This window comes from Saliniferula longa (assembly GCF_050789285.1).
Lineage (GTDB): Bacteria > Pseudomonadota > Alphaproteobacteria > Rhodobacterales > Rhodobacteraceae > CAVPWP01.
On record NZ_JBOUVX010000004.1, the window covers coordinates 1 to 57,671 of the forward strand.

Genomic DNA, 57,671 nt, shown 5'->3' on the forward strand with positions numbered 1-57,671 from the left:
ATGATCCGACGACTCCCCTCCCCCCCCCCCCCACCCCACCCCCCCCCCCCCCCCCCCCCCCCCCTCCCCCCCCCCCCCCCCCCCCCCCCCCCCCGCGCCCGCCCGTCCCTATTCCAGCGTCAGGTACTGGCTGTTGTGATAGCCCACGGGCGACGGCTCCCAACCGCCGACCCGACGGCTGACCAGCTGCCGCGACGGGATGATCGAGATCGGCGCCACGATGTAGTCGTCAAGCAGGATCTTCTCGGCCACGGCAAGGGCGTCGAGCCGGGCCTGAGGCTCGGTCTGGGCGGCGGCCACGTCCATCGCGGACTCGAACTCGGGCGACACCCAGTTGTAGCCCGCCTCGGCGCTGGGGCGCATGTAGGGCAGGAAGGTCTCGGGACCGGGGAAGTCGCCCACAAGGTTGTCGGCGAACACGTCCCAGTCACCGGCGTAGAACGAGTCGAGCCAGGCCTTGCGCTCTTGCGGCTCGACCACGGCGTTCACGCCCAGCGTCTGCTTCCACATGAGCGCGATGCCCTGCGCGCGCCGCGTCGATTCCTCGGCCACGGTCGAGACGATGTTGACGGTCAGCGGATTGTCGGGGCCATAGCCCGCGGCCGCGTAGAGTTCTTGCGCAAGGGCGTTGCGCTCGTCCTGCGTGAGTGCGGCTTCGTCGAAGGTGGGCAGATCGTAGTTCGGGTCGAACCCGCCCGAAAAGGAATAGTTGGGGATAGCGCCGGCCCGGACGATCCGCCCTTCCAGCGTCTCGCGGTCGATCGCGAGCGTCAGCGCGCGGCGCAGGTTGATGTCCTGGAACGGCTCACGCGTCAGGTTGAACGAGTAATAGACGATGTCGACGCCTGCCGTGATCTTGACCTCGTCGGGGTTCGACGCCTGCATCGCGTCCATCTGCGCCAGAGGGATGTCGTAGGTGATGTCGATCTCGCCGGCCTGGAAACGCAGCAGCTCGGTCGAGGCATCCTCGGTCACGTGGTACTTCACGAAGGGGATCTGGACATTCGCGGCGTCCCAGTAAAGCGGGTTGCGCTCCATCAGGACGTGGCTTTGGGGCACGACCTCGCGGATCAGGTAGGCGCCGTTCGTCACCACCCGAGCGGGGTCGATGAAGACGCCCGCACCCCCGGCCTCGACGCTGGGGCTGTGCAGCGGCGGCATCGAGAAGGCCCCGCCAAGGATGTTCATCAGGTGCGGCGCGGGGTTTTCCAGCTGGATCACCACCGTGCGGTCGTCCGGCGCGGTCATGCCAAGGGTCGCGGGATCGGTGCTGTCGCCGTTCACGATGTCGGCTGCCCCCACGACCTGCACCACCGAGGTGAAGTAATAGCCGCGCTCGGACCCGGTATCGGGCAGAAGCGTCCGCATCAGGCCGTTGACGAAGTCCTGCGCCACCAGCGGATCGCCGTTCGACCACACCAGGCCTTCGCGCAGGCGGAAGGTATAGGTCTTGCCGTCCTCGCTGACCTCCCAGCTTTCGGCCGCGCCGGGCAGGATGTCGTAGCCGTTGTAGTTGACGAGCCCTTCGTAGGCGTCGCCAAGAATCCAGCCGGCGGCGGCATCGAAGTTCACATGAGGATCGAGGGACGACCACTCGGACCCGATTCCTCGGTCAAGCGTGTCGTCCTGCGCCAGCGCGGGACTGGCGAAGGCCATCGCCACGGCCAGACAGGCGCCGGCCAGGATGGATATCGGGGTTCGTTTCATCGCAGTGCTCCCTGGTTCTTTCTTCAGTCTGACAGCAAGTGGCCCACGCGCAGGATCTCCTGTCCGGCGACATGGGCAAGGCTTTGCCCGCGCAGGCATGACCGCCACAACTCGATACGAAAGACGACGCCCGAGGTCGTGGCCGGCACCGGCAGCCGCCGTCGCGTCACGGGGTCGAGGACCTCGGCAAGGACGTCGCCCGTGTCGACGGTGTCGCCCGGCACCACGCGCCACAGGACGATCCCGCCCTGCGGCGCGAAGACCTCGCCCGCCGCGCCAAGCGGCAGGACCGGCGCCTCGGGGAAGGCCGGGGCGGGCTCGCCCGCAAGCGCGCCCACGGCGCCCAGAAAGACCATGAGGCGCGCGGCATCCTCGGCGGCCATGTCGTCGGCGACATCGCCCTGCCCCCGATATTCGACGGTCGCGGAAAAGCAGCCCGCGGGGATCGGATGATCCGCGCCGAAGCGGCGGCGCAGCGCGGCCCAGGGGGCGGTCAGCGCCTCGTCAAAGGCGTTGCCGCCCGAGACCTCTTGTTCTAGCACCAGCTCCGCGCCGATCGACCGGGCAAGGGTCGCGGTGTCACCTGGCCGAAGCGGCGAGGCGTAGAAATGCAGGATCGCCTCGTGGTCGCAGTGAAGGTCAAGCACATGGTCGGCATCATGCGACCAGTCCATCAGGGTCAGACGCAGGTCCGCGATGTCGGTCTGGCGCGGCAGGTCGGCCAGCACCTGGGCGAACGCCTTGCGGATCGACGCGAGGTTTTTCTCTTCCGAGCCGGTCAGGAACCCCGCGATCCGGTCGCCGGCCAGAGCCGCCAGATCGGGGAAGCCCCGGTTGAAATTCTGAAGGCTCTCGATCTCATGCCGGCCCTGCGGCTTGTGGGCGATCCACTGGCCCAGACCGATCGGGTTGGCGACCGGCACCACCCAGATTTCGCCGGTGATCCGGCCCTCGGCCTCGGCCCGGTCGAGGCGGTCCATCAGGTGCTGGGCGACGATCATGCCGGGCATTTCGTCGGCGTGAAGTCCCGCCTGGAGATAGACCTTGGGCCGGGCCCCCTCGGCGCCCCAGACATGCGCCGTGAGCGTGCGCGACGTGCCGGGGATGTCGCCTGCGAGGAGATGGCTGACCAGCCTTATGTCCGCGCCCCCCGATGTCGGCGGAGATCCTGCGCCTTGGCACGGGGCGTCGCGGACTGGAACGCCTGCCCGATACTCGGCCGGAACCGTCGTCGCGCCATGTGGAAAAGCTCCGCCCTGGGACTATTGAACAACTGTACAACACGAAGGACCTTCGTCAACGACGAATCGGATGCCGCAGCGTCAGCCGCCGCGCCGGGCATGTCGCGACCGGCACCGCCCCTTAGGCCCTGATTTGGTTGGTTGTCCGCACATCGGAGATGGTCGATCCTGACGCGAGACGCGCGGCCCGGCATGGCAGGGAGCCGCGATCAGAGAGACAGGAACGCGATCGTGCAGGACCTTGGTGGAATCGCGGCAGTGGTGACAGGGGCGGCTTCAGGTCTTGGCCTTGCGACGGCCCAGGCCCTTGCGGCGGCCGGCGCGCGGGTCGCCGCGCTTGATCTGGCGGCGGGCGCGGGCGGGCCCGGTCTGTTGCCCATCGCCTGCGACGTGACCGACGAAACCGCCGTGACGGCCGCGCTCGATACCGCGCAAGCCCGCCACGGGATCGCGCGGGTGGTCGTCAATTGCGCCGGCATTCCCGGGTCGATGCGGCTTGTGGGCCGGGACGGCCCGGTCGACATGGCGCGGTTCGAGACGGTCTTGCGCGTCAACCTTCTGGGCACCGTGTCGCTCATGACCAAGGCCGCCGCCCGCATGATGGCCGCCGAACCTGCCGGCCCCGACGGCGAGCGCGGTGTGATCGTGAACACGGCGTCGATCACGGCCTTCGAGGGTCAGGTCGGACAAGGGGCCTATGTGGCCTCGAAAGGCGCGATCGCCGCGCTGACCCTTCAGGCGGCGCGGGAGTTCGCGCCCCACGGGATCCGCGTGATGGCGATCGCGCCCGGGCTGTTCGAGACGCCGATGGCCGCCGCCGTTCCGCCCGAGGTGATCGAGGCCATCACCTCGGACGCGATCTTTCCGCGCCGCTTCGGTCATCCTGCGGACTTCGCCGACCTCTGCCTGTCGATCCTGCGCAATCCGATGCTGAACGGCGAGGTCATCCGCCTTGATGCCGGCGTGCGCCTGCGCGCCCGCTAGGGCGGTCGCCGCCCGCCTCGCGCCAGCTGGCAAAACCGCAGGATGGGCCGAGCCCCCGTTTTCTTCGCGTGATCGGCGGGGCCGCCCGCGCTAGGCTTGCCCGACGCGAACGACCCAGACGACCGAACACCGGAAGGCCAGGATGGAACTGCAAAGCCACGACATGCTGACGATCGGCCGAATTCTGGCCGCCCCGCTTCTGGCACAAAGCGACAGGACGATCTCTTGCGGCGACGTGTCCCTGAGCTATCCAGACTTCGCCCGGCGGGTCGCGCGGCTTGGCGGCGCGCTTGCTGCGCTGGGACTGGGACAGGGGTCGGTCGTGGCCGTCATGGACTGGGACAGCAACCGCTATCTCGAGGCCTTCTTTGCGGTTCCCATGGCGGGGGCGACGCTGCACACCATCAACATCCGCCTGTCGCCCGAGCAGATCCTCTACACGATCGAACATGCCGAGGACGACGCCATCCTCGTGCACGAGGATTTCCTGCCCCTGCTTTCGCCGCTATTGCCGCGCATTTCGCGTCCGTTGCGACTGATCCTGCTGACCGACCGGGCCGATGCGCCCCTGCCCGAGGGCTTCGCCGGAGAGTACGAGCGCCTGCTGGCAGCGGCGTCGGCCGACCACGCGTTCCCCGACCTCGACGAACGGACGCGGGCGACGCTGTTCTACACCACGGGCACCACCGGCGATCCGAAAGGCGTCTTCTACAGTCACCGTCAACTTGTGCTTCATACGCTTGGCGGGGCGGTGGGACTTGGCCGGGTGCCTGGTCCGGGCGGGTTGCACCTTGGCGATGTCTACATGCCGATCACCCCCCTGTTCCATGTCCATGGGTGGGGCTTTCCCTACGTCGCCACGTTCCTTGGCCTCGACCAGGTCTATCCCGGCCGCTACGACCCCGAGCGGCTTCTGGACCTCATCGCGCGGCACGGCGTGACCTTCTCGCATTGCGTTCCGACGATCCTTGCCATGCTCTTGTCCGCAGCCGGCGCCGAGGCGGCCGACCTGTCGCGCTGGAAGGTTCTGATCGGGGGATCGGCGCTGTCCGAAGGTCTTGCGCAGCGCGCGCGCGACAAGGGCATCGACGTCAACACCGCCTACGGCATGTCCGAGACCTGCCCGATCCTGACCATGGCCGACATGGCGCAGGGCGCCGACGCGGACATCGCCGTTCGCACCTCGACCGGCAAGCCGCATCCCCTGGTCGAGGTGCGCGTCGTCGATGACGAGATGCGCGACGTGCCCCGCGACGGCCGAAGCACGGGCGAGGTCGTCGTGCGCGCGCCCTGGCTGACCGAGGGCTACCTCAAGGCGCCCGAGGCGACAGCGGCGCTTTGGCGCGGCGGCTGGCTTCATACCGGCGATGTCGGCAGCCTGTCGCCGGACGGCACGCTGAGGATCACCGACCGGTTGAAGGACGTGATCAAGTCAGGCGGCGAGTGGGTGTCGTCGCTGGCCCTTGAAAACGCGGTCTCGACCGTGCCGGGGGTGCGCGAGGTCGCGGCCGTGGGCATCCCCGATCCGCGCTGGGGCGAACGCCCGGTCGTCGTGATCGCGGCCGAGAACGACGCCTTCGACGCCACCGCCCGCGCCGCCATGGAGCGCGTTTCGCAGGCGGTCAGCGACGGCACCCTGCCGCGCTGGGCCACGCCCGACCGCATCCTGCGCGTGGACGCGCTGCCGAAAACCTCGGTCGGCAAGATCGACAAGAAGGCCATCCGCGCCGCGATCGCCGAGGGCGAGATCACCTGAGCCAGGATCGCCTCGGGTCCCCGATCCGGGCGACCATGACGGAATCGGGGGCTCAGCACCGAAATCGATCGTTTGTCGGGTGGCGGCCGATGCCGTCTAGTCGGTCCGTCCCGTGTCTTCGGCCAGCCCGCGCACCGCGCCGGACCGTCCGGACAGGGGACCCGATCGCAGCCTAGGGAGGGGCCGTCATGATCAGAATCTTCCACGCGATGACGCTGGCCTGCCTTCTGGCGACGCCGGTGCAGGCCGACGCGCCCGAGTGGGCCGCAACCTCTGCCTTCGAGGCGCCGCCCGGCGCGGCGCCGGGGGCTTCGTTCGCGGGAACGCTTGCGCTGCAGACCACGCAGATGTCGGTCCAGGCCGATCCGGCCGACGGCATGATCCAGACCCCCTGGGCGTGGTGGGGGATCTTCGACTTCCTCGCGGCGCAGGACCCTGACGGCGCGGTGCCCCTGTTCGAACTCGATGCGACGCTCTTTCCCGGGCTGCCGATCGACCTTGTCATCAGCGATGACGGCGATGTCGTGCCGCTGGAGCGCGGCGTCCTGCGCGCCCCTGTCGCCCAGCGGACGCCAAGTTTCTGGGAACTCGTCGCAAGCCCCGGCCGCAGTTGGGAATTGACCGGCGACGCCGAGCAGGGCTGGTCGCGCGCGGCCTTTCCCATCAGCCTTGTGCAATCGCAGGAGGGCGAGGCCTGGATCGGTCTGGCAAGCTTCGACTATCGCGAGGGCGAAACCACGCCCCTGCGCGTGCAGCTGTCGTCGATGTCGGCGGGAGGCTTCATCTTCTGGGACGCGGATTTCGACGTCGCGGCCTGGGCCGAGGTGCCGTTCACCCTCGCCCCTCTGGAGGTGGATGCCGGGGCGATCGTCGCCGCGCACGCCGCCGAAATGGCCGACCGGCGTCCGGCAAAACCCCTGTCCGAACTCGGTGCGGCCTTCGGCGCCGCGGCCGCCGCCCTTGATCCGGCCGGAACGCTGGCGGTGGCCGTCCTGTCGGACGGCACGCTTTACATGGACGCGGTCGAGACGCCCTTCGGACCGCATCCCTATCCGCGCGACATGCGCGTCGGCGTCTGGTCGGTCACCAAGTCGCTGATCCCCGGGCTGGCGGCGATGCGGCTTGCGCAGAAATACGGACCCGACTTCCTTGATACGCCGGTCGTCAGCTGGTTCTCGGAAGGCGACGAATTCGACTATCTGGACGAGACCGCGCGGGCGCGCTGGCAGGAGGTGACGATCCGGCACGCGCTCGACATGTCCACGGGGATGGGGGCGACGGGCTACGATCCGAACTGGGCGATGGAGAACCTCAACACCTACGCCTGGTCCTATTCCTATGCCCTGCCCGACCAGATCCGGGCCTATTTCAACGTGGGCCCCAACCCCGATGTCGGCGGGCCGGGCGAGGCCATGGCCTATATCGATCAGGACATGTGGATCGCCGCGCTTGCGATGGAGCGTTTCCTGAAGTCGAAGGAAGGCGCGGACGCCACTCTGCTGGGACTGCTCGAGGCCGAGGTCTATGCGCCGATCGGCGCCGGCCACTTCGTCAGCGGCACGGGCTATACTGAAACCGGCGCACCGGGCTTTCCCTTCTCGGCCTGGGGCGCCCTGCCGACGATCGATATCCTGGCCCGGGCCGGCGCGCTTGTCGGCAACGGCGGCAAGGGGCCGGACGGCAGCCAGATCCTGCACCCCGACCTTGTCGCGGGGCTGACGGCAAGTGCGGACTACGGCCTTGCCTTCTGGCGGCGCGAGGTGACGTCGGACAGCGGCACCACCATCGTGCCCTACATGAGCGGCTCGGGCGGAAACACCGTCATCAGCCTGCCCAACGACATGACCATCGTCGTCCTGGGGCGCGACAGCTACAACGTCGAAATCAGCGACGAGGCGGCGGTGGCGCTGATCGAGGCCGCGCGCGCGGTCAGACCTTTCTGAACGGAGATCAAAGGTGTTCGGCCTTACCCCCTCGGCGCGGCTGCGGCCCTCGCCCTTCTACGACGCCACGCTGGCGGAAGGCGTCACCGCCTTCACGACCTACAACAACATGCTTATGCCCACGTCCTACGGCGACCCGGCGGCCGAATACTGGCGGCTCATCAACGGGGTCAGCCAGTGGGATGTCGCCGTCGAACGCCAGGTGCAGCTGAAGGGACCGGACGCGGGGCGGCTCGCGCAGATCCTTGCCCCCCGCGACCTGTCGCGCTGCGTCGAGGGCCAGGGCAAGTACGTGCCCCTGTGCAATCACGGGGGCACGCTGATCAACGACCCGATCCTGCTGAAGCTGGCCGACGACCTTTACTGGCTGTCGATCGCGGATTCGAACATCTGGTTCTGGGCCGGCGCCATCGCGGCCGAGCGCGGGCTTGATGTCGAGGTCAGCGAACCCGACGTCTCGCCCATGGCGATTCAGGGGCCGAAGGCGGTCGACGTGGTGGCCCATGTCTGCGGCGACTGGGTGCGCGACCTGCGGTACTTCTGGTTCCGAGAGACCGAGATCGAAGGCATTCCTGTGGTCGTCGCCCGATCGGGCTGGTCGAAGCAGGGCGGCTACGAGGTCTATCTGTGCGACGGCACGAAGGGGACGGCCCTGTGGAACCTCTTCCGCGAGGCCGGGCGGCCCTGGGATATCGGGCCGGGCAATCCCAACGTCTACGAACGGATCGAAAGCGGGCTTCTGTCCTGGGGCGGGGATACCGACGAGCGCACCAATCCCTTCGAGGTGCGCCTGGAACGGTACATCGACCTTGATGTCCCCGACGACACGGTGGGCATCGCCGCCCTGCGGCGCATCGCGGCCGAGGGTCCCGCCCGCCATCAGCTTGGCGTGATCCTTGATGCGGCCGACATCGCGGGGCCGGGATTTCACTGGCGCGAGATCACGCGGAACGGCCAGCGGGTTGGGGACATGACCAACGGGATCCGCTCGCCCCGGCTTGACCGGGTGATCGGTTTCGCGCTTGTCTCGCGAGAGTGCGCCCCGGGCGACCGGGTCGAGGTGGTCATGCCCGAGGGGCCCCAGCCGGGAACTCTGGCCACGCTGCCGTTCCTCTGAGGCCCGCATGGACCGCGACGTCATCATCGAACCCGCGCGCCAGACCGATGTGATCCATCGCACCGGGGTGCTGGTGGTCGGGTCGGGCCCCGGCGGGCTTGCGGCGGCGCTGGCCGCGGCGCGCGCCGGCGCCGAGGTCTGCCTTGTCGAACGCTTCGGCTGCTTCGGCGGCAACATCACCGTGGTCGGGGTCGAGGGTTTCGCGTGGTACCGGCACGAAGCCACCGTCGAAGCCGGCGGCATCGGGCGCGAGTTCGAGGACCGCGCGCGCGACATGGGCGCCGCTGTCCCCGAAAGCCAGTCGCTGAGCTACGAGATCGACAGCGAAGGGTTCAAGGTCGTGGCCGACCGGCTGGTGGAAGAAGCCGGCCTGCACGCGATGCTGCACCGCACCTTCGTCGCGCCGGTGATGGACGGCGACCGGATCGCCGGCATCGTCGTCGAATCGAAGGCCGGCCGCGAGGCGATCCTGGCGCAGATCGTGATCGACGCCACGGGCGACGCCGACGTGGCCCACCGCGCCGGCGCGCCCACCCGCAAGACACCGCCCGAGGCGATGCAGGCGGCCAGCGTGATGTTCCACCTGGCCGGTGTGGACAAGGCGGCCTTCATGGCGGAGGTGCGCGCCGATCCGCAGACCTACAAGGACTGGTCAAGCGGCGAATGGTCGGTCGAAACCGACGGCAAGGAAGACGACCTTTTCTCGCCCTTCCTGCGTAAGCCGTTCCGCAAGGCCATCGACGACGGCCTGATCCCGCCCCATCTCAGCACCATCGCGGGCACCTGGGGCGCGGTCCATGACACGGGCGAACTGACCTACATGAACCTCGTCCATCTGGCCGAGGTGGATGGCACCGATCCCGACAGCATGACCCAAGGCGAGATCGAGGGGCGGAAGCAGGCGATGCTCGCCGTCGAGGCGCTGCGCCGCTACATGCCGGGCTGCGGTGGTGCGCGGCTGCGCAACTTCGGCATGACGATCGGCATCCGCGACACCCGCAAGATCGATGCCGCCTACAACCTGACCGAGGCCGACGTCCGGCACGAGTGCCGGTTCGACGACACCATCGGCATCTACCCCGAGTTCATCGACGGCTACGGCGTGCTGGTGATCCCGACCACGGGCCGCTACATGCATGTTCCCTACCGGGCGATGCTGCCCCGCGGCGTACGCGGGCTTCTGGTGGCGGGCCGCGCGATCGGGGGCGACCGCATTGCCCATGCCGCGACCCGCAACATGGCCTGCTGCGCGGTCGCCGGACAGGGGGCGGGCGTGGCCGCCGCCCTTGCCGTGCGCACGGGCCGCGACGTGGCCGAGGTAGACATCGCCGCGGTGCAGTCCGAACTTGAACGGCAGGGGGTGCGCATCCGATGATCGCCGGGAACACGGGCGGACCGGACATGGCACAGGACATGGCGCAGGGGATGGCGCAGGGGATGGCGCATCGCCGCGGGATCGGCCGCGAAGGCGCGCTCTGGCTGGCCTTCTATGCCGTGATCCTTGCCGCCTGGATTGTTCTTCTGGCGATGACCCTTGCGTCCGACGTGCCTTCGGGGCTGTCGGGGGAGCTTGGCCGCGAGATCTGGCTGGCGCTCTGCGGCGGCGCGCAGGGCGCCGGCTTCGCCGCGCTTGCCGCGATGTGGGCGCTGATGGCCGCGGCGATGATGCTGCCGACCTTCGCCCCTGCGCTGCGGACCTACCTGCACCTTGGCGCCACGGGTGCGACAAGCGCAGCGGGGGCGCTGTTGCTTGTGGCGGGCTACCTTTCCGTCTGGGGTCTTGCCGCGCTTGTCGGCGCAACCGCCCAGCTTCGGCTTCAGGATCTGGGAATGCTTGCGCCCGATGGGTCAAGCCTGTCGCTCTGGCTCACGGCAGGACTTCTGGCGCTGGCGGGGCTTTACCAGCTTTCGGCACTCAAGGCCGGGTGCCTTGCGCGCTGCCGGATGCCGCTGACCTTCTTTCTTGAACGCTGGTCTCCCGGACCCGGCCGCGCGCTGCGCATGGGCGCCGAGCTTGGGGTGATCTGCCTGGGCTGCTGCTGGGCCCTCATGGCGCTGGCCTTCGTGGGCGGGACGATGAACCTCCTCTGGATGCTGGCGGCGACGGTCTTCATGACCCTCGAGAAGCTGCCCGACATCGGGCGTGTCCTGACCCGGCCTGCCGGCGCCGTCCTGCTTGGCGCCGCCGCCTTCGTCGCCTTGCGCGCCGCCAACCTGATCTAGGAGGACCTCATGACCCCGTGGACAATCAAGGGTGAACTCATCCTCAACTGCAACTGCACGGTCTTCTGTCCCTGCGTGGTGTCGTTGGGCAAGCACCCCCCGACCGAAGGCTATTGCCAGGCCTGGATGGGCGTGCGCATCGACACTGGCGCCTGGGGCGACGAGGACCTGTCGGGCCTCAACATCGGCATGGTGATGGATATTCCCGGCAACATGGGACGTGGCAACTGGAAGGTCGCGGCGTTCATCGACGAACGGGCAAGCGACGCGGCCTACGACGGGCTGCTCGAGATCTTCTCGGGCCGGGCGCGCGGGACCACGGGTCTGTTCTCGATGCTGGTCGGAGAGTTCCTTGGCGCCGAGCGCGCGCCGGTGCTGTTCGAAACCGAGGGCAAGGCCCGCCGTCTTATGGTCGGCAAGAAGATCCAAGGCGAGGTCGTCCCGATCGAGGGCGCCGACCCCGACCAGCCGGTCATGCTGTCGAACTCGGGCTACTGGATGGGACCCGACATCATGGTAGCGACCGCCCGCAAGGGCCGGGTCCGCGACCGCGGTCGGGTCTGGGATTTCGACGGCCGCTCGGCCGAGATCTGCCAGATCGACTGGCACGGGCCGAATTGAGGACGGTTCCAATGCCCATGCAGCCGGTCGCCGGCGGCGTTATCGCCTGGGTCGCCACATGACGCGACGTCCTCATGCCCAAACCCCCGTGGGGTCTATGGGTCATCTTTCGTTGGTTGTCCGCACGAGGCGTTCCACGAATTCTGTCCTTCCGGGACGATCCGGTGCCGGCGTGCGCCGGGGGGTCGGGCATGGGGTCGGGGATGCGCCGTATCGAAAGCCTTGAAACCTTCCATGACGAATTCGTCTGCTTCGTGCGGGTGACCGCCGAGGATGGATCGTTCGGCTGGGGGCAGACGGCGACCTACAACGCCGACATCACCGCGCAGGTGTTTCACCGCCAGGTCGCGCCCTGGGCGCTTGGCGCCGATGCCGACGACATCGCCGGCCTTGTGAGCCTTGTCGAACGGCGTGAGCACAAGTTCCCCGGAAGCTACCGCTGCCGCGCGCTGGCGGGACTCGACACCGCGCTGTGGGACCTTGCCGGTCGACGGCAGGGCCTGCCGGTGACGTCGCTTGCCGGGGGAAGCCCCGGCCCGATCCGGGCCTATGCCAGTTCCATGCGGCGCGACATCACGCCCGAGGCCGAGGCCGAACGCCTCACCCGGCTTTGCGGCGAACAGGGCTTCACGGCCGCGAAATGGCGCATCGGCGCCGAGTGCGGCGAGGACGTGGACGAATGGCCCGGACGGACCGAGGCGATCGTGCCCCGGGTCGCACGCGCCCTGGGCGACGGGATCGCCAAGCTGGTCGACGCCAATTCCGGCTTTTCGGTCCCCCGCGCCATCGCTGTGGGCCGGATGCTTCAGGACCACGGCATCGTCCATTACGAGGAACCCGTCCCCTACTGGGACCTCGACGCCACCGCCGAGGTGACGGCCGCGCTCGAGCTTGACGTGACGGGGGGCGAGCAGGACTGGGACCTCTCGGTCTGGCGGCGGATGATCGCGATGCGGGCCGCCGACGTCGTCCAACCCGACGTGATGTACGTCGGGGGCTTCTCGCGCGCCCGCGATGTCGCCCAAATGGCCGAAAATGCGGGCTTGCTCTGCACGCCACATAGCGCGAACCTGTCACTTGTGACGATCTGCACAATGCATCTTCTCAAGGCCCTGCCGAACGCCGGTCCCTATCTGGAGTTTTCCATTGAAGGTCCGGAGTATTATCCTTGGCAGCGCGACCTGTTCCTTGGCGATCCGTTCGCCGTCGAGGATGGCTGCCTGAGCGTCCCGGACGCCCCCGGCTGGGGCGTCGAGATCAACCCGGCCTGGCTTGACCAGGCCCACCATACCAAAAGCGCAGCCGGAGAGTATCGGCCAAGCGCATACAACGCACTGTATCACCAGGGAGAACGAACATGACGACATTGATGAAACCCGGCGGACTGTCCCGTCGGGGTCTGTTGAAGGGCGCGGCCGCCATCAGCGCGGCCGGGCTGATCCTGCCGGCCTCGATGGGTGCGGCACGCGCCCAGCCCAAGCAGGGCGGCACCTTCCGCGTCGGCATCGGGCATGGCTCGACCACGGACGGCTACGACCCGGGTCTCTGGGACCAGCTTTACGTCCAGACCTTCGCCGCGGCGCGCCACAACTATCTCATCGAGGTCGCGGCGGATGGGCAGTTGGTCGGCGAGCTTGCCGAAAGCTGGGAATCCGATGACGCGATCACCTGGCGGTTCACGATCCGCGACGGCGTCACCTTCCACTCGGGCAAGACGCTGACCGTTGATGACGTGGTCGCCTCGTTGAACCACCATCGGGGCGAGGACTCGACCTCGGCGGTCAAGCCGTTCCTCGAGCCGGTCGTCGACATGACGACGGACGGGCGCACGCTGGTCGTCACCCTTGATGCGCCGAACGCGGACTTCCCTTATACCCTGTCCGACTATCACCTTCCGATCATGCCGGGAACGGACGGCAAGATCGATACGTCCTCGTCGGACGGCTGCGGTGGCTACATCGTTCAAAGCTACGAACCCGGCGTCCAGGCAACCCTGACGAAGAACCCGAACTACTGGAAATCGGACCGCGCGCATTTCGACGAGATCGTGCTGCTGGCGATTCTCGATTCCGCGGCCCGGCTGAACGCCCTTATCACCAACGAGGTCGACCTGATCGACCAGGTCGACCCGGCCACCATTGCGATGCTGGAATCTCGTGGCGCGGCAAACATCCTGTCGGTGTCCGGCAACGCGCACTACGTGTTCCCGATGGATGCGCGTGTGGCGCCCTTCTCGGACAACAACGTCCGTCTGGCGCTGAAGTACGCCTTCGACCGGCAGGAACTGGTGGACAAGATCCTGAGCGGCCATGGCTCGGTCTCGAACGACAACCCGATCGGGCCGGCCAACCGGTACTTCACGGACGACCTCGAGCCCAAGGCCTACGATCCGGACAAGGCGCGGTTCCACCTTCAGCAGGCAGGGCTCGACTCGCTCGAGGTGACGCTGACCGCGGCCGACGCCGCCTTCTCGGGCGCGGTCGACGCCGCCGTCCTGATGAGCGAGAAAGCGGCCGGGGCCGGGATCACCATCACGGTGGATCGCGCCCCCAACGATGCCTATTGGGACAACGTCTGGATGAAGAAGCCGTTCTGCGCCAGCTACTGGGGCGGCCGGCCGGTCGAGGACCAGATGTTCTCGGTCGCCTACACCACGGGCGCGGCCTGGAACGAAAGCTTCTGGAGCAATGCCCGCTTCGACGAACTTCTGGTCGCCGCGCGGTCGGAGCTTGACGATGCCCTTCGCAGCGAGATGTACCGCGAGATGCAGCAGATCGTGTCCTCCGAGGGCTCGACCATCATCCCGATGTACAACAACTACGTGATGGCGCTTTCGAAATCGCTCGCCACGCCGGAACAGGTCGGCAACAACTGGAACCTTGACGGCTTCCGCTGCGTCGAGCGTTGGTGGTTCGCCTGACGCAGGCCCGAACGAACGTGCCCCCGGCGCCCCGTGCGCCGGGGGCCACCCAAGGCACCGCGCAGGGTGGCTGCCGGCGTCGGCGTGACGGAGGGGATGCATGACCGCGGTCTGGACGATGATCGGACAGCGGCTTCTTCTGGGGCTGCTTACCTTGTTCGTGGTTTCGGTCGTCATCTTCGGTGCGACCGAACTTCTGCCCGGCGATCTTGCGCGCGAGCTTCTGGGGCAGTCGGCAACGCCGGAAACCCTGGCCGCGCTGCGCGAGCAACTTGGCCTGAACGACCCCGCCCCGGTGCGCTACTGGAACTGGCTGACCGGGGCGCTTCAGGGCGATTTCGGCGTGTCGCTAGCCAACAAGCGGCCCATATCCGAGCTGATCTCGGCGCGGCTAGGAAACACGCTTTTCCTTGCGCTTTACGCCGCCGCGCTGGCGGTGCCGGTGTCCCTGGTGCTTGGGATCCTTGCCGCGCTCTGGCGGAATTCGGCCTTCGACCGGATCACCAATGCGCTGGCGCTGAGCGCGATCTCGTTTCCCGAATTCTTCGTCGCCTACATCCTCGTCCTCTGGCTGGCGCAGTCGGGCCTTTTTCCCTCGATGGTACGGATCACCGATGCCACGTCCTTCGGCGACCTGATCTACATGGCCTTCCTGCCGGCGCTGACGCTGACGCTTGTGGTCACGGCGCACATGATGCGCATGACGCGGGCCGCCATCATCAACCTCATGGCCTCGCCCTATATCGAGATGGCTCGGCTCAAGGGCCTTTCGCCGCTTCGCGTGGTGCTGCGGCACGCGTTGCCCAACGCCCTGGCGCCGATCATCAACGTCGTGGCGCTGAACCTTGCCTATCTGATCACCGGGGTCGTCGTGGTCGAGGTCGTCTTCGTCTATCCGGGCCTTGGGCAGCTCATGGTCGACGCCGTGTCGAACCGGGACATCGCCGTCGTGCAGGCCGTCGCTTTGATTTTCGCCGCGGCCTATGTCCTTCTCAACCTCATCGCGGACGTCCTGTCGACGATCACGAATCCGCGCCTGATGCACAGGAGATAGGGCCATGCCGGCAATCATCCTGTTCGGAGGAGGCATCGCGGCGGGCTTCGTGCTGGCGGCCGCCCTGCGCGCGCTTTTGGTCCGGCTTCTGCCGGCGCGGCTGGCCCATGTCGCGCGCGGCATGCCGATCACCGCCGCCTTCGGGATACTCGTCATCCTGGCCTACATCTTCGTCGCCATCTTCGCGCCGGTTCTGGCGCCCTACCCCGAGCGCGAAGTGGTGGGCGCGCAGTACCTGCCGTGGAGCGCCGAGAACCCGCTGGGCACCGACAAGCTTGGGCGTGACATGCTTTCGCGTCTGATCTTCGGGGCCCGCAACACGGTGGGAATCGCCTTCGCCACCACGGCGCTGGCCTTCGTCGTGGGGTCCATCCTGGGCCTGTGGGCCGCGCTGATGGGCGGCTGGATCGACCAGGCAATGTCGCGCTTCGTCGACGCGCTGATGGCGATCCCCGCGCTGATCTTCTCGCTTCTGCTGCTGACGATCTTCGGCACCTCGGTCACGACGCTGATCCTCGTGATCGCGGCGGTGGACGCGACACGGGTCTATCGCCTGTCCCGGTCGGTGGCGCAGGGGATCGTGGTGATGGACTATGTCGAGGCCGCGCTGCTGCGCGGCGAAAGCACCTGGCGCCTCATCACGCGCGAGATCCTGCCCAACGCCATGGCGCCGCTGGTCGCCGAATTCGGGCTGCGCTTCTGCTTCGTCTTCCTGGCGATCTCGGCGCTGTCCTTCCTTGGCCTTGGCATCCAGCCGCCAACGGCCGACTGGGGCAGCATGGTCCGCGAAAATGCCGCGCTGATCACCTTCGGAGACATCACGCCGCTTCTGCCGGCGGGCGCGATCGCGCTTCTGACCGTTGCGGTGAACTTCGTGGTCGACTGGCAACTGCACCGCGCCTCGGGTCTGAAGGATTGACGGCGATGACCGACAGCCTGCTGCTTCATATCAAGGATCTGCGGATCGACGGCCGGTCGGGCGACAGCTGGAGCGAGATCGTCAAGGGCGTCGACCTGACGCTGCACCGGGGCGAGGTCCTGGGCCTGATCGGCGAAAGCGGCGCAGGCAAATCGACGATCGGGCTTGCGGCGATGGGGTATGCCCGGGACGGCTGCCGGATCTCGGGCGGCTCGATCGTCTTCGACGGGATCGACCTGCGCGCCGCGCCCGAGGCGGTCAGGCGCGGCCTTCGCGGCCGCCGCATCGCCTATGTCGCGCAGTCCGCAGCCGCATCGTTCAACCCCGCGCACCGGTTGATCGACCAGTACAGCGAAGCGCCCGTCGTGCATGGCGTGATGCCCAGGGCGAAGGCTGAAACCGACGCGATCGACCTTTACCGCCGCATGCAGTTGCCCGACCCGGACGAAATCGGGTTCCGCTATCCTCATCAGGTGTCGGGCGGCCAGCTTCAGCGCGCGATGACGGCGATGGCCATGGCGTGCCGACCGGACCTGATCATCTTCGACGAACCGACGACCGCCCTTGACGTCACCACCCAGATCGAGGTGCTGGCGGCGATCCGCAACATCGTCGAGCAGTTCGGCACGGCGGCGATCTATATCACCCACGACCTTGCCGTGGTCGCGCAGATGGCCGACCGGATCAAGGTGCTGCTGCGCGGGGAGGAGATCGAGGAAGCCGACACCCGCGAGATGCTGGCCGCCCCGAAACAGGAGTATACCCGCTCGCTCTGGGCGGTGCGCAGCTTCGCGCGGCCGGTGCAGCCCGCGGCCTCGGGCGAGCCGCTTCTGAGGGTGCGCAATGTCACCGCCGGCTATGGCGCGGTCACGGTGCTGAAGGACGTGAGCTTCGACATCCACCCCGGCCGCACCGTCGCCGTGGTGGGTGAATCCGGATCGGGCAAGTCGACGGCCGCACGGGTCATCACCGGCCTCTTGCCGGCCCGCGAGGGCGAAATCCTGTTCGAAGGGCGCGCGCTTCCACCGTCGTTCCGTGCGCGCACGACCGACCAGTTGCGCCAGTGCCAGATGATCTATCAGATGGCCGATACCGCGCTGAACCCCAAGCTGAGGCTGCGGGAGCTGATCGGCCGGCCGGCCGAGATGTATCTGGGCCTTCATGGCCGCGCCCTTGACACGCGCGTGCGCGAACTTCTGTCCCTCATCGAACTGGACCCCAACGGCTTCATCGACCGCTATCCGGGCGAATTGTCGGGCGGCCAGAAACAGCGGATCGGCATCGCCCGCGCGCTGGCCGCCGAGCCGAAGCTGATCATCTGCGACGAGGTGACCAGCGCCCTCGACCAGATCGTGCAGGAAGGCATCCTCCGCCTTCTCGACAAGCTGCAGTCCGAGCTGGGCCTTGCCTACATGTTCATCACCCATGACCTTGCCACCGTGAAGGCGATCGCCGACGAGGTCGTGGTCATGCAGTTTGGCCGCGTGGTCGAACAGGGCCCGAAGACCGAGATGTTCGCGCCGCCGCACGAACCATACACCGACCTTCTGTTGTCGTCGGTCCCCGAAATGGACCCCGACTGGCTGAGCCGGCTTCTGGCCGAGCGCGGCGGGCTGGTGTCCGCGGAAACCTGACCCGGCAGATCACCCGGCCGGCATCGCCACCGCGGCCTCGGCGATCAGCCAGTCCCGAAAGATCCCGGCGTCGCGGTGCATCGCGCCGGCTTCGGGCGAGAGAAGATAGAAGTTCTCCTTCAGCGACACGTGCAGGTCGAAGGGGGCGACCAGACGGCCGAGGGCCCGTTCCCGATCCGACATCGAGCGCCGACCAAGCGCCACGCCCCCGCCGTTGGCCGCCACCTCGAAGGCCAGAAGCGAGGTGTCGAAATGCATCCCCGACCCCGCGTTGACCGCCCTGGCGCCCGCCGCGGCAAGCCAGGTCGCCCAGCCTTCCTGATAGCCCATGACATGCAGCAGCCGTTCGTTGCGCAGATCGTCGGGCGTCGACAGCCGGTCGGCGACCGCGGGCAGGCAAATGGGCGAGATCGTCTCCCACGTCAGTTGGTCGGTGCGATAGCCGGGCCAGCGACCCAGCCCATAGCGGATGTCAAGATCGTAGCGCTCGGTCTCGGACTCCTCGCGCCAGACCGACGACACGATCCGAAGCGACACGTCCGGACAGGCCTCGAAGAAACGCGGCAGCCGCGCCGCAAGCCAGTTCACCGCGTATCCCACCGGCGCGCGGATCGTCAGCATCTCGGCCTGGCGTCCGCCGAAGACTTCCTGCGTCCCCGCGTCAAGGCGCTGGAAAGCGTCCTGAACCTTGGGAAGATAGGCCGCCCCGACCTTGGTCAGCACAAGACTGCGCGGCTTGCGCTCGAACAGGCGTTCGCGAAGATCATGCTCAAGCAGCTTGACCTGCTTCGAGATCGCCGCCTGGGTGAGGTGCAATTCTTCCGCAGCATGGGTGAAGCTGAGGTGCCGGGCCGAGGCCTCGAACGCGCGAAGCCACGACAGCGGAGGTAAGCGATGCCCCATGGTCGACCCTGCCATAACCAAAATCGTCTCTTGGATAGTCGATCCGCTGTCGTCAGGAAAGACCGGGGCCCACCTATTCGCCCCGGGGAAAGCGTTTGGCCTCTTCCAGCGTGTCGAGGTTCATGTGGTTGCGCATGTAGCGTTCCGACGCCGCCCTGAGCGGCTGGAAGTCCCACGGGAAATAGTGCCCGTTGCGCAGCGCCTCATACACGACCCAGCGGCGGGCCTGGCTTTGCCGGACCTCGGCGTCGAACCGCGGGATGTCCCAGCGCGCCTCGGCCATGGCGCGCAACCGCGCCAGCGCTTCGGCATGGGCGGCGTCGCCGGCCAGATCGACGCGCTCGTCCGGGTCGGCGTCAAGGTCGAACAACATGTCGGGGTCGGCCGGACAGTGGATGAGCTTCCACCGCCCGTCGCGGATCGCGACCATCGGCGCGACCGACCCTTCGGCGGCATATTCCATCAGGACCGGCGCCTCGCGCTTTGCTCCGCGAGCCAGCGGCACAAGGCTTTCGCCATCGGTCCAGGGCGCCACATCGGCCATCGAGATCCCGGCGAGATCGCAGAGCGTGGGCGTGACGTCGAGCGTCGAGACCGGCGTGGCGATCCGCCCGGGCGGCAGCGCGCCCGGACCGTCGGGCGTGGCGATCATCAGGGGCACCCGCGCCGAGCCTTCGAAGAAGTTCATCTTGAACCACAGCCCGCGCCGGCCAAGCATCTCGCCGTGATCCGAGACGAAGACGATGACGGCGTCCTGACGCGTGGCTTCCAGAACGCCAAGGATCTCACCGATCCTGTCGTCGACATACGAGATGTTGGCGAAATAGCCGCGCCGGGCACGCCGGACGTGATCGGGCGTCACATCGAAATCGCGCCAGTTGCAGGCATCCATCAGGCGGCGCGAATGCGGATCCATGTCGGCGTAGGCGATGGCGGCAGGCGGCTCGAGTTCGGCGCAGTCCTTGTAAAGATCCCAGTATCTGCGTCGGGCCACGAAGGGGTCGTGGGGATGGGTGAAGCTTGCGCAAAGCGCCCAGGGTCGCGGATCGGCGCCGCGCGACAGGTCGTAGATCTTCTGCACCGCCTGGAAGCAGACCTCGTCGTCGTATTCCAGCTGGTTGGTGATCTCGGCCACGCCGGCGCCGGTCACCGATCCGAGGTTGTGATACCACCAGTCGATCCGCTCGCCCAGCTTGCGATAGTCGGGCGTCCAGCCGAAATCTGCGGGGTAGATGTCGGTCGTCAGCCGTTCCTCGAACCCGTGAAGCTGGTCGGGGCCGACGAAATGCATCTTGCCCGACAGGGCCGTGCGGTAGCCCGCGCGGCGCAGGTGATGGGCGAAGGTCGGGATGTCCGAGGCGAACTCGGCCGCGTTGTCATAGACCCGTGTGCGGTGCGGAAGCTGGCCCGACATGAAGCTTGCCCGCCCCGGCGCGCAAAGCGGCGAGGCGGTGTAGGCGGTCGAGAAGCGCACCGAGCGCTCGGCCAACCGGCGCAGGTTCGGGGCGTGAAGCCAGGGCTCCGGGCCATCGGGGAACAGCGTCCCGGTCAGCTGATCCACCATGAGGATCAGGATGTTCGGCCGCGTCTCGGTCATCTGATCGTCCCCGTTTGCGGTGGGCAATCCTGCCCCAAGGAAATCCGTCAGCGCGCCGTGCCGTAAAGCCCGGCCGTGCGTGCGCGCAAGGCCACCAGCGCCTGAACCGTGTCGATCGTCGGCGTCGGATGCCCGGTCAGGCGCCCAAGCTCTTGCACGGCGGTCACCAGCGCGTCGATCTCCATCGGGCGGCCCGCGTCGAGGTCCTGCAGCATCGAGGTGCGGTGCGCGCCGACCGCCGCGCCACCGTCGATCCGTCGGTCGACGTCGATGGGGAACTTCACGCCCAGCGCCTCGGCGATGGCCTGCGCCTCGACCATCATGCCCCGCGCCACCGCCCGCGTCCCCGGATCGGTGCACAGGACATCGAGCGTCGCGTGGGTCAGCGCCGAGATCGGGTTGAACGACAGGTTGCCCCAAAGCTTCACCCAGATCTCGTCGCGGATGCGCGGGCGCACCGGCGCCTTCAAGCCGGCCGCCGTCAGCGCCTCGGCCAGACGCAGCGCGCGCTCGGACTTCGACCCGTCGGGTTCGCCCAGCGAGAAGCGGTTGCCTTCGATATGGCGCACGACGCCAGATTCGGCGATCTCGGCGGCGGGATAGACGACGCAGCCCAGAACCCGCGCGGGCCCGATCCCCGTCCACTGGACATCGCCGGGATCGACGCTGGCCAGCCGCGTGCCTGCAAGCGGCCCCTCGACACCGTGGAAGTACCACCATGGCACGCCGTTCACCGCGCTGACCACGGTCGTGGCCGGCCCCAGAAGCGGTTGCATCGCCGGCACGACGGCAGGGACCGAATGCGCCTTCAGCGTGACGATCACATAGTCCTGCGGCCCAAGATCGGCGGGGTCTTCGGCCGCGCGCACCGGGACGGTGACCGGGTCGGCCCCCTCTTCCAGCAAAGTGAGACCCTTCGAGCGCATGGCCGCCAGATGAGGGCCACGGGCGACCAGCGCGACTTCGGCGCCCGCCCGCGCCAGTTTCGCGCCCATGTAGCCCCCGATCGCGCCGGCGCCGTAGATGCAGATGCGCATGGGTCAGTCCGCCCCCGTCAGGCCCAGCTTCTCGGCCAGCCCGATGCGCTGAAGCTTGCCGGTGGCGCCCTTCGGGATCTCGGCCACGATCACCACCTTGCGCGGCACCTTGAACGCGGCCAGCCGGTCGGCCGCGAAATCGCGGATCTCGGCCTGATCGGCCGCGGCCCCTTCGCGCAGGACGATGGCCGCGGCCACCTCTTCGCCAAGCTTCGGGTGGGGAAGCGCGAACGTCACGGCCTGCGCCACCGCGGGATGATCCATCAGCACCGCGTCGACCTCGATCGGGCTGACCTTCTCGCCGCCGCGATTGATGATCTCCTTCAGGCGGCCGGTCAGATGCAGATAGCCCTCGGCGTCGATCGTGCCCTGGTCGCCGGTGCGGAACCAGCGCCGCCCCTCGGCCTCGAAGAAGTTCTTAGCGTTCGCGTCGGGATTGCCTTCGTAGCCTGGCGTCACGTTCGGCCCGGAGATCGCGACCTCGCCCGTCGCGTCATCCGGCAGAAGCCGGGTCTCGACCTCGTGCGCGATGCGCACCAGGGGTCCCGCGGCCAGACCGACGGACCCCGGCTTCTGCGCGCGCGGCGGCAAGGGGTTCGAGGTCATCTGATGCGTAGCCTCGGTCATGCCGTAGCTTTCGATGACCGGCGCGCCGAAGGTCTCGGTCAGTGCGCGGAACACCTGCGGCGGCAGCGAGGCCGAGGACGAGCGGATCAGCCGCAACGGCACGCGCGCGATGGTCTGGGCGTTGCGGCCGGCGCGGGCAAGGATCGCCTGATGCATGGTGGGAACGGCAGTGTACCAGGTCGGCCGCGCCTCTTCCATCCACCCGAAGAAGCGCAACGCGTCGAAGCCCGGCGCGCACCAGACCGATGCACCTGCGGCAAGGCTCGAGGTGAGCGCGGCGACGAGCCCGTGAATATGGAACAGCGGCATCACGTTCAGGCAGCGGTCGGCCGGCGTCAGCGCAAGCGCCGCGCCGATATGGCGGGCCGAGGCCGCAAGGTTGGCCTGTGTCAGGGGCACGATCTTGGGCCGCGAGGTGGTGCCCGAGGTGTGCAGGATCAGCGCGATGTCGTCCGCACCGGGGGCGCCACTTCCGGCAGGCGTCGCGCCCACCCCGCCCTCGCCGCGCAAAGCGAAGGTGCCGGCAGGACCATCCCTGTCGGGCACGAGCCTGAGAACCAGAAGCCCCATGCGCCGCGCGACGGTTGACGCCGGGCCCTCGTCACCGTCGGACAGGACGACGGCCTTCGCGTTGAGGTCGCCCAGATAGAAAGCGAATTCGTCCTCGCGGTAGGCCGGGTTCAGGGGGGCTGTCACAGCCGACTGCGCGATCGTCACGAAGGCCGCCGCCATCTCGGGGCCGTTCGGCAGGACGATCGCAACCCGGTCCCCCGGGCCGATCCCGGCACCGGCAAGATCGGCGCGGACGCGTCGCGACAGGGCGCGCAGTCCACCGTGATCGAGCCAGGGGCGCCCCAGCGCACCGATCGCCGGCGCGCTGTCGGGCGCTTCCGACAGAAGTCCTGCCAGTGTCGTCGCGGTCATGCCTGTCCTCCCCCAAGTCGGAACGGCGCAGGCTGGATCATCCCGCGCCGGACCACGCAAGCTTTGGCAGAGCCTTCGCATGGCCGCAACAACGCAGGTCTGTGGGCCGGCGCGCACCCTCCGGCCTGGCGCCATGGGTGTGCCCTCGTCTGCGCCGGCGGCTGCGCCCCCACCGCCAGCCATACAAGAACGGCATGTGCGACGGCGCGACCCTTCGAATTCATGTGCGTCCTCCAGTTTGGTGTCGGCGGAGCCGCTGAAGAAAGCTTGGCGCCTGCATGCACTGCATAGCATCTCGCAGAGCGCCCAGGCGCTTCCGACAGCTCTTTACCGGGAAGGTTCCCAGCCGCTATCGCGAAGGCCTTGAATTCATGCTACCGCCCAAAGCGCCATCCGACCTCTCGCTCACAAAGAGCACGGCTTGCGCCCGAGGGTTTGCCCTTGGGCGCCACTGCGGGCGAAGGAACACGTTGCCTCGTAGGTTCCGCCGGCTCCCGCCGGGCGCCGGCGTTGAATGAATCGCCGGGCCAGCCCTGTTCCGATCGATCGCCCATCCGCAGGCTTCCCCGCAGGTCCGGTCACGGGCAGCTCGGATGTCCGGGCTTCCATTCCGCCCCGGCACGACTCGAACGCGTCATGTCGGCCCAGTCGTCGACGGTCCGCCTCCTGAGGACCGCCGTCTTGCCCCCGGACACCGGCCGAAGTTCACGTGGACTCCCCTGATTCCAGTGGCTTCGGCGTGTTTCCACGGCGATTCAAGACAACAGGAGATCGCCCTTGTTTCTCCGTCACTTGCCGGGCTATACCCGCCAGCGGAGACGTGGCCGAGTGGTCGAAGGCGCTCCCCTGCTAAGGGAGTAGACGGGAAACCGTCTCGTGGGTTCGAATCCCATCGTCTCCGCCACTATCAAACGCTGAACCCGTCGAAGGGCCCCGTGTGGGGCCTTTTTTCCTTCTATGTCAGAAGGCGCTGGCAGGTCTGACCGCAATGCGGAGACTGGGCGCTTGTCACAGAATGGATCGGCCACTGAAAGTCGGATTTGCCTGCGGTTTGGGTCGGCCCTGCGTCCACGGGGCTGGTATTGCCGTGATCACCACAGAACAGTCCGGGACTTCTGAAATCCCGTTTCGCAGGCGGGAGGAAGCCTGCCCTGCCCGACGCCTGAATCCAACTTCAGGCGGTTCGCCCTTCAGTCGCTGCATCCTCACCAGCAGCAGAATCCTCCGTCCACCAAAAGGTCGACGCCGGTGCAGTAGGAGGACGCATCCGATGCAAGGAACACCGCCGGCCCGACCATCTCGTCCACACTGGCCATCCGCTGCATCGGGGTCTGGCTTTCAAACTCCTTTGTCTGGTGCACCATCTCGGGACGGGTGTTCATTGGGGTCGCCGTATAGCCCGGCGAGATCGAATTCACGCGCACGCCCCGCGCGACCCATTCCATCGCCATCGATTTCGACATGTGGATCACGCCTGCCTTGGACGCGTTGTAGTGGACCTGCATCAGTCCGCGGTTCACGATGACGCCCGACATGGACGCGATGTTGATGATCGAGCCCTTGCCATGCTTCAGCATTGCCCTCGCCTCGGCCTGGCAAGAGAAGAAGACCCCCTTCATGTTGATATCCATGAGGGTCTGGTATTGCCCCTCGTCCATGTCCTCGGCGGGATTGGCATTGGCGATGCCGGCCGCGTTGACAGCAATGCCCAAGGGGCCCAAGGCCGCTTCCGTTTCCTCCACCGCCCTGTCGAGGGCGCTGCGATCGGTGACATCTGCGCCAATCGTGATCGCCTTGCGTCCTGTGCCTTCGATCATCGTCGCGGTGTCGGAAAGCCCGCCATCGGTGCGCCGGTCGAGGCAGGCCACGTCCGCCCCGCATTGTGCGAATCCAAGCGCGATGCGCTGCCCGATGCCGCTTCCGGCTCCGGTCACGAGCGCAACGCGGCCGGAGAGATCGAACAAGGCGGGCGCATTGAGAGAGATCGCTGTCATTCCTGTTTTCCTTGGCTTTCTTGGTCTCAGGCGGTCGCCAGTTCCATCACGGACACGTCGTTCGCTTCACTGTGGTGCAGAATGCCGGTTTGGCGGCCCGCCGCTATCACCATGATGCGGTTCGAGACCCCGAGCACTTCCTCAAGATCCGAGCTGACCACGATCACCGCGACTCCCGCTTCGGCAAGGCCGTGAATGATTTCATAGATCGACGAGCGCGCACCCACGTCGATCCCGCGGGTCGGCTCGTCCAGCAGAACCACTCTGGGATTCCGGGCAAGCCATTTCGCGATGACCACTTTCTGCTGGTTGCCGCCCGACATCTCGTTCGCGTTCTGGTGGCCACGCCCCTTCACGCCGAACCTCGTGATGTTCTCTTCGGCGAAGTCGCGGACCTTTCGCTTCGACACCCAGCCGGACCGCGCGACGGATTCGAAGTTCGAGTAGGCGATGTTTTCCTGAATGCTATGCTTGAGAACGACACCCTGAAGCTTGCGGTCTTCGGGGACCAGAATGATCCCGTTCCTTATGGCGTCGCCCGGCGATTTCGGTGTGACGTCCTTGCCGTCGAGCATGATTGTGCCCGCGCCGATCGGATCCGCGCCGGCGATAGCCCGGACGATCTCGGTTCGGCCCGCCCCGACCAGCCCGGAAATCCCGAAAATCTCGCCCTTCTTCACGGTGAAGTTCACGTTCGAGAAGGCGCCTTGTCGGGATGTCAGGCCCTTCACCTCGAGCACGACTTCGTCTGATGGATTGGGCAGCGGAGGGAAAAGCTGGTCCATGCTCCGGCCCACCATCGCCTCGACGATGGTCCGAACGGGCAGATCGGCGGTGTCGAACTCCTGGACGCGCTTGCCATCCCTCAGGACGACGATACGGTCGGCGATCTGCTTTATCTCTTCAAGCCGGTGCGAGATGTAGATGATCCCGACACCCTCGGATTTCAGCCGCTCGATCTGAAGGAAAAGCCGCTGGGTCTCCTCACCGCCGAGCGCCGCAGTCGGCTCGTCAAGGATGAGAAGCTTGGCGTCATGGGTCAGCGCCTTCGCAATCTCGATCAGCTGCTGGCTTGCGGTGGGCAATCCTTCGACCAGTCGGCTGGGGGGCAGCTTCAGACCGATTCGGTCCAGCCCCTGCAGGGCGCGACGTCGCATCTCACGGCGGTCGACCCAGCCCCGCCTCGTCGGATACCGGCCGACGAACATGTTCTCGGCGATCGACAGATGCGGAAGAAGCAGCAACTCCTGCTGGATCATGCCGACGCCTGCGTCGATGGCCTCTCTTGGGGTGGCGGGCGCATAGGGTGCGCCCAGCCACGTCATTTCACCCGAGCTGGGAAGAACGGCCCCCGAGACGATGTTGGACAGCGTCGACTTTCCGGCGCCGTTCTCCCCCAGAAGCGCCACGACTTCGCCCGCGTGCACATCCAGATCGACCCCGTGCAGAACCTCGATGGGTCCGTAGGACTTGCTTATGTTCCGCAAGGTCAGAATGGGGGTGGACGAAGGCGAGGTCATGGTCGGCTTCCGACGAAAGGCTCAGGGGTGCTTTTCGACGAACTGCTGGGCGTTGTCGCAATCCGTCAGAACCGCGTTCGGAATCTGCCGGGCGGGAACCGAAGCCCCCTTGGACACCGCGATCGCGGAGTTCACGGCCAGAACGCCCATCGCCTGCGTGCTCTGCGTCGCGGTGACGACGAAGGGCGTGTCGCAGCGGGCCAGCGACTCGAGCGCGGCGACGTCGCCGTCGTATCCGCCGACGACGATCTGATCCTCGAGGCCGGCGGCCTGAACGGCCTTGGCCGCACCCATCGCGATACCGTCGGCCTGCCCGAAGATCATCTTGATGTCGGGATGGGCCTGCAGCATGTTCTGCCCGATCGAGAAACCTTCATCGGGCGACCACATCTGCGTCCACTGCTGGTCAACCAGCTCGACGCCCGGGTTCTCGTCGATGGCCATCTTGCAGCCTTCGAAGCGCTGCACTTCCGGGGTCGTGCCCTTCTGGCCGTGAATGATGACCATCTTGCCCGAACCGCCCGCACGCTCGATGATCGACGAGCAGACCTCGTAGGACGACATCACGTTTTCGCCGTAGATCACGGTATCGCCGGGCTCGCCCTCGGGCTCGCGGTCGACGTTGATGACCGGAATGCCGGCCTGCCGCGCAAGGCGGGTGGGAACGGCGGCGGCCGCTGCCCCTGCGGGGATGTAGATGAAGGCGTCGATGCCCTGGGTAATCAGGTCCTGCACCTGGCTGACCTGGGTCGCGGTATCACCCTTGGCGTCCACGGTGATGACCTCGATACCCAGCGAGGCCGCGTAGTTCTCGACGCCAAGCTTGATCTGGTTGAAGAAGTCAGCCTGCAGGTTCGGCACGGCGAGTCCGATCTTGCTGATGCCGATTCCGACGTGGCTTTCCGCGTTTGCGGAGGCCGCCACTGCCGTCAGCGCGGTCGCCGCGAGCAAGGCCTTGATTGCGGATTTCATAGAAGTCTCCTCCTCTTTGGTTGGTCCGTCATTCCCTCGGGACCGGTTGTGCCCGAGTTTCCGGGCATTTCGATTGGCGCTGCGGACCATTGCCCGCCGTGCATCGTTATCTTTTTGCTCGTTTGAACGTTTCCGCAGCGACGGCGAACACGATCACAAGGCCGATGATCACGGCCTGAAGAAACGGTGACACCGACAACAGATTCAGGCCGTTTCTGAGCACGCCGATGATCAGGACGCCGATCAGGGTGCCGACGATGCCCCCGGTGCCGCCGGCAAGGCTTGTGCCGCCGATGACGACGGCGGCGATGGCGTCAAGTTCGTAGGCGATGCCTATGGTCGGCTGCACGGCATCGAGCCGCGCCGCAAGGAGAATGCCGCCGAGTCCAGAAAGGGCCGCGCAGGCCGTGTAGACCATGATGGTCATTCGATTGACGTTGATCCCGGCCAAGCGGGCCACTTCGGGATTTCCGCCGATCGCATAGAGCGCGCGGCCTTCCTCGCGGTAGCGCTGGAACAGCCACGCAACGATGAAGACGACCAGCATCACCGCCACGGTCATGGTAAGGAAGCCTCCGTACCGGACGATCGCTCCCATGTTGAACCAGGCGGGAAAACCGATGATCTGCGACCCGTTCGTGATCATGCTCGCCAGCCCCCTGGCGATCGACATCATGGCGAGGGTCGCGATGAACGCCGGAACCGCAAAGACGGTTATCATGAACCCGGACACCGCCCCGGCCAGCGCCGAGGCCAGCAGGGCACCCGCGATCGCGACACTCATCGGCATTCCGGCCTCGACGTTGAGATAGCCGAGAATCATCATCGACAGCGCCAGCACCGACCCCACCGACAGGTCGATCCCGCCGATCAGGATCACGAACGTCATCCCGACGGCCAGGATTCCAAGCACGGTGATCTGATCAAGGATGTTCAGGAAGTTCCGGATCGACAGGAAGGAATCGGTCGCGACGGAAAGGAATGCGCACAGTAGGAGAAGGCCAATCAGCGGTCCGGTCGCACCGCTCAGCGAGAAGGCGTCCTTGAGGTTGCCAAGACCGGGGCGTGAGTGAGTCGTGTCCGCCATACTCTCCATGCCGCATATTTATTCACACAAGATGGAAAATGCCTAGCCGAGCGGATCAGATGTGTCAAGCATGGGATTTCCCTTGCCATACACGCTTCGATGCGCCCTTCAGGGGTCATGGAGTGCGATGCCACGCCCTTGACAATCTCCCATTCTGCATGTTCTCCTAACAAAGAATATTTATGCAGAGGCGAAAATGACTCCTGGGGAACTTCGCAGCATCGCGAACCGCATTCGCCGCCGAGACGTTCAGGCGGTCTTCGAGGCCGGCGCGGGTCACATCGGCGGAGAGATGTCGGTGATCGACATCCTGACTTGTCTGTATTTCCACGAAATGTCGGTCGACCCTCTGGCGCCTCTTGACCCGGAACGCGACCGGCTTGTCCTGAGCAAGGGCCACACCGCACTCGCCCTCTACATCGTTCTGTCGGAAAGAGGGTTCATACCCAAGGATGAGATATCGACCTTCCTCAAGCACAGGTCACGCCTGAACGGACACCCCAACAGGGTCTATGTCCCGGGGGTCGAGACGAACACCGGGCCGCTCGGCCACGGATTGCCTGTGAGCGTCGGGATGGCATTGGCAGCCAAGCTTGACGACCGGCCCTGGCGCACGTTCGTCATCACCGGGGACGGCGAGATGCAAGAGGGATCGAACTGGGAAGCCATCATGGCCGCCGCCCAGTTCAGGCTCGACAACCTGACGCTGATCATCGACCACAATCGCCTGCAACAAGGCGCGCGCCTGGCCGAGACCAACGATCTCGCTCCTTTCGCGCCGAAGCTCGAGGCCTTCGGTTGGCATGTCGAAGTGATCGATGGGCACGACTACGCGCAGATATGCCGTGCCGTGTCCCGGGAGACGGGCACCACCGGCAAACCGAAGTGCATCGTGGCCAACACCAACAAGGGTCACGGGATCTCGTTCATGTCGGACAATGTCGCCTGGCATCACAAAGTGCCCAACGAAGCGCAGTACAAGCAAGCCATGGCGGAACTCCTGGAGGCGGCAGAATGAACGCTCCCTTCGAGACGGCAAAGCTGCATGACTGCCGGGACGCGTTCGTCGCCACTCTGGAGGCGATGGGTGAAGCGAACAGGAACATCGTCGCGGTCTGCAATGACTCGGTGGGCTCGTCGAAGCTTTCAGGCTTCCGCGACAAGTTCCCCGACCGTCTGATCAATGTCGGCATCGCAGAGCAGAACATGGTTGGGGTGGGTGCCGGCCTCGCCAATGGCGGAAAGGTCCCGTACGTCTGCGCGGCCTCGCCGTTCCTGACCGGACGCGCGCTTGAACAGATCAAGGCGGACGTGGCCTATTCCGAAACGAACGTGAAGCTCGTCGGGATCAGTTCCGGCATGGCCTATGGCGAGCTTGGCGCGACGCACCATTCGATCGAAGACTTCGCGTGGATCCGGGCCCTGCCGAACGTTCCGGTGATTGCGCCCGCCGACCGGATCGAGACGGCGGCCGCCGTGGCCTGGGCGGGAGACCACGTTGGCGGCTGTTTCCTGCGGTTGAGCCGCGTGGGAGTGCCGGATCTGTTTCCGGAAGACCACGTCTTCGAACTGGGGAAGGCAAATGTCCTGCGCGAAGGCACCGATCTGACCATCATCGCAAACGGGGTTCTTTCGCACCGCGCGGTTATGGCCGCGACGCTTCTGGCGGCACAGGGCCTGTCGGCCCGCGTTCTGAACATGGCCACGGTCCGTCCCATCGACGCCGAAGCGATCGAAGCGGCGGCCGCAGAGACCGGTGCGATCCTGACCTGCGAGGAGCATACGATTTTCGGCGGACTCGGCAGTGCCGTCGCGGAAGTCGTCGTCGACACCCGCCCCGTCCCGATGTCACGTCTGGGCGTGCCCGGCGTCTTTGCACACACCGGCTCGGCAAACCAGTTGCTCGACGATTTCGGAATGTCGCCAGAAGCGATTGCCCTAAGCGCCACGGCCCTTGTCAAGCGCAAGGGATGAACCATGCCGGAGCGCGTCGTACTGGCCGTCGATGAAGGGACCACGAATTCAAAGGCGGTCCTGGTGCGGAACGACGGCGCGATCATCGCCAGCGGATCGGCGCCCGTGCCGATCTCGCACCCGCAGTCCGGGTGGGTCGAGCAGGATGCCAAGGAAATCTGGGCCGCGACCCAATCGGCGATCCGGGACTGCCTTGCCGCCTGTCCCGATGCAGAAATCGTGGCGCTGGGCCTTTCGAACCAGCGCGAGTCGATCCTGATCTGGGATCGCGAAACGGGTGAGCCGCTTGGACCCGTGATCACCTGGCAGTGCCGGCGCACCGCACCGGAATGCGCGGCGCTGCGCGACGCCGGCCATGAACCGGACGTCATCGCCCGGACCGGATTGCCGATCGACCCGCTGTTCCCGGCGACCAAGATCGCATGGCTGCTGCGCGGGGTGGATGCCGACCGCGACGTTTGTGTCGGAACGGTGGACAGCTGGCTGATATGGAAGTTCTCGGGCGGCACCATCCACGAGACCGACCGCTCGAACGCCGCCCGGACGCAGCTGTTCAACCTGTCCGAATCCCGTTGGGATGACCGCCTTTGCAGCCTTTTCGGCGTCGAACCAAGAATGCTTCCCGTGGTGCGGGATTCGTCGCACGTCTTCGGCAGCACGCTGAACTCTGGCGTCTTGCCCGACGGCATCACCATAGGTTCTGCCATAGGCGATTCCCATGCGGCGCTTTTCAGCCACGGGGCCTTCACGCCCGGCGACGGCAAGGTCACGTTTGGGACCGGGTCCTCGGTGATGACCACGGTTGCCGACTACGTGGCACCGCCGGCCGGGATCACGACGACCATCGCATGGTCGCTCGACGGCGTCTCGACCTTCGCCTTCGAAGGAAACATACTGACCAGCGCGTCGGTGTTTCCCTGGACGGCGAAGCTGCTGGGGCTGGATTCCGTCGATGCGCTTCTTGATCTGGCCGCCACGGTCGACAGCACGGACGGCGTGTCGCTGGTTCCGGCCCATTCCGGGCTGGGGTCCCCGCACTGGGACGCCGATGCGCGCGGGCTGGTGACGGGTCTTTCCTTCGGTTCGGGGCCGGCCCACGTCGCACGCGCCGCCGCCGAAAGCATGGCGCTGCAGGTCGCGGACGTCTTCGCCATCATGGCTGCGGCCGCCGGACAAATCGGGAGGTTGTCGGTCGACGGAGGCCCCAGCCGAAACAGGTTTCTCATGCAGATGGTGGCCGACTACCTTGACCACCCGATCACACCATGCAGGAACTCGGAAGCATCCGCGCTCGGTGCGGCGCATATGGCCGGGCTGGCGGTCGGTTTCTGGGACGGACTTGATGCCCTGGCAAAACTCGTGAAGCACGACGACCCCATCGAACCGCGCATGGCGGCCGACCGGCGAAGCCGCGACCTCGAGCAGTGGCGCCGCGCGGTTGCGCGCGCCACGCGAGCGGTCCAATGAACATCTCTTCCAGGAACCCGTTTCAAAGGGACCGGTCGGCATGTCCCGTCTGAACGAACTGAGGCTCATCGCCCGCGTCGCGCAAATGTACCACGTCGAGGGCGCGCGCCAGGCCGACATCGCCAAGCATCTGCGCATTTCGCAGGCCACCGTGTCACGGATGCTGAAGAAGGCCGTCGACGAAGAGATCGTGCGGACGACTGTGGTGTCGCCATCCGGGACCTACGCCGATCTCGAAACCGCGATCCGGGACCGGTTCGGGGTGTCCGAAGTCATCGTTGTGGAGTGCTCCGAGGACCGCAGCGGCGCGATCATGGCCCGGATCGGGGAAGCCGCGGCACATTTCCTCGAAGCGACGATGCAACAGGACGAGATCATCGGCGTCTCGAGCTGGTCCGAGACAATCCTGCGCATGGTCGACAACATCCACCCGATGAAGGGCGGGCGGGCGAAGCACATCGTCCAGACTCTGGGCGGCATGGGCAACCCGACCGTCCAGACCCATGCAAACCAGCTGACGACCAGACTGGCCAAGCTGACAGGAGCCGAGGCGCACCTTCTGAGCGCGCCCGGCGTGGCGCAGTCGCGGGAGGCGAAGCTGGTTCTTCTTGCCGACCCCTATGTACGCGAGACCGTCGACCTGTTCGGAAAGATCACCCTGGCAATCGTCGGGATCGGCGCCATGGAACCGTCAAGCATGCTGGCACGAAGCGGCAACGTGTTCTCGTCTCGCGAACTGGCCGAGATTGCCGAGGCGGGGGGCGTGGGCGATATGAGCCTGCGCTTCTTCGACGCCGATGGAGCGCCCGTGAAGACCCCCCTCGATGACCGGGTCATCGGAATGTCGCTTGAAAGCCTGGGGGACGTGGATCGCGTCATGGCGCTTGCCGGCGGACAGTCCAAGGCCAAGGCGATCAAGGGCGCCCTGCGGACCGGAGTCATCGACCTTCTGATCACCGACAAGTTCACGGCGGCGCGGCTCGTGTCGGACGACGAGCGAACAGACACCGAGGGAGGGGCAGAGGTTGAAGCGATTTGAAGACAGCACCGTCGTGATCACCGGGGGCAACAAGGGCATCGGGTTCGCCCTTGCGCAGCGCTTCGTGGAGGAAGGCGCGAGGGTGGTCGTCGCTTCGGTCGATGCAGATGTCGAGGACGCGGCGGCGCGTCTTGACGCACCCGATCGCGCGCGCGGCTTTCACTGCGACGTCACCGACAAGTCGCAGGTCGAAGCGCTTTACGGATTCGCCTCGGCCGAGTTCGGCGGGGTGGACGTATCCGTGCAGAATGCCGGCATCATCACGATCGCGAAGGTGGAAGACCTGACCGAGGGCGAATGGGATGCGACCCTGGCCGTGAACACCAAGGGGGTGTTTCTGTGCTGCCAGGAAGCCATCCGCCGGATGAGGGCGCAGGGCACGGGCGGTCGGCTGATCAACACCGCCTCTGGTCAGGCGCGCAGCGGGTTCATCTACACGCCCCATTATGCGGCGTCGAAGTTCGGAGTGGTGGGCCTGACGCAGAGCCTCGCCAAGGAGGTCGCGCTCGACGGGATTACGGTGAACGCAATCTGCCCCGGCATCATCGAAACCGACATGTGGGACTACAACGACCGGGTATGGGGCAAGATGCTCGGCGACTACGGGCCGGGTGAGCTTATGCAGGCCTGGGTCCAGAACATTCCGATGAAGCGCGCGGGCCGTGGAAGCGACGTCGCCGGGCTTGTGGCATTTCTCGCCAGCGACGACGCAGCTTACATCACCGGGCAGACGATCAATGTCGATGGCGGGTTGATCATGTCGTAACTCGGACGACACGCACATTTGTACCGTGTGCTCAGGCGCCCTGTCCCTCGCCATCCGCCTCTCGCCCGCGTCGGGGGAATCCTTCGACCAGCTTGCGTACAGGCTCGTCGCGATCCCCTCGCACCTCCCGAGATCGGCGATACCTCCCCCCCGCTACCGTGGCGCCACGGGGAAGTGAGAGGTCTGGCCCCATTCGGCCATGGCGACACGGGCGCCGCGCAGGACTCCGGGGTCGCCGGCCTTGTCCATCGCGCCCGTCGCCTTGGCGAAGTCGCGATGCTTCACCTTGGCGGACCCGTGACGGGTCCCGTTCACATCCGTGATGGCAGCGCGCGCGCCACGCAAGGGGGCTCGCCTTCAAGCCGGAGCGCCGGGCGGCGCGACGTCCCGGCGCCGCGAGGGTGTGTTTCGTCGCTTGCTGTCCCGTTAGGTTTTCGATCAAATTCGTGACGAATTGACAAAGGTTGTCTAGTGTCCGGCAAAGAGCCGAATGGCGTGCAGGCGAGGTGAGTTTTCATGGCGGATGGAGCCGGAACCGTCGGGGATATTGCAGCCACCGGACTGACGAAAGCCGACCTCGAAGACCTGCTGTCTCGCGCGATCCAGCCCGGGGAAATCGGCCCCGTTTCCGTCTTCGACACGACCGATCTCAGTCAGTTCCTGCTTCCCCTCGACAAGACCCTCGACCGGCCGCTCGCGCTCGAGGAACACCTCTTGCTCGTGCAGGAGGATGGAAGCGTCATCGTGCTTCTTGGGGCGGGCGCGCATTCCCTGGTCATCCGTTCGGGCGAACTGGTTCTTTCCTCGCAGGAGCTTTCGGCGGTCGCGAAGCCGGAAGATGATTGGTCGCTGCTGTCGGATGCCGACCGGATCGATCTCGCGCCCTTCCTTGCCGAGACGCGCACCACGCCGAGCAGTTCGGTGGATGCGGCAGACGTGGTCGTGAACGTGCCTCTGGTCGGGCTGGCGATCAGCCCCTTGCTGCCTCCGACCGAATTCTTCTTTCCCGACTTCCCTGACGATCCCGTCGCAGGTGGACCGCCACCCGACGTCGGGATCGTACAGATCGCACCCGTCCTCGATTTTGAGGCAGATGCCCCTGTCACGCTGCGACTTGCGGATTTCTTCGAGGTCACTGCCGGAAATGCGGCCTTCGGAGAAAGGATCACCGAGATCGGCGTCACGATCGGGAACCTGCCGGCCGGCACGACGGCCTCGGCGGGGACCATCACGGGAACGACATTCACTTTCCTCGGCCCACCCGAGGCCTTCGCTGCGCTGACCCTGACGTTCCCCACCGACTTCTCGAGCCAAAGCCGCATCGACTCGGCGCCCGGACCGCTGCCGGGAGAGATCTTTGCGAACTCGAACTTCGGCGAAGGTCCGGTCCAGACCTTCCCCATCCGGATCGTCGAGGAAGCGGACCTCGAGATGACGGGACCGGGCGGGGTGGTCGAGGTCGAGACGGATGCTCCCGTCGATTTCCGACCAGCCGATGCGGTTTTGCCCGCTGCCACCGACATCGACGGCTCCGAAGAGGTCACCTGGGTTGCTCTGAGCCTGGCGGGCTTGCCGCCCGGAGCCCTGGTTTCCTACGATGGCGGAGCGAGCTTTTCGCCCATGGGGCCCGGTCTGTCGTTCTCGGGCAGTCTTGCCGAGTATGCCGCGATCGTGCTTCGGCTTCCGCAAGACTTCTCGACGACGAACCCCTCGACGACGATCTCGGGCGAGGTGGTCGCGCGAACCAATGAAGGCGGTATCGAGACCCGTCCGCTGGACGTGGTGATCGTGGCGACGCCCGACATCACCCTGACCGTCCCGCCGCTCGTCACGGCGGACGAGGACGGCGACGGCAGCGACGGCGGCGGCGTCACCGTCGATCTCGGGATCGACGTGTTCGTCAGCGACATCGACGGATCGGAGGACGGGACCCTTGTCACGCTACGGTTCTCGGGGTTGCCGCCGGGCACGCTGGCCAACGGGGGCGCCCTGACCGGTCAGAGCTGGACCGGAACGATGGCAGAGGCGAACGCGCTGGCGCTGACGTTTCCCGGCGACTACTCGGGTCGGGTACAGGTCGAGGTCGAGGCATCCAATCCCGAAGGTGCTGAAGGCACTGTTCAGACCATCGAGATCTTCCCGACGGGCGACGTCGACCTCGACGTGCGTCCAATCGTCGAAGCGGAAACCGATGCAACCGTCGCCATCAGGCCGTCCGATTTCTGGCAGGCAAGCGTCAGCGACGGCGACCCGGGCCAACCGCCGGAAGTTCTGACCGGGGTGACGCTCACTCTGGACGATTTGCCACGGGGAATGGCATTCGTCGGGGTTCCACCTTCGACCATCACCTATGATGCCGGCGCGGGTGGAAGTTTCTCGTTTGCCGGAACAGAGGCCGAGTACCTTGCGCTGCAGCTCGTCTTCCCGGTGGACTTTTCGACCAAGTCCACGCCGGGCGGCGATGCGGCGACTCTCTCGGGGACTTTCGCGGCGACGTCGAACGAAGGAACGAACGGCCCCGTTGCGGTCGCGCTCACGATCACGCCCGAGGGCGACGCCGAGATCGACGACACGCTGCCTGACATCGTGCCGGACGAGACCGATTCACCCATCACCTTCGTGCCTGCCGACCTGTTGCTGCCCGCGGCGACCGATGTCGACGGGTCCGAGGCGATCGAGACGCTGACGCTGGTCGTGGAAGGGCTGCCAAACGACGGCGTGTTTTCGCTGGCCGACGTGACCGGGATCCCGGCGGGCGCGACAGCGACGCTTGCGGCCGCCCCGGACGGCTCGAACACGCTGACCGTGACGATCGCCGCAGCGGTCGTCGGCATCGGTAACGTCGAGGCGGCCTATGCCGGACTGTCCATCACGCTGCCTGCGGACTTTTCGACCGCAAACCGCACGGACGTCGGCGCTGCGACCTCGCGGGCGCTCGACCTTACCTTGTCGATTGCAACCGACGAGGCGCAGGGCGCCGGTGACGGCGAGGCGACTGCGACCCGACAGGTCGACATCGGCTTTTCGCCAGACATCGCGCTTGACGCACCTGCAACGCTGACCGTCGCTGAAGACGACGGCCAGCCCGGCGCCCCGGGCGTATCTGTTGCGCTGGGCATCGAGATCACCGTCGACGACGCTGACGGCTCGGAAACCGAGGACCCGACTGACCCGCGCTTCGCGGCGGTCGTGACGATCGGCTTCGCCGGCCTTCCGGCCGGTACCTCGGTGAACGGCGGCACCCTTTCCGGAAGCGTCTGGACCGGCACGGTCTCCGAAGCCGAGGCTCTTGTCCTGACGCTTCCCGGGGATTTCTCCGGCAGCATCACCAACGCAATCACCGTGAGGACGCCCGAGGGCGCCGAGACAACGATCCAGACGATCGAGGTGACGCCAACGCCGGACATCGAGATATCCGGCACGATCCAAACGGACGAAACCGATGCGCCGGTCACGGTTCTGCTCGCGGATTTCGTGACCATCGCGATCACTGATCCGAACGAGACGCTGACCCGGATCGAATTCACGCTGCCGGGACTACCGGCCGGGACCACGTCGAACGCGGGCAGTTTCGCGCCGGACGCGGCGGGGACCGTGACCTACAGCTATGTCTTCGTGGCAGGCGCGGGCGACCCCGACTTCTCGACGGTCACGCTGACGTTCCCGCAGGATTTCTCGACGACCAGTCCGGACCTGCCGCTGGAGGCGACCGTCGCGGTGTCCAGCGACGCGGGCGGGCCGGTCGTTCAGACCGTTCCCGTGATCGTCGGTTTCGAAGGCGACGTGGTCTTCCCGGATGGGCAACTGGACCTTGCGGAAACCGACGCGCCGGTCACCTTCAGGCCGTCAGACGCGGTCACGCCGGGCACGATCGACATCGACGGATCCGAGACCATAGAACTGGTCACGGTGACCTTCAACAACCTGCCGGCATCGACCCGCTTCTCGACCGACGACGGAGCGAGCTTTCAGCCAGCGACACCCACGCTCGACTTCAGCGGGACGCTCGAGCAGTACAACCGCCTTGTGATCGAGCTTCCCGCCGACTTCTCGACCGAGAACCCCCTGGTCGCCCTGACGGCAACGATCACCGCGACCTCGAACGAGCCCGCGGGACCCGAGGGCACCGGAAGCGCCACGCTGACCGTGACCGTGTCGGCCGAAGGCGACATCGAGATCACCGGAACCGGCCTGGTCGAACTCGACGAGAACGACCCTCCCGGAAGCACTGACGACGACACCACGACGGGGGCGCCAGTTACCTTCCGTCTTGCGGACGCACTTCAGGCGGTGGCGACAGATCTGGACGGATCGGAAGCGGTCGCCCGGGCCGACGTCCTGATCAACGGCCTGCCGGACGGGACAACCTACGCGTTGGGCGGGGCGTTCATCGCTGTGCCTTCCGGCCCGGCATTCGCGCTGAACACCCTGACGCCTGCGCAGTACGCCGCGCTGACCTTCCGTCTGCCCGACGACTTCTCGACCGAAGGACCGGGCGGCACGATCTCTGGCAGCGTGACGTTCCGCACCGACGAGTCCATCCTTGCCGGCGAAATCGACGCCGGTCCTACCGATGGGGTCGAGTCGCGCGGCTTCGTCGTGACCGTCACGTCCGAAGCCGATGTCGAGATCACTGCCGCGGACTTCACGGTGATCGAGGATCTGGGCGTCCCGATCCCGCTGAACATCGATGCAGTGGTCACAGACATCGACGGATCCGAGTTCATCACGGGCATCAGCGTGACCTTTTCGGGCCTGCCGACGAATGGTCCGACCATTCTGGGCGACGGAACCGTGCTCTCTGGCCCCACGGCTACGTGGACGGGCGACCTGGCAGGTCTGCGGGCCCTGTCGGTCGTCAGCTTCCCCGAGCATTTCTCGGGGATCGTCGCTGTGGCCGTCACGGTCGTCACGAACGAAGGCGATCCCTCTGGCACCACCGATACGTTCCTTCTGAACGTGACGCCAGTGGCGGAACCCACCATCACGTTGTCCGTCGACGCCTCGGAAGCGAACGTGACCGAATTCGCGCCCGACGGGTTTTCTGTCAAGGAGGATACAAGCTTCCGTCTTCTGATCGACGCCGCCACACCTGACACGGACGGCAGCGAAAGCCTGACGCGGGTGGTGATCGAGAACGTGCCGGCAGGCTGGTTGCCGGCCGGCGCGGTTCCGCTCGGGCTTTTCGAAAGCGGGGGCGCCGACGTCGCTTCGGCGAGTGTCTCGGGCACGACGCTGACGATCACCTTCAACCCCGGCGTGACCGACTTTTCGGGCGCGCTGCGGGTGTCGCCTTCGTCGAACACCGATCGCGATGTCGAGACGATCGTCGGCAATGATCTTCTGGCCACGGTCACGGCCGTCGATACCGCCGCCGGACTTGCCGACGACATCGCGACCGACGCGGACAGCACCGATGTCGACATCGACGCCGTGGTCGATCCGATTGTCCTGACCACCGCCAACGCCTCGGCGAACGAGAACGTGGCTGGGTTCGTCGGCCGGCCACTGAGCATCACCAACATCGATCTGACCGACACCGACGGCTCGGAACGGTTCGAGCGGGTGACGATCACCCTGACCATCGCCACCGACAGCGATCCCTTCGACCCGACCGACACCGCGCTTCTTGAGCTTCGGGTGCCGAACGCTGCGCTGCGCCCGTTCGTGTCGATCGTGCAGACCGGGTCGACTTCCGACAGCGTGAGCTACGTACTGACGCCCGCCGGCGGGGCCACGGATGCCCAGTTCGCCCAGGCGCTTGAGAATCTTCAGATCCGCGCGGGTCAGCATTTCAGCGGAATCATCACGACCGACGGCACGGTATTCTGGACCGAGACAACCACCGGCGATGGCGAGATCGACCTTTCGGACAATCCGGATTCGCGAAGTTTCTCGACGACGGTGACCTTCCGGCCGGTGGCCGAGGCCGAACTCACCGCGCGCGTGTTCGTCACCAATCCGTCCTTCGTGGCCTCCGGCCCGACCCAGATCACCGCCAGCGCGGATGACGCAAGCGTCGTGGCGAGCGGACGGCTGATCCTGCGCGAAAGCACCGCCGACGAGTCGGGGCCCGGGCAGGTCACCGTCTTCGTCGGGCTTGCCGCGAGCACGCCCGATCTCGATGGGTCGGAGGGTCTTCAGACCCTCGTGATCGAGAACGTGCCCACGGCGTGGATCGCGGCCCAGCTTTCCGGAACGGACCTGAACCGCGCTGCGCTGTTCTCGGCCGACGGATCGGCGCCCATATCGGATGCCGAGTACGGCAAGATCGCTTCAGCGGTCTATGACGCGGGCACCGGCGCGCTCACACTGACCTTCGTGCCGGATGTCACGTCCTTTTCGGCGGCGTTGGCGCTTAGGCCGTCACTCTACGAGGACTTCGACGTGGACCGTGCCCCCGGCGATCCGTTCACCTCGGCGGGCACGTTCTTCGCTGGTGATCTGAACGTGGTCCTTACGAGCGTGGACAGCAACTCGGCCACCACCGCCACATCGCAGGCAAGCGCCGAGTTCAATGTGGACGTGAACCCGATCAACAACTTCGCCACGGTGCCGAACCTTCCAACCGGCAACGAAGCGCAGATCGACGCCGCGAACGGCGTGTTCCAGATCCCGTTCGAACCGTTGATCCCAGACGCCGACGGATCGGAAACCGTGATTTCGGTCGTCCTGCGCGACCTTCCCTCCACTATCACCGTCTGGGTCAACGACCCCGACAATCCCGGCGGCCCGAAGGTGCCGGCGCTGATCACCAACATCGGCGGTGGAGCGAACTCATGGAGCCTCGAGCGCGGAGAGTGGCTGACCGCAGAGCTTCGCGGCATCCCCACCCACTTTGCCGGGGAGTTCCCGCTGACGCTCGAAGTCGTCACCCGCGAGGCGAATGGCGGTACACGAACGACCCTTCTGAATTCTGAACTGCGTGTCGATCCCGTGGTCGACGCGGGCGACCCGTCCGAAACGCGCACGACCGACGAAGACACGGCCGTGCGGGTGCAGATTGACGGCAACCTGATCGACAACCCGTCAAATTCTCCGGGATCGCCCGAGGCGATTCTCGGAAACATCGTGATCTCGAACGTGCAGCCCGACAGCTTCGGGCGATTGCCGCTGTTCTTCGACGGCGCGCCCATCGTGGATGCGTCCGACCCCAGCGGATACGCGAACCTTCTTCCCGCCATCACGCGGCCGGGTGGCGGAGTCGAACTGGTGCTGTCGCGGGTCGAGGCAGACAACCTCTGGGTTCTGCCGGGGCAGGACAGCAACGAAGACATCGTGTTCGATGTCACCATGGTCTACTACGAGACGATCGTCGACTGGCCGGGCAGTCCGGGCGTGCCGACGCTTCAGGATCTCGTCGACTTCTTCCCAGCTGAGACCTGGACGCAGCGCACGGGAACCATCCGCATCGACGTCACCGGCGTGGCCGATGCCGCCGACGTCGACGGGCAGGATCCGGCGGGCTTCCCCGGCGACCCCGGCGATATCGCCCCTGTTTTCCGTCCCGACGAAATCGTCGACGGCATCCCCAACGCCGAGCGGATCTACGGCTACGCCGGTTTCGACAGCGCGCCCTTCGCCCTCGACAAGCGGCTGCGGGATTTCGTCATCGACACCGGCTTCATCTTCGAGGATCCGGCCGAGACTTTCATCGGGGACGTGACGCCGCTTTCCGGCACGCCAACCGAGATCCTCGTCCCCGACGGTGATCCGGCGGCGGATTTCGATGGGTCCGAAACGGAGTACTTCCTCATCACCGGCGTGCCGCCGGGGCTCTCGTTCGCCGGAGCGACGCCGATCGACATTGCCGGGCAGAGCTTCATTGTTTCAATCGAGCAATTCGACACCCTTCGTGTCGTCCCGTCGCAGGTGACGCAGCCGACCTACTATGACCTGACGCTGAACGCGATCATCCTCGAGGACGATCAGCCCTTGCCGAATCTGTCGGGTCTGACGCCGGAACAGGCGCTCGCCGCGCTCGATGCTCTCAAGGGCGGGGCGGTATCGTCGATCGACTTCACCATCGTCGTGATCCCCGATCCCGATTTCGGCAGCGGGCCGGGCTGCACGCCGGAGCAGAACCTGCCTCTGCCTGTCCTGCAACTGATCGGCAGCGGCGACGAGGACACACAGATCGCCCTGAAGGTGCAGATCACGCCCGATCCGCCGTTCTATGACAGCCTTGCCGATCTCGCCACGCTGCCCAACGGGGTCGTGGGCAGTTTCGGTCTGGGCGTGAGGCTCCCTCCCGGAGCCTCGCTTACCGCCGATCCTGCCGGGGCGGTGCTGTTCGACCCGATCACCGGTCTTTTCGCGATCGACTTCGCGGCGCTTGGCGTGGATCCGTCCGACCCGACGCTTTCGGCCGGAACGCTCTTGTTCACCCCGCCTCCGCACGAATCGAGCCCGGTGAATCCGTTCGATCCATCCGAAACCTTCGGGAACACCGATCCTTACGACGCTCTCGACCAACTCGAATTCGTGATGATCCTGAACAACTTCACCTGCGACACGACGCTGTCGATGACGGGGGGGTTCGGGATCACCATCAATCCGGTGGTCGACGGCCCTCAGATCGTGTTCTTCGGGTCGAACTCGGCGCCCGAGGATACGGTGTTCTCGCCCGGCATAACGGTGCGCGGGATCGATCCGGGCGAACGGCCGGTGGGCGAGGTGCTGATCCGCGTGGACGCGACCAACGGGGGCGAACTGCTGAATGCCTCGGGCACGCCCCTCGTGGGGACGCCTGTCGCCGGGGGCTTCGTCGAATACTCTGTGGCGCGCGCGGATCTTCCGTCGTTGCAACTGCGCGCGGGCGAACATTACAGCGGCCCACTTCGGATCGAGGTCGAGGCCGCGACCCAGGATATCGACCTTTCGATCGGGACGAACACGGCAACGCGAACCTTCACGATCATTCCCGTCGCCGACGAACCCGTGTTCACCTTCGATGACAGCCTGATCGACCCAGACACGGGCCTTCCGTTCGTCGACCTCTCCGTCGATCCCCCAGTGATCCAGGGGATCGAGGACGTGCCATTCCTGGTGTCGTCCGTCCTTGAGGCGACGACGCCCGATCAGGACGGGTCGGAAACCTATTCGGTCGTGATTTCGGGGGTTCCCGACTACCTGACCGTGACGGCAGCGCCAGGCGCGCCCGCCGGAGGGATCATCAACAATGGCGATGGAAGCTACACGATCTCGCCCGCCGCCTATCGCTTCGTTCAGCTTCTCCTTGCGGACGAGCACGCCCGCACACCCGATGCGCTTGATCCGGCGATCCCCGACAGCATTCCGCTCCGCGTCACCGTGAACACCCTGGAACTCGCGAACTCCGATCAGAACTCGGGGTTCGTCGACATCCTGTTCCGTGTGAGGCCGGATGCCGATGCCCCGACACTGTCCGCCAACGCGGAGCCACAGACCGGCGCCGAGGACAGCGGCGTGCCAACCGTGCTTGCCATCGTCGCAACGACCCCGGACCCGCATGAGAACATGGAATTCCGGATCACCCTGCCCGATGGCGGATCGTTGTTTGTGTTCGGCGTGGAGCAGACGCCGGACGCGAGTGGCGTCTATACGATCGGATCGCGCCCCCCGATCTCCACGGATCTCCCAGGGGCGCCGATAAGCTTCACTCCTATCGGGACGGTGACCGTCCTGCCACCCCCGGATTTCTCCGGCGATCTCAGGATCGGAGTCGAGGCGGTCACCATCGACGCCGACCTCGACAGCCCGTTCGTCGACCGCGCGCCCTCGGCTCCGGTCGATCTTGTCGTCGCGATCGATCCCGCTCCCGACCTCGTGATCACCCAGACAGAGGAAGATCTGGTGCTGGACGAGGGCGATCCCCCGGACCAGCCCGGCTTCCGGCCCGCCGATACCATCACGATCACGGTCACCGACATGGACGGATCGGAAGTCGTGGACGGCGTGTTCTTCAGCCTGGGCGATGTGCCGGCCGGGACCACCTACACCCTTGGTGGCGCCCCCATTGCGGCGGCGGGCCCGGACCTTGTTCTTGCCCTCAGCCTTGCCGAGTTCGAGCTTCTCGAGGTGCAGTTCCCCTTCAACTTCGCCTCGAACGGCACGACACTGCCGGGCAGCCTTCGCGCGACGACGAACGAGGGCGGCGATGCAAGCGTCGCCTTCGCGGTCGAGGTCGTGGGCGATCTCGATCTCGAGGTTACGGTGACGCCCACCGATCAGGCGCAAACCGGGATGCCGATCGAGGTGCCTCTCGGGATCGACGCCCAATTGGCGCCACCGCAGCCCACGCAGTCCGAGACCATCGACGAGATCGTGGTGACGTTCGATGCGCCCCTGCCCGCCGGCTCGACGGTCTCGGCCGGTGTGCTTTCGGCGGATCGTCAGACACTGACGCTGACCCGGGCGGCCACGCCGCCTGCCGACTTCACACTGCTCATCGCGGCCCTGGCGGTCACGGTGCCGGGGGACTTCGACGGCCCCCTGAGCGGTGTCGTGGTCGGCACCACCAACCACGGCACGACCGGACCCGAACCGTTTTCCGTCATCGTGAACGACCAGCCCGTGGTCACAGGGCCTGTCGACCTCGGCCAGACGGCCCAGACGACACTCAGCGTGCCGGTGCAGGAGTTCCTCGTGAACGCGTCCGATCCCGACGGACTTTCGGGCATCGCCAACCTCGTCAGTGACGTGCCTGATGTCGCGGCCAGCGTCGTCGGCGGCAATGTCGAGATCACGATCCTGAACGGCTACTCCGGCCCCGTGACGTTCACCTATGACGTCACCGACGCCGGCAGCCCGACGGCGGCGACGGCGACGACGGCCAGCCTTGACGTGGCAAGCCTTTTCCAGCTTGCAGAGTCCGGGAACACGACCATCGGACCCGGTGGCGCGACGATCCCCGTCGCCGACGACGTCACCGGCGGCGCCGGCACCAACGACATCGCCGTCGGAACGGACGGCGCGGAAGCCGTGATCTATGAGCCCGGCGTTCGGGACTATGCCGGAATCGAGGCGTTTTCCATGCTCGGCGGCGATGACCTCGTCGACCTTTCGGCAGCATCGACCGGGTTCCGGATCGACATGGGCGCGGGCGACGATCGCGCGATCGGTGGCGCGGGGGCCGATACCCTTGACGGCGGTGCGGGCGCGGACACGCTGACGGGCGGCGCGGGGGCCGATGTCTTCGCGCTGACCACCGGGCTAGACATCGCGGACGTCATTACAGACTACGAGGCGGGCATCGACCGGTTCGACCTGAGCACAGTCCTGACAGGAAGCGACGGGATCGACGGTCGGGCGAGCTTCGACAGCAGCACCGGCGAGCTTACCGTTCTTGGCAACGTAGCGGCGCAGGTCACCGCGGCAGGCGGAGGCATACCAGCCAGCGTCGAAGTGATCTTCCAGGATGCGAGTGGGGCGCAAGCGACGGCCGTGATCTGATGGGTCACCGCTCGCGCAGCGCCTCGGCTCCCGCCTTTCGGAAGGGCTTGAGCAGGTAGTCCAGCACCGTGCGTTCGCCGGTCAGGATATCCACCTGCGCGACCATCCCGGGGCGGATCTCGAGCACCTCGTCCCCGCGAACCAGCGCGGTCTCCTCGGTGGCGACGACGATGGGGAAATAGGTCTGGCCTGTGGCCTCGTCCTGCGCGGCATCCGCGCCCACGCGCAGGACCTCGGCGGGCAACGCTCCGTAGATGGTGAAATCGAAGGCCGTCAGCTTGACCTTGGCCGGCAGTCCGGGACGAACGAAGGCGATGTCCTCCGGGCGAAGCCGCGCCTCGACCTCGAGGCCTTCGCCCTCTGGGACGATCCTCAGCACTTCCTCTCCCGGGGCGATGACCTCGCCGATCGTGTTCACATTCAGCACCGACACGATTCCGGGCACCGGGGCGCGCAGCGTGGTGCGGGTGACGATGTCCTCGGCGCGCCTTAGCGTTTCGGCGATGATCGCAAGATTGTTCAGCGTCTCGCTGCGCTCGGCGTTGATCTCCGCACGGCGCAGTAGCCCGAGTTCGGTAAGCCGTGCGTTCGCCTCGACGAGGGCCGCCTCGGCCTGGGCGCGCCGGCTTTCGAGCCTGTCGCCCTCGGCTCGCATCGAGGTCCTTTCCCGCTCGACGGGAATGATCTGCGCGCGCGGAACGACGCCCGACGCCTCACGCAGGGCAATCTCCTCGTCCAGCAGGGCAAGGCTTTCGGCCGTCCGGGCAAGCCCGTCGGTCAACTCCTCGACCTCCTGAGCGCGCTGAAGCACCTGCGCCTCGAGAACGGCTCGCTGACTGACGTAGGAGGCCCGGCGACTGTCGAAAAGGGCGCGCTCCTGAAGCGCGAGCGGATCGTCCTCGGGCAGTCCGAGCGGAGCGAAGCTCAGGGTCTCGACGTCCGTCAGCTCGGTCTCGAGACGATGCGCCCTTGCAAGCAAGGCGGCGCGCTGCGCCCGCACCTCGCCGAGTTCGGCCGAGACTCCGGTGTCGTCGATGCGAACAAGATCCTCGCCTGCCGCCACGCGGTCACCCTCGGCCACCAGGATTTCGGCCACCAGCCCGCCTTCGAGGCTGTCGACCCCCCGTGCGCTGCCCGAGGGCACGACGCGCCCATCTGCCCGGGCGACCTCTTCGATCGTCGCCCAGCCTGCCCAAAGAATTCCGGCCACGAAGACCGCCACGATAAAAAGCAGGAAGAACGTGAGACCGCGGCGCGGTCCACCGATCCGAGCCGCGCCTTCGCCAACCGCGAAGTCGGCGACCTCCCAGTCGCCGCGGCTCATCCGGGTGGTCCCGAAGAAAGCGCTGCCAAGACCGTGTCTCGCGCCCCGTCCATCTGGACCCGCCCACCGTTGACGAGCACCACGCGATCCGTCAGGTCCAGAAGGCCCATGCGATGGGTCGAAACCACCAACGTCATGGGCCGTTCGGACAACGCCACCCGCAGACGCTCGATAAACCGGCGTTCGGCCTGTTGGTCCATGGACGACGTCGGTTCGTCAAGAAGAAGTACGCGCGGGCGCGGCAGAAGTGCCCGCGCCAGCGCCACCATCTGCCGCTGCCCGCCCGACAGGTTGCGCCCGCGTTCCGAAATCCGCATCGCGAAGCCGTCCGGATGGGCGGCAGCGATCTGGTCCACGCCGGCCGTGCGCGCGGCGCGCAGGATCTCGGCATCGCTTGCACCGCGCATTCCGAAAGCGATGTTTTCGGCCAAGGTGCCGGAAAAGAGGACCGCTTCCTGCGTCACAAGCTGGACTTCGGCCCGCAATTCCGCCGGGTGGATCTGAGCCATGTTGAGCCCGTCCACCAGGACGAGGCCCTCGTCGGGCTGGTAGAGACCCGCCAGAAGCCGGACGAGGCTTGTCTTCCCCGCACCAACCGGGCCAATCAGGCCGACTCGCTCGCCGCCGCCGATCGCGAGCGACACCCCACGCACGGCCGGGGCCGCCGCTTCGGGATAGGACAGCGTCGCGTCGCGCAGCTCCAGCGCTCCGTCGGCGATCCTTGCATTCAGTTGGCGCGCATCCACCGCCGCGTCCGACGGAAGCGCCATCAGGGCGTCGATGCTTCGCAGGGTCGAAACAGCGAAACTCGCCCTGACGAACAGCCCTGCCAGCGCTGCGGTCGGCGCCAGCGTGCGACCCGACAGGATCATCGCCGCGATGACCGCACCCATGGTGATCCGGCCCTCGAGCGCCAGGTACACGCCGATGACGATTATCCCGACAGACGACGCCTGACCTGCAAGTCCCGTCACGGTGGTGGCAAGCGTCGAAAGTCGCCGCGCCCGCTCTTCGGCGCGCGCGCTTTCCGTGACCTGACGTTCCCAGCGCTCCTGCATGCGCCCTTGCCCCGCAACGGCCTTGAGCGTCTCGATTTCGTTCACGGCCTCGACGGCGACCGAGGTCTTCAGACCGCCCGTCGTCCGGGTTGCGCTGGATGCGCGGCGCAGCGGCCCAAGGACCGCCAGCCCCATCACGAGGACAACCCCCAGCGCGATCGCGGGCGGCCAGGCGAGCGGGCCGCCGATATAGGCGATCACGGCGATGAACAGGATCGCAAAGGCAAGGTCAGTCAGGGTGGCAAGGCTCTGCGACGAGAACACGTCCCGGACCTGCTCGAAGTCCTTCAAAGTGTTCATCAGCGCCCCCGAAGGACCCGTTCGGGCCGATAGCTTCAGGTCCGCGATGTGACGGAAGATCGAGGACGATACCGCAAGGTCGACGCGCCTGCCCACCCGGTCGATCACCCGGGCGCGCACCCATTTCAGCGCCGCATCCACGACCAGCGCAAGCCCGACGCCGGCGACGAGTGACCAAAGTGTCACCAGCGCGGCATTGGGAAAGACCCGGTCGTAGACGTTCATCGTGAAGATCGGAATGGCAAGCGCGAGCAGATTCACGACCACGGACGCAAGCACGACCTGAAGATAGTCCGACCCGTGCTGGCGGGCCGTGCCCCAGAACCAGTGTCTCTTGGGGTCCGCGCGGCCCGGCTCTGGCGGAGTCTTTGGCGCTGCGGTCCGCAAGAGAAGCGAATGCCCGACATAGCGATCCGCCAGTTCGGCCAGCGGGAGGTCGATCTCGTCCGAGGACCGCGCCGGCCAGAAAACCCGGGCAGTGCCACCATGGCGCGATATCAGAACGCAGGCGTCCCGCCCATCGAGGAACAGAATGGCGGGCAGCACGGCGTCGGGAAGATCCCCGATCCGCCGGCGCACGACACGCGCCGAGTGGCCCCGGGCTTCCAGCGCAGCAACCGCACGGGCCGGCGAAAGACGACCGTCGGGCGGAAGGGCGATCCCTCCCACAAGGGCGCGAGAGCCGATGTCGTGTCCAAGCAGCCGAAGCGCCGCGGCCATCGCCTCGGCTAGCGGGTCGATGGGCGTCCTTTCGAAGTCCCACCTGTCCTCGGCGGATGGCGCGTTCGTCCCGACGGCGATAGCAAGCCGCGAATTGTCCGGGCGGTCAGGCGTCGCCATGGCCCAGGTCCTTGCCCGACACCGTGTCAGTCACCCAGGCTCTTGCGCCAGTCCGAGAAGCTGCGCGCATCGATCAGGTCGCCGGACGGCGCATCTCCGATCGCCGGCGCGCCGGCCTGCTGGCCCGCGTAGGTCAGCGCGTCGGTCGGCGGCTCGACCCCCAGGGTCGGCAACAGGACGCCCATTGCCGCGAGGAGGCGATAGTTGATGTAGGTTTCCAGCGATCGCAGGTTCGCAAGGTTGATCTGCGCCTCGAACAGCGAGATCTGCGTGTTCAGGACGTCGAGCAGCGACCGGGTTCCGACCTCGAACTCCTGCTCGTAGGATGCGCGGACGCCAAGCGAGAGGTCGACCTGTCTTTCGAGAAGACCGACACGCCGCTGCGCCGCCTCGCGATTGGCCCAGCTCTCGCGGACCTCGCGCTCGACCAGGCGGACCTGGGTCAGAAGGTCGGCGCGGGCTTCGTTCACCCGGCGGATATGCTCCTGCCGCAAGGCGCGGTTCTGGTTTCCCTGGAACTCGTAGCGCAGGACAAGGCCGACGCCGTAGTCCTCGACCCGCCCTTCGAAGCCGTCCAGATCTTCGCCATAGACGGCATAGGCTTCAAGATCGAGGGTCGGATAGCGGTTCCCGTCGACCTTGCGGGAAAGCGCCTCGGCGCTGCCGACATCGGCCTGCAGGAAGCGGATCGTCGGGTTCGTGCGCCGCGCCACGGCAAGCGCCGCGTCCAGCTCGGACGGAACAGAGCCCGACATGCGCGGGATGCTTCCAAGCCCTTCGGCCTCGACGCCGACAGTCTCGAGGAAGAAGGCCTCGGCTTCGGCGGCTTCAAGCCGGAAGACGGCCACGGCGTCTTCGGCAAGAAAGACCCGTTCCTCGACCTGCTGAAGGTCCGCCACACCGACGACGCCGTTGTCGAACGCCTGCTCGATCCGCCGCAGGACCTCGCGGTGGTAGTCGAGGTTCTGCTGGGCAAGGTCGATCAGGGTGCGGCTGCGCAGGACTTCGGCGTAGACCCGCACGGCCTCGAGCGACAGAAACTCGGACCTTTCGAGCACCCGAAGGGCAGCGGCGTCCACGCGATAGGCCTGGCGTTCGATCTCGGACCGCGTCGAGAATCCATCGAAGATGGTCTGGCCGACCCGAGCTCGGAAAGCATAGCCCGAGATGGCCTCGTCCGCTGAAGACAGCGCCGGCGTCGTGGTGCCGGAATTGGCGCTGACGGCCGACTCGGCCTCGAGCGAGAAACGCGGCACGCGAAAGCTTCGGGCTTGGTCGAGCTCGAACTCGATGGCCTCCTTGTTGGCCGACGCCGACGAGATTTCGGGATTTGTCTCGAGAACATAGAGGATCGCATCCCCGACAGTCAGGGAATACACCGCAGACGGGCAAAAAAGAAGGCCGATGACACCGATCGCCCTGCTGAAGCCTCTCTTCATACGACCTGCCCGCTCTAATTGGCGCTGGATTCTACATCGCAAGTTGATGCAACGTCGCAAACGGAACACCATCATTCAAGGCCAAATCATGTTGTCGATCAGACTGCCGCGTACCAGGAAGGACATGTCCCGCTCGCTTCGAAATGCCTTGGCGCAAGCGATCTGGATTCCGTTCCTGTTCGCCACGGTCGTCGCCGCACAGGGGCAGGAACTCGGAACGATCTTCTTCGATTTCGATAGCGCCACCCTGGACGCCGAGGGGCAGGCCAAGGTCGTAGCAATCGCCAAGTCGCTTGACGCGTCGCCCTCGTACCGACCGTCGGTCGTGATCGGCCACACCGATGCCGTGGGATCAGCAAGCTACAATACGCAGCTTGGATTGCGGCGGGCTCAAGCCGTCGCCGACGCGCTTGTCGCCAGTGGCGTTCCCGTCAGCCGCATCGGTTCGGTTTCGAGTCGCGGAAAGACGGACCTCGTCGTCATGGTGGCGACCGCCGAACGGCTTAACCGCCGGGTTGTGGTTTCTCTCGACGACATGCTCGCGGCCTGCCGGAGCTACCGCGATATCGACCTCAACCCGGCCGGCTTCGGCGACGCGTTCGAAGCCGACCTGCGAAGCCGGCTTGTCGAGGCCGCCGGCGCCTTCGAACGTTTTTCGGCCGACGGCCAGAACGCCCCGGCCTTCCAGATGTCGGGCGCCGCGAAATACGATTGCGGGATCGCCGCGGGCCTCGGCGCGAATGAACCGCGCAAACTCGAGTATGGGCAGCGATGCTTCTGCAACTCCGCCCGCCTGAGGGTGGCATTGGGTACGTAAGCCGGGTTTGTCGGACGAACTTGGCTTACGGCGGGCAGGGCGCTGGCCAGCCTCAGGGAATGACCAGGCAGAGAGGGATTAGAATTCGCCTGACCGCACTGGCACGCTGCCTTTGCCGTCAAAAGAACCATAACTTCAATGGGTTGAGACCAACCCAGAAAAGTTGCTCCGCCGTCATTCCAGACCTCGATACCACAAATCCTCGCGGCAGATCTTTCAGGCCGGATTGCTTCGGGTTCTCGATCACAGCCCGCCGATCCTTGGCCTTGGGCCGCACCGGCTGAACCGAGGAACTACCATCTGTCCGGCTTCGACGAACTCCGGGTCCCCGGTGGCGCCGCACCTTCGGACAGTTGATGCCGATACCGTCCCAGAACACTGCGAAATCCGTCGTATAGGCGCTTTGCGACATATGCGGCAGCCAGGCTGCCGAAGAAGGTGACGGCCAGGGTCGCAGCCTGTGCATCGAAATAGGGGCGCGCAACATAGAGCACCGGGATGTGCAACAGATAGATGTAGAGCGTCAGGGTGCCTACCAGCAGAGCGCCACGCTGTATTGGCCGTGGCATCGGAATGGACGAAAGCCAGAGCAGCGCGACCGAGCCACCCAGCAGGAAGACAGCCACGCTCCTGTCCACGTCGGACCAGCACAGAACGAAGACCGCCAGAACGGCGAGCGACGCAAGTGCCTTTCGCAACGGTGTGTCCGCGCACGCCAGAACCCACCCCCACACCAGAAGCACGAGGGCCGCCGCAGGATGGTGGTGTCTCAACGAGTATCGAATGTCGACCACACCGGTCAGTACCAAGGCTACGGCCAGAGCCAGAAGAACCGCCACCGAGGTGCCGAAAGGCGCGCGGGCGACGGCCCTTCGGACGGGTGTGAACAAGAACGGAAGGGAAGCCAGCACGATGATCTGGGCATAGGTGCTGACATACCAATAGGGCATCATGAACCTTGGCTGCAGCGGTTCGAACAAGTTGACGGTAAGGGTGAACCACGGCCAGGCGAGGGGTCCGAACTTCAAGGACAGCAAGAGAACCAGCGCGTAGTACGCGACGAGGACGGGCAAGAGCATGCTCTCAAGCACACTGCCAATTCTCCCCTCGAACAGGGCCGTGCGCTGAAATCGCGCAAGGGAAAAGCCTGCGAGGATAAGCAGCAGGAAGGATCCGCCGCGCACGCTAAGGTCGGTGCCGTGCAGGGTCAGAACGGCAAGAATTGCGGTGATGCGCAACAGCAGGTCGGACTGAACCGGAACCCAGCGGGCCGGGACAGCCGTGCCGGACTGCCCGCGGATCTGCTCGTCGACGTGCGACAAGGGCATCTGGTCCCAGTCGGCGGGAACGCTGCCCATGACGCCGGACAGATACAATTCCGTTTCCAGATAGGCGAGGCTGTCCGCGCCAAGTTCGCGGAAGCTTTTGTCCGGGTTGATTTCGCGTCGCCGAAGCGTGGTCTTCAGGAACTCGTACAGATCACCGCCGCCGGCGGTCTCCGGCACGGTTGGCATGCCGGCCAACTTGATCTCGGCCAGCTGACCCAGCGTTCGGTAGTCGACCTTGCCCGACGAAAGCGTCGGCACCTCATAAAGGGTGGTGACACGAAACAGACGTGACGGCAGACCATAGCGATCCGCCACTTCCAAGCGCAACGCGTCCGTGTCGCCAGTCTCCTCGGTTACAAAGACAACCACGCCCGTGTCAGTTCCGGCGACATAGGCCCTGTGCCCGGCCTTGCGCAAACTGGCTTCAATCTCGTCAAGACCCACGCGCAGGCCGAAAAGCTTCACGAAGCGGCTCGCGCGACCGACGATGCGATAATAGCCGGATGCCTCACGTTGAGCGATGTCGCCGGTCGGCAGGCTGTCCGGTCCCGCGGGGTCCGCCAGTTCCCTCGCCGTCCGCGCATAGCCCAGCATGACGTTTGGTCCGGTATAGACCAGTTCGCCCGGGACGCCGGCCTCGGTGATGTCTTCTCCGTTCGGCCCGACAATGCGGAATTCGCCGCCGCGGATCGGGCGACCAATGGTTTCGGCGTGCTCGAGTGCGTCCTCGGGCGGCAGGTACGACATGCGCGGCCCCGCCTCGGTCTGCCCGTACATGATGAAAAGCAGCCAGCCCCCATTCTTGGCCCGCTGCGCGAAACGCCGTGCCAACAACGGATCGATACGCCCGCCAGCCTGGGTCATGTACCGCAGATCCGGCAGCATTTCCTCGGAGAACCCCACTTTTTCGAGCAGTTCGAATTGGGTTGGCACCAGCGCGAGAGAGTTCGCGCCCACCGCACGTGCCGTCTGCCAGAACCCGGGGTCGACCAACCCCTCTTCTGTCAGCGCAATCCTGCCGCCGACCAGCAGGTGCGTGTGCAGCACCGACATGCCGTAGGAATAATGCAGGGGCAGGGTGGTGATCGTCGCATCCCGTGCCGAAAGGCCAAGATACTCGGCAATGGCCTCGGCGTTTGCCTGGAGGTTCGTCCGCGACAGCCGCACGAGCTTAGTTGCGCCAGTGGTGCCCGAGGTCGAAAGCAGCACGGCCAGTTCGGGGTGCATCGGAACGTTTCGCGTGTTGACGGCTTCTGCCGGGGCATCTGCCAGGCAGACCACGTTTGGGGTGAACTCCTCTACCAGCGCGCTACCAGCGCGCCCTTGCCCTGCGGCTGTCAGGATCACCGGCCAGCCTGCCCTGAGACACCCAAGGTAGGCGGCGAGGAACTTCAATGTCGGCGTCGCCTCGATCAACACCAGGGGGCGCGCAACCTTTTCGGGCAGCAAGGCACGCAGGTCCTGGGCCGCTGTGTCGGCCATCAAGGCAAGCTCGGTGAAGCCGACGCTGCGCGCGCCCTCGATGACGGCGGGGGCATCCCCATGGCGCTCGAGGACCTCCCACAGGAAATTGCCTTTGTGAACCGGATCTACCACGTGCGCGTCCCCAAGCCTCAACTTGTCGGGTCGACTGCGTGTTTGCAACTGTCCCGTTCGCAAACAGAGGCAGAGCTTTGGCGGGCGAAATGGACAGGAAAGCCAAGGCAATCGAACGCTTCCCCCCGTCTGGAAGCGACGTTCTCCGCGTCTCTGACCACAGTCCACTTCCTTGCAAACATGCAGGCGCGATCGACGGGACAGGGGCGAAGCTTCGTCTCGCCCGCCGTCATCCCGACGGGCTCACGACGGCGATACGCGCGCGCGTCCAGTGTTACCACCGGTGGTGGACGTAGGGCTTGATGTCCGTCTCGTAGATCATTCGGACAGCTTCCATGGTCGCGGGGTCGACAGGCGGCAGTGCATCGGCCGCTGCATTCGCACGGGCCTGTTCTGGCGTCCGTGCGCCGGGGATCACGACGCTGACCGCGTCGGTCATCAGGATCCAGCGAAGCGCCCACTGCGCCATGGTGGCCCCGACCGGCACAAGCCCGCGCAGCTTTTCGGCGGCATCGAGCGCCGTCTCGTAGGGCACGCCGGCGAAGGTCTCGCCCACGTCGAAGGCCTCTCCATGGCGATTGAAGGACCGGTGGTCATCTGCGGCAAACGTCGTGTCCCGGGTCATCTTTCCGCTGAGCAATCCGCTGGCAAGCGGCACCCGCGCGATCACCGCGATGCCTTTCGACTTGGCCTCGCGGAAGAAGAGATCGGCGGGTCGTTGCCGGAACATGTTGTAGATGATCTGCACGGATGCAACGTTTGGGTACTCGATCGCCTTCAGCCCTTCCTCGACCTTCTCGACCGAGACGCCGAGGTGCCCGAGTTTCCCCTTCTCGATCAGCCTGTCGAGGCCCGAGAAAAGCTCTGGCCGGTAGTAGACCTCGGTCGGCGGGCAGTGCAGTTGCAGAAGATCGATGCGGTCGACGCCAAGATTGACGAGGCTGCGGTCGACGAAGCCCTCGATGGCCGCCGGGGTATACCCCTCGGCCACGTGGGGGGTCAGGCGGCGGCCGGCCTTGGTGGCGACCACGGGGCGCGCGCCTTTCCGGGACGCAAGCACATCCCGTACGATGCGTTCGGAACGACCGTCACCATAGACGTCCGCCGTGTCGATGAAGGTCACGCCAGCGTCGAGGGCCGCCTCGAGCGTGGCGCGCGCTTCGGTTTCCGAGACATCGCCCCAAGACCCGCCGATCGCCCAGGCCCCGAAGCCGATCGACGATACGGTCCTTCCCGTCCGGCCAAAGGCCCGTTCAGACATGGCCATACTGATCCTTCCTGATTTGCATTCCTGCGTTGGTGCGTCCCGCGCGGGCGCACACCAGGCACTGATACCCGGGCCGGCGACCAGGCATCAAGCAGATGAGCACGATTGGCGGGTGCCGTCGATGGCTTCGGCTTTAGCACGACCCTTGCGCCCGCCAGTGGGATCGGTCGGTCCGAGCTTCAGACTGTCCGTCGGGCCGGTCGCCGTCGAAACAGGCCGTCTTGCCGGTGGAACGCCAGACCCCTTCGCGCGCGCGGGCAATCATGTCACGGCCAGGCCAGGTGCCCGGCGACTGCGGGAAGACCGAGATTGGTCACATGGCCGTGCGCTTGCGCCCTCTCCGATCAAAGGCGTCACAGCACGGCGTAAGCCTCGCTCATGTCCTTGGCGGGGGTGCGCAGGTCACGCAGGATTTCGGCGGCGGCATTGCGACCGGGCGCCCCCATGACCCCGCCTCCGGGATGGGTTGAGGAGCCGCAGATCCACAAATCGCGGATCGGGCTTCGGTACTGCGCGTGGCCAGGCACGGGGCGATTGAAGAGCAACTGGTCGAAGGTCAGTTCGCCTTGGAAGATGTTGCCCCCGGTCAGGCCGACCTCGTTTTCCAGTTCGCGCGGGGTGCGCACCTCGATGTGCAGGATGCTGTCCTTGAAGCCCGGCGCATGGCGTTCCATCTGGTCGAGGCAGGTCGCGGCGAAGGCATCGCGGTCGGCATCGGTCCAGTCGCGGCCCTCTAGCTTGGGCGGCGCGTATTGCACGAAGACCGACATGAAGTGCTTGCCCGGCGGCGTCATCGTCGGGTCGATGGTCGAGGGGATCATCACGTCAAGGAACGGGTCGCGGCTCCACCGCTGGGCTTTCCAGTCGTCGTAGGCACGCTCGATCCGCTCGATCGTATCGGTGAAATGCAGCGCGCCGCGAATGTTCGGCGCGCCGTCGGGCAGCGCGGGGAACCGCGGCAACCGGTCCAGCGCGATGTTGAGCTTGCCGGACGAACCGCGGATCTTGAAATTTCGGACCTTTTTGACGAAGGCGGGCGGCAACTCGGCCTCGTCCACATGGCCGAGGAACGTGCGCTGCACATCCATGTTCGAGATCACCCGCCGCGCGGCGATCTCGTCGCCGTTGTCCAGCACGATCCCTGTCGCGCGCCCGTTCCTGACCAGGACCTTGTCGATCCCATGGCCCATGCGGACCTCGCCGCCCGCCGCCTCGAACGCGGATTTCAGCGCCTTCGAGATCGCCCCCATGCCGCCGCGGGCATAGCCCCAGGCGCCGACGTTGCCATCCACGTCGCCCATCATGTGGTGCAGCAGGATATAGGCCGTGCCGGGGGACATCGGCCCAAGGTTCGTACCGGTAAAGGCGGCCACCGCCTGCATCGCCTTGATCACCGGCGTCTCGAAGTATTCGTCCAGATAGTCCGCGATCGACATGGTCCAGAAGCGGACCATCTCGCAGGCCTGACGCTCGCTCAGACCGAGCATCCGCTTGCCAAGCCAGGCAAGCTCCGAGATGTCGCGCGGTCGCAGGCTGGCGGGATCCGCGGGCGTGCGCAGAAGCATCGGTCGGATGAACCGGCAATGGCGAAGGATATCCCGGTTGTAGCGGTCATAGGCTTCGGCGTCGCGCGGGCTGTGGCGGGCGAACTCGCGCCGGTTGGCGTCATGGTCGCGGTGGGCGCCAAGATATCCGCCGTCCTCCTTGAAGACCGCACCGCCTTCATAGGGCAGGATCTGCAGCCCGTGCCGGGGCAGGTCGAGGTCGCGCATGATCTCGGGCCGGAACAGCGACGAGACGTAGGAACAGTTGGAATAGGTGAAGCCCGGGTAAAGCTCGCGGCTCACGGCCGCGCCGCCGACATAGTCGTTTTTCTCTACCACCAGCGTCTTGAGCCCGGCGCGCGCCAGATAGCAGGCAGCGACAAGCCCGTTGTGCCCTGCCCCGACGACGACGGCGTCATAGATCATCCCAAGGCCTTTCCCATCTTCCAGGGCGTTGGGGCAGGCGGGCCGATGTCCTCGCCCGTGGTCCCCGATCGGTTCGGGGACAACGTTAAGCCGTCGCGATCCGATGCCGCAACACCGTTGGCGCGGGCGCGCCCTCCGGCATCTTGACCTTGCGCGGCCGAACCCTCAACGCTTGGCCGAGGCACGGCCAGAGGAGCCCCACGTGAAGACCTTTTTCAGCGAAGAGCATCGCCGCCACTTTCCGCAAGCCGAACTGAGCGGGGGCGAGTTCGT

Annotated in this window: 37 protein-coding genes and 1 tRNA gene (1 of these 38 running past the window's edge); 21 read left to right on the forward strand and 17 right to left on the reverse strand. The window is 66.2% G+C overall.

Annotated features, from left to right (window positions below; all coding sequences use genetic code 11):
* Positions 1 to 108: 108 nt before the first annotated feature.
* Positions 109 to 1,707 (reverse strand): peptide ABC transporter substrate-binding protein, encoded by a 1,599-nt coding sequence (locus ACRDNQ_RS16505; RefSeq protein ID WP_431829810.1) that lies wholly within the window; start codon positions 1,705 to 1,707, stop codon positions 109 to 111.
* Between the two features lie 23 nt (positions 1,708 to 1,730).
* Positions 1,731 to 2,846 (reverse strand): succinylglutamate desuccinylase/aspartoacylase family protein, encoded by a 1,116-nt coding sequence (locus ACRDNQ_RS16510; protein WP_431830194.1) that lies wholly within the window; start codon positions 2,844 to 2,846, stop codon positions 1,731 to 1,733.
* Between the two features lie 294 nt (positions 2,847 to 3,140).
* On the opposite strand from ACRDNQ_RS16510, the gene ACRDNQ_RS16515 reads away from it, so the two are divergent.
* From ACRDNQ_RS16515 to ACRDNQ_RS16570, 12 genes are all read left to right on the forward strand, one after another.
* Positions 3,141 to 3,932 carry an SDR family NAD(P)-dependent oxidoreductase gene (locus tag ACRDNQ_RS16515; protein WP_431829811.1) on the forward strand — a complete coding sequence of 264 codons (792 nt, stop codon included), beginning with the start codon at positions 3,141 to 3,143 and terminating at the stop codon, positions 3,930 to 3,932.
* A gap of 142 nt (positions 3,933 to 4,074) precedes the next feature.
* Positions 4,075 to 5,688 carry a fatty acid--CoA ligase gene (locus tag ACRDNQ_RS16520; RefSeq protein ID WP_431829812.1) on the forward strand — a complete coding sequence of 538 codons (1,614 nt, stop codon included), beginning with the start codon at positions 4,075 to 4,077 and terminating at the stop codon, positions 5,686 to 5,688.
* Between the two features lie 188 nt (positions 5,689 to 5,876).
* A complete protein-coding gene (locus ACRDNQ_RS16525; RefSeq protein WP_431829813.1) occupies positions 5,877 to 7,631 on the forward strand; it encodes a serine hydrolase domain-containing protein in 1,755 nt (584 codons plus the stop codon).
* Positions 7,632 to 7,644: 13 nt separating this feature from the next.
* Positions 7,645 to 8,748: a glycine cleavage T C-terminal barrel domain-containing protein gene (locus tag ACRDNQ_RS16530; protein ID WP_431829814.1), complete on the forward strand. Its 1,104-nt coding sequence runs from the start codon at positions 7,645 to 7,647 to the stop codon at positions 8,746 to 8,748.
* Between the two features lie 7 nt (positions 8,749 to 8,755).
* Positions 8,756 to 10,123, forward strand: a complete 1,368-nt coding sequence (locus ACRDNQ_RS16535; protein WP_431829815.1) for an FAD-dependent oxidoreductase — start codon at positions 8,756 to 8,758, stop codon at positions 10,121 to 10,123.
* Entirely contained in the window at positions 10,120 to 10,971 is an 852-nt protein-coding gene (locus ACRDNQ_RS16540; protein ID WP_431829816.1) for a DUF2182 domain-containing protein, read from the forward strand. The genes ACRDNQ_RS16535 and ACRDNQ_RS16540 overlap by 4 nt, the downstream gene beginning before the upstream one ends.
* A gap of 9 nt (positions 10,972 to 10,980) precedes the next feature.
* Positions 10,981 to 11,592, forward strand: a complete 612-nt coding sequence (locus tag ACRDNQ_RS16545; RefSeq protein ID WP_431829817.1) for a DUF1326 domain-containing protein — start codon at positions 10,981 to 10,983, stop codon at positions 11,590 to 11,592.
* A gap of 203 nt (positions 11,593 to 11,795) precedes the next feature.
* Positions 11,796 to 12,953 (forward strand): mandelate racemase/muconate lactonizing enzyme family protein, encoded by a 1,158-nt coding sequence (locus ACRDNQ_RS16550; RefSeq protein WP_431829818.1) that lies wholly within the window; start codon positions 11,796 to 11,798, stop codon positions 12,951 to 12,953.
* Positions 12,950 to 14,512, forward strand: coding sequence for an ABC transporter substrate-binding protein (locus tag ACRDNQ_RS16555; RefSeq protein WP_431829819.1), 1,563 nt, complete (start codon positions 12,950 to 12,952; stop codon positions 14,510 to 14,512). Before ACRDNQ_RS16550 ends, ACRDNQ_RS16555 begins: the two co-directional genes overlap by 4 nt.
* Positions 14,513 to 14,612: 100 nt before the next feature.
* Positions 14,613 to 15,566 (forward strand): ABC transporter permease, encoded by a 954-nt coding sequence (locus ACRDNQ_RS16560; protein WP_431829820.1) that lies wholly within the window; start codon positions 14,613 to 14,615, stop codon positions 15,564 to 15,566.
* Between the two features lie 4 nt (positions 15,567 to 15,570).
* Positions 15,571 to 16,485: an ABC transporter permease gene (locus tag ACRDNQ_RS16565; RefSeq protein WP_431829821.1), complete on the forward strand. Its 915-nt coding sequence runs from the start codon at positions 15,571 to 15,573 to the stop codon at positions 16,483 to 16,485.
* A 5-nt stretch (positions 16,486 to 16,490) separates the two neighbouring features.
* Positions 16,491 to 18,119, forward strand: coding sequence for an ABC transporter ATP-binding protein (locus tag ACRDNQ_RS16570; RefSeq protein ID WP_431829822.1), 1,629 nt, complete (start codon positions 16,491 to 16,493; stop codon positions 18,117 to 18,119).
* Between the two features lie 9 nt (positions 18,120 to 18,128).
* Here the strand turns inward: ACRDNQ_RS16570 and ACRDNQ_RS16575 are convergent, their stop codons facing one another.
* The 4 genes from ACRDNQ_RS16575 to ACRDNQ_RS16590 are packed head-to-tail and all read right to left on the reverse strand — an operon-like array spanning position 18,129 to position 23,207.
* Entirely contained in the window at positions 18,129 to 19,037 is a 909-nt protein-coding gene (locus tag ACRDNQ_RS16575) for a LysR substrate-binding domain-containing protein (RefSeq protein ID WP_431829823.1), read from the reverse strand.
* A gap of 58 nt (positions 19,038 to 19,095) precedes the next feature.
* Positions 19,096 to 20,619: a choline-sulfatase gene (betC, locus tag ACRDNQ_RS16580; protein ID WP_431829824.1), complete on the reverse strand. Its 1,524-nt coding sequence runs from the start codon at positions 20,617 to 20,619 to the stop codon at positions 19,096 to 19,098.
* Positions 20,620 to 20,666: 47 nt separating this feature from the next.
* On the reverse strand, positions 20,667 to 21,656 hold the full coding sequence (locus tag ACRDNQ_RS16585; protein ID WP_431829825.1) for a 2-dehydropantoate 2-reductase: 990 nt from the start codon (positions 21,654 to 21,656) through the stop codon (positions 20,667 to 20,669).
* A gap of 3 nt (positions 21,657 to 21,659) precedes the next feature.
* The gene (locus ACRDNQ_RS16590; RefSeq protein ID WP_431829826.1) at positions 21,660 to 23,207 is read right to left on the reverse strand and encodes an acyl--CoA ligase; all 1,548 of its coding nucleotides are present in this window, start codon (positions 23,205 to 23,207) and stop codon (positions 21,660 to 21,662) included.
* A gap of 814 nt (positions 23,208 to 24,021) precedes the next feature.
* Between ACRDNQ_RS16590 and ACRDNQ_RS16595 the strand changes: the two genes are divergently transcribed.
* Positions 24,022 to 24,111, forward strand: a tRNA-Ser gene (locus ACRDNQ_RS16595).
* A gap of 301 nt (positions 24,112 to 24,412) precedes the next feature.
* Here ACRDNQ_RS16595 and ACRDNQ_RS16600 read toward each other — a convergent pair.
* The 4 genes from ACRDNQ_RS16600 to ACRDNQ_RS16615 all read right to left on the reverse strand — a co-directional run bounded on the left by ACRDNQ_RS16600 (position 24,413) and on the right by ACRDNQ_RS16615 (position 28,789).
* Entirely contained in the window at positions 24,413 to 25,201 is a 789-nt protein-coding gene (locus ACRDNQ_RS16600) for an SDR family oxidoreductase (RefSeq protein WP_431829827.1), read from the reverse strand.
* 26 nt (positions 25,202 to 25,227) lie between these two features.
* A complete protein-coding gene (locus ACRDNQ_RS16605) occupies positions 25,228 to 26,721 on the reverse strand; it encodes a sugar ABC transporter ATP-binding protein (RefSeq protein WP_431829828.1) in 1,494 nt (497 codons plus the stop codon).
* Between the two features lie 21 nt (positions 26,722 to 26,742).
* Positions 26,743 to 27,693, reverse strand: a complete 951-nt coding sequence (locus ACRDNQ_RS16610; protein WP_431829829.1) for a substrate-binding domain-containing protein — start codon at positions 27,691 to 27,693, stop codon at positions 26,743 to 26,745.
* A gap of 106 nt (positions 27,694 to 27,799) precedes the next feature.
* The gene (locus ACRDNQ_RS16615) at positions 27,800 to 28,789 is read right to left on the reverse strand and encodes an ABC transporter permease (RefSeq protein ID WP_431829830.1); all 990 of its coding nucleotides are present in this window, start codon (positions 28,787 to 28,789) and stop codon (positions 27,800 to 27,802) included.
* 187 nt (positions 28,790 to 28,976) lie between these two features.
* Here ACRDNQ_RS16615 and ACRDNQ_RS16620 point away from each other — a divergent pair, with 187 nt between their 5' ends.
* Genes ACRDNQ_RS16620 through ACRDNQ_RS16640 form a run of 5 tightly spaced genes read left to right on the forward strand, consistent with a single transcriptional unit; the run spans position 28,977 to position 34,026 of the window.
* Positions 28,977 to 29,798, forward strand: coding sequence for a transketolase (locus tag ACRDNQ_RS16620; RefSeq protein ID WP_431829831.1), 822 nt, complete (start codon positions 28,977 to 28,979; stop codon positions 29,796 to 29,798).
* Entirely contained in the window at positions 29,795 to 30,754 is a 960-nt protein-coding gene (locus ACRDNQ_RS16625) for a transketolase family protein (RefSeq protein WP_431829832.1), read from the forward strand. Before ACRDNQ_RS16620 ends, ACRDNQ_RS16625 begins: the two co-directional genes overlap by 4 nt.
* Before the next feature lie 3 nt (positions 30,755 to 30,757).
* A complete protein-coding gene (locus ACRDNQ_RS16630; protein ID WP_431829833.1) occupies positions 30,758 to 32,221 on the forward strand; it encodes an FGGY family carbohydrate kinase in 1,464 nt (487 codons plus the stop codon).
* A 40-nt stretch (positions 32,222 to 32,261) separates the two neighbouring features.
* A complete protein-coding gene (locus ACRDNQ_RS16635) occupies positions 32,262 to 33,260 on the forward strand; it encodes a sugar-binding transcriptional regulator (RefSeq protein ID WP_431829834.1) in 999 nt (332 codons plus the stop codon).
* On the forward strand, positions 33,247 to 34,026 hold the full coding sequence (locus ACRDNQ_RS16640) for an SDR family oxidoreductase (protein WP_431829835.1): 780 nt from the start codon (positions 33,247 to 33,249) through the stop codon (positions 34,024 to 34,026). The genes ACRDNQ_RS16635 and ACRDNQ_RS16640 overlap by 14 nt, the downstream gene beginning before the upstream one ends.
* Before the next feature lie 153 nt (positions 34,027 to 34,179).
* Here ACRDNQ_RS16640 and ACRDNQ_RS16645 read toward each other — a convergent pair whose 3' ends face one another.
* Entirely contained in the window at positions 34,180 to 34,311 is a 132-nt protein-coding gene (locus tag ACRDNQ_RS16645) for a hypothetical protein (protein ID WP_431829836.1), read from the reverse strand.
* A 231-nt stretch (positions 34,312 to 34,542) separates the two neighbouring features.
* Between ACRDNQ_RS16645 and ACRDNQ_RS16650 the strand changes: the two genes are divergently transcribed.
* On the forward strand, positions 34,543 to 45,459 hold the full coding sequence (locus ACRDNQ_RS16650) for a hypothetical protein (protein WP_431829837.1): 10,917 nt from the start codon (positions 34,543 to 34,545) through the stop codon (positions 45,457 to 45,459).
* Between the two features lie 4 nt (positions 45,460 to 45,463).
* On the opposite strand, the gene ACRDNQ_RS16655 is transcribed toward ACRDNQ_RS16650, so the two are convergent.
* Genes ACRDNQ_RS16655 through ACRDNQ_RS16665 form a run of 3 tightly spaced genes read right to left on the reverse strand, consistent with a single transcriptional unit; the run spans position 45,464 to position 50,360 of the window.
* Entirely contained in the window at positions 45,464 to 46,783 is a 1,320-nt protein-coding gene (locus ACRDNQ_RS16655; RefSeq protein WP_431829838.1) for an HlyD family type I secretion periplasmic adaptor subunit, read from the reverse strand.
* Positions 46,780 to 48,981, reverse strand: coding sequence for a type I secretion system permease/ATPase (locus ACRDNQ_RS16660; protein WP_431829839.1), 2,202 nt, complete (start codon positions 48,979 to 48,981; stop codon positions 46,780 to 46,782). The genes ACRDNQ_RS16655 and ACRDNQ_RS16660 overlap by 4 nt, the downstream gene beginning before the upstream one ends.
* Positions 48,982 to 49,007: 26 nt before the next feature.
* Positions 49,008 to 50,360 carry a TolC family protein gene (locus ACRDNQ_RS16665; protein ID WP_431829840.1) on the reverse strand — a complete coding sequence of 451 codons (1,353 nt, stop codon included), beginning with the start codon at positions 50,358 to 50,360 and terminating at the stop codon, positions 49,008 to 49,010.
* Positions 50,361 to 50,385: 25 nt separating this feature from the next.
* Between ACRDNQ_RS16665 and ACRDNQ_RS16670 the strand changes: the two genes are divergently transcribed.
* Complete coding sequence (locus ACRDNQ_RS16670) at positions 50,386 to 51,237, forward strand: OmpA family protein (protein WP_431829841.1); 852 nt, start codon at positions 50,386 to 50,388, stop codon at positions 51,235 to 51,237.
* 293 nt (positions 51,238 to 51,530) lie between these two features.
* Here the strand turns inward: ACRDNQ_RS16670 and ACRDNQ_RS16675 are convergent, their stop codons facing one another.
* From ACRDNQ_RS16675 to ACRDNQ_RS16685, 3 genes are all read right to left on the reverse strand, one after another.
* Positions 51,531 to 54,161 carry an AMP-binding protein gene (locus tag ACRDNQ_RS16675; RefSeq protein ID WP_431829842.1) on the reverse strand — a complete coding sequence of 877 codons (2,631 nt, stop codon included), beginning with the start codon at positions 54,159 to 54,161 and terminating at the stop codon, positions 51,531 to 51,533.
* Between the two features lie 274 nt (positions 54,162 to 54,435).
* The gene (locus ACRDNQ_RS16680) at positions 54,436 to 55,422 is read right to left on the reverse strand and encodes an aldo/keto reductase (RefSeq protein ID WP_431829843.1); all 987 of its coding nucleotides are present in this window, start codon (positions 55,420 to 55,422) and stop codon (positions 54,436 to 54,438) included.
* A gap of 359 nt (positions 55,423 to 55,781) precedes the next feature.
* Positions 55,782 to 57,398, reverse strand: a complete 1,617-nt coding sequence (locus ACRDNQ_RS16685; protein ID WP_431829844.1) for a phytoene desaturase family protein — start codon at positions 57,396 to 57,398, stop codon at positions 55,782 to 55,784.
* A 202-nt stretch (positions 57,399 to 57,600) separates the two neighbouring features.
* On the opposite strand from ACRDNQ_RS16685, the gene ACRDNQ_RS16690 reads away from it, so the two are divergent.
* A protein-coding gene (locus ACRDNQ_RS16690; RefSeq protein ID WP_431829845.1) for a histone deacetylase family protein crosses the window boundary here: on the forward strand, positions 57,601 to 57,671 show its beginning. The gene runs 961 nt beyond the window's last position; only the first 71 of its 1,032 coding nucleotides appear in the window; its start codon is at positions 57,601 to 57,603; its stop codon lies beyond the right edge, outside the window.

Coding starts and splice junctions, on each gene's coding strand:
- ACRDNQ_RS16505 (WP_431829810.1), bottom strand. CDS start 1,707: ATGAAACGAACCCCGATATCCATCCTGGCCGGCGCCTGTCTGGCCGTG.
- ACRDNQ_RS16515 (WP_431829811.1), top strand. CDS start 3,141: ATGGCAGGGAGCCGCGATCAGAGAGACAGGAACGCGATCGTGCAGGAC.
- ACRDNQ_RS16520 (WP_431829812.1), top strand. CDS start 4,075: ATGGAACTGCAAAGCCACGACATGCTGACGATCGGCCGAATTCTGGCC.
- ACRDNQ_RS16525 (WP_431829813.1), top strand. CDS start 5,877: ATGATCAGAATCTTCCACGCGATGACGCTGGCCTGCCTTCTGGCGACG.
- ACRDNQ_RS16535 (WP_431829815.1), top strand. CDS start 8,756: ATGGACCGCGACGTCATCATCGAACCCGCGCGCCAGACCGATGTGATC.
- ACRDNQ_RS16540 (WP_431829816.1), top strand. CDS start 10,120: ATGATCGCCGGGAACACGGGCGGACCGGACATGGCACAGGACATGGCG.
- ACRDNQ_RS16545 (WP_431829817.1), top strand. CDS start 10,981: ATGACCCCGTGGACAATCAAGGGTGAACTCATCCTCAACTGCAACTGC.
- ACRDNQ_RS16550 (WP_431829818.1), top strand. CDS start 11,796: ATGCGCCGTATCGAAAGCCTTGAAACCTTCCATGACGAATTCGTCTGC.
- ACRDNQ_RS16555 (WP_431829819.1), top strand. CDS start 12,950: ATGACGACATTGATGAAACCCGGCGGACTGTCCCGTCGGGGTCTGTTG.
- ACRDNQ_RS16560 (WP_431829820.1), top strand. CDS start 14,613: ATGACCGCGGTCTGGACGATGATCGGACAGCGGCTTCTTCTGGGGCTG.
- ACRDNQ_RS16565 (WP_431829821.1), top strand. CDS start 15,571: ATGCCGGCAATCATCCTGTTCGGAGGAGGCATCGCGGCGGGCTTCGTG.
- ACRDNQ_RS16570 (WP_431829822.1), top strand. CDS start 16,491: ATGACCGACAGCCTGCTGCTTCATATCAAGGATCTGCGGATCGACGGC.
- ACRDNQ_RS16575 (WP_431829823.1), bottom strand. CDS start 19,037: ATGGCAGGGTCGACCATGGGGCATCGCTTACCTCCGCTGTCGTGGCTT.
- betC (WP_431829824.1), bottom strand. CDS start 20,619: ATGACCGAGACGCGGCCGAACATCCTGATCCTCATGGTGGATCAGCTG.
- ACRDNQ_RS16585 (WP_431829825.1), bottom strand. CDS start 21,656: ATGCGCATCTGCATCTACGGCGCCGGCGCGATCGGGGGCTACATGGGC.
- ACRDNQ_RS16590 (WP_431829826.1), bottom strand. CDS start 23,207: ATGACCGCGACGACACTGGCAGGACTTCTGTCGGAAGCGCCCGACAGC.
- ACRDNQ_RS16600 (WP_431829827.1), bottom strand. CDS start 25,201: ATGACAGCGATCTCTCTCAATGCGCCCGCCTTGTTCGATCTCTCCGGC.
- ACRDNQ_RS16605 (WP_431829828.1), bottom strand. CDS start 26,721: ATGACCTCGCCTTCGTCCACCCCCATTCTGACCTTGCGGAACATAAGC.
- ACRDNQ_RS16610 (WP_431829829.1), bottom strand. CDS start 27,693: ATGAAATCCGCAATCAAGGCCTTGCTCGCGGCGACCGCGCTGACGGCA.
- ACRDNQ_RS16615 (WP_431829830.1), bottom strand. CDS start 28,789: ATGGAGAGTATGGCGGACACGACTCACTCACGCCCCGGTCTTGGCAAC.
- ACRDNQ_RS16620 (WP_431829831.1), top strand. CDS start 28,977: ATGACTCCTGGGGAACTTCGCAGCATCGCGAACCGCATTCGCCGCCGA.
- ACRDNQ_RS16625 (WP_431829832.1), top strand. CDS start 29,795: ATGAACGCTCCCTTCGAGACGGCAAAGCTGCATGACTGCCGGGACGCG.
- ACRDNQ_RS16630 (WP_431829833.1), top strand. CDS start 30,758: ATGCCGGAGCGCGTCGTACTGGCCGTCGATGAAGGGACCACGAATTCA.
- ACRDNQ_RS16635 (WP_431829834.1), top strand. CDS start 32,262: ATGTCCCGTCTGAACGAACTGAGGCTCATCGCCCGCGTCGCGCAAATG.
- ACRDNQ_RS16650 (WP_431829837.1), top strand. CDS start 34,543: ATGGCGGATGGAGCCGGAACCGTCGGGGATATTGCAGCCACCGGACTG.
- ACRDNQ_RS16655 (WP_431829838.1), bottom strand. CDS start 46,783: ATGAGCCGCGGCGACTGGGAGGTCGCCGACTTCGCGGTTGGCGAAGGC.
- ACRDNQ_RS16660 (WP_431829839.1), bottom strand. CDS start 48,981: ATGGCGACGCCTGACCGCCCGGACAATTCGCGGCTTGCTATCGCCGTC.
- ACRDNQ_RS16670 (WP_431829841.1), top strand. CDS start 50,386: ATGACACCGATCGCCCTGCTGAAGCCTCTCTTCATACGACCTGCCCGC.
- ACRDNQ_RS16680 (WP_431829843.1), bottom strand. CDS start 55,422: ATGTCTGAACGGGCCTTTGGCCGGACGGGAAGGACCGTATCGTCGATC.
- ACRDNQ_RS16685 (WP_431829844.1), bottom strand. CDS start 57,398: ATGATCTATGACGCCGTCGTCGTCGGGGCAGGGCACAACGGGCTTGTC.